Source organism: Enterobacter cloacae complex sp. 2022EL-00788 (assembly GCF_026627565.1).
Taxonomy (GTDB): Bacteria; Pseudomonadota; Gammaproteobacteria; order Enterobacterales; family Enterobacteriaceae; genus Enterobacter; species Enterobacter pasteurii.
Genome location: NZ_JAPNMC010000024.1, coordinates 1 through 55,850, shown reverse-complemented (window position 1 = coordinate 55,850; position 55,850 = coordinate 1). Strand labels below are relative to the sequence as shown.

General features: G+C 53.1%; 58 protein-coding genes, 3 tRNA genes and 1 pseudogene (1 of these 62 running past the window's edge). 18 read left to right on the top strand and 44 right to left on the bottom strand.

From position 1 onward, the window contains the following. Together mmuM and mmuP are read right to left on the bottom strand one after the other, a co-directional pair. On the bottom strand, positions 1 to 32 hold the start of the coding sequence (mmuM, locus tag OWK27_RS23650) for a homocysteine S-methyltransferase (protein ID WP_267591331.1). The gene continues 901 nt to the left of window position 1, outside the view; 32 of the gene's 933 nt are visible here — the first part of the coding sequence; the start codon lies at positions 30 to 32; its stop codon lies beyond the left edge, outside the window. Further along, positions 19 to 1,419, bottom strand: a complete 1,401-nt coding sequence (gene mmuP / locus OWK27_RS23645) for an S-methylmethionine permease (RefSeq protein ID WP_148420223.1) — start codon at positions 1,417 to 1,419, stop codon at positions 19 to 21. Before mmuP ends, mmuM begins: the two co-directional genes overlap by 14 nt. Before the next feature lie 158 nt (positions 1,420 to 1,577). Here mmuP and OWK27_RS23640 point away from each other — a divergent pair, with 158 nt between their 5' ends. Then, a complete protein-coding gene (locus tag OWK27_RS23640) occupies positions 1,578 to 2,687 on the top strand; it encodes an AI-2E family transporter (RefSeq protein ID WP_148420222.1) in 1,110 nt (369 codons plus the stop codon). 114 nt (positions 2,688 to 2,801) lie between these two features. Continuing rightward, entirely contained in the window at positions 2,802 to 4,586 is a 1,785-nt protein-coding gene (locus tag OWK27_RS23635) for a diguanylate cyclase (protein WP_242173478.1), read from the top strand. 30 nt (positions 4,587 to 4,616) lie between these two features. On the opposite strand, the gene OWK27_RS23630 is transcribed toward OWK27_RS23635, so the two are convergent. Together OWK27_RS23630 and OWK27_RS23625 are read right to left on the bottom strand one after the other, a co-directional pair. Then, a complete protein-coding gene (locus OWK27_RS23630) occupies positions 4,617 to 5,126 on the bottom strand; it encodes a hypothetical protein (protein ID WP_242173480.1) in 510 nt (169 codons plus the stop codon). Between the two features lie 16 nt (positions 5,127 to 5,142). After that, a complete protein-coding gene (locus OWK27_RS23625; RefSeq protein ID WP_242173482.1) occupies positions 5,143 to 6,042 on the bottom strand; it encodes a LysR family transcriptional regulator in 900 nt (299 codons plus the stop codon). A 98-nt stretch (positions 6,043 to 6,140) separates the two neighbouring features. On the opposite strand from OWK27_RS23625, the gene OWK27_RS23620 reads away from it, so the two are divergent. The 6 genes from OWK27_RS23620 to OWK27_RS23595 all read left to right on the top strand — a co-directional run bounded on the left by OWK27_RS23620 (position 6,141) and on the right by OWK27_RS23595 (position 12,118). Next, entirely contained in the window at positions 6,141 to 6,935 is a 795-nt protein-coding gene (locus OWK27_RS23620) for an SDR family NAD(P)-dependent oxidoreductase (RefSeq protein ID WP_267591330.1), read from the top strand. A 24-nt stretch (positions 6,936 to 6,959) separates the two neighbouring features. Next, the gene (locus OWK27_RS23615) at positions 6,960 to 8,171 is read left to right on the top strand and encodes an L-dopachrome tautomerase-related protein (protein ID WP_267591329.1); all 1,212 of its coding nucleotides are present in this window, start codon (positions 6,960 to 6,962) and stop codon (positions 8,169 to 8,171) included. Positions 8,172 to 8,375: 204 nt separating this feature from the next. Next, a complete protein-coding gene (locus OWK27_RS23610) occupies positions 8,376 to 8,870 on the top strand; it encodes a molybdopterin-dependent oxidoreductase (RefSeq protein ID WP_242173489.1) in 495 nt (164 codons plus the stop codon). Between the two features lie 17 nt (positions 8,871 to 8,887). Then, positions 8,888 to 10,825, top strand: a complete 1,938-nt coding sequence (locus OWK27_RS23605; protein ID WP_267591328.1) for a putative bifunctional diguanylate cyclase/phosphodiesterase — start codon at positions 8,888 to 8,890, stop codon at positions 10,823 to 10,825. Positions 10,826 to 11,103: 278 nt separating this feature from the next. Next, a complete protein-coding gene (locus tag OWK27_RS23600; protein WP_003863178.1) occupies positions 11,104 to 11,361 on the top strand; it encodes a YjhX family toxin in 258 nt (85 codons plus the stop codon). 10 nt (positions 11,362 to 11,371) lie between these two features. After that, on the top strand, positions 11,372 to 12,118 hold the full coding sequence (locus OWK27_RS23595) for an SAM-dependent methyltransferase (RefSeq protein ID WP_242173495.1): 747 nt from the start codon (positions 11,372 to 11,374) through the stop codon (positions 12,116 to 12,118). A 364-nt stretch (positions 12,119 to 12,482) separates the two neighbouring features. Here OWK27_RS23595 and OWK27_RS23590 read toward each other — a convergent pair whose 3' ends face one another. The 19 genes and pseudogenes from OWK27_RS23590 to proB form a co-directional block, all read right to left on the bottom strand. After that, positions 12,483 to 13,340 (bottom strand): HNH endonuclease, encoded by an 858-nt coding sequence (locus OWK27_RS23590; RefSeq protein WP_104917887.1) that lies wholly within the window; start codon positions 13,338 to 13,340, stop codon positions 12,483 to 12,485. After that, the gene (locus OWK27_RS23585) at positions 13,340 to 14,857 is read right to left on the bottom strand and encodes an AAA family ATPase (RefSeq protein WP_242173498.1); all 1,518 of its coding nucleotides are present in this window, start codon (positions 14,855 to 14,857) and stop codon (positions 13,340 to 13,342) included. The genes OWK27_RS23590 and OWK27_RS23585 overlap by 1 nt, the downstream gene beginning before the upstream one ends. 672 nt (positions 14,858 to 15,529) lie before the next feature. Beyond that, on the bottom strand, positions 15,530 to 15,856 hold the full coding sequence (locus tag OWK27_RS23580; protein WP_104917941.1) for a hypothetical protein: 327 nt from the start codon (positions 15,854 to 15,856) through the stop codon (positions 15,530 to 15,532). Continuing rightward, positions 15,853 to 16,059: a hypothetical protein gene (locus tag OWK27_RS23575; RefSeq protein WP_267591327.1), complete on the bottom strand. Its 207-nt coding sequence runs from the start codon at positions 16,057 to 16,059 to the stop codon at positions 15,853 to 15,855. The genes OWK27_RS23580 and OWK27_RS23575 overlap by 4 nt, the downstream gene beginning before the upstream one ends. A gap of 109 nt (positions 16,060 to 16,168) precedes the next feature. Beyond that, on the bottom strand, positions 16,169 to 16,954 hold the full coding sequence (locus OWK27_RS23570) for a hypothetical protein (protein ID WP_045339030.1): 786 nt from the start codon (positions 16,952 to 16,954) through the stop codon (positions 16,169 to 16,171). Continuing rightward, on the bottom strand, positions 16,951 to 17,124 hold the full coding sequence (locus OWK27_RS23565; protein WP_164558595.1) for a hypothetical protein: 174 nt from the start codon (positions 17,122 to 17,124) through the stop codon (positions 16,951 to 16,953). The genes OWK27_RS23570 and OWK27_RS23565 overlap by 4 nt, the downstream gene beginning before the upstream one ends. 411 nt (positions 17,125 to 17,535) lie before the next feature. Beyond that, complete coding sequence (locus OWK27_RS23560; RefSeq protein WP_058687060.1) at positions 17,536 to 19,299, bottom strand: DNA primase family protein; 1,764 nt, start codon at positions 19,297 to 19,299, stop codon at positions 17,536 to 17,538. Then, positions 19,296 to 19,610 (bottom strand): DUF4222 domain-containing protein, encoded by a 315-nt coding sequence (locus tag OWK27_RS23555; RefSeq protein WP_047955081.1) that lies wholly within the window; start codon positions 19,608 to 19,610, stop codon positions 19,296 to 19,298. Before OWK27_RS23555 ends, OWK27_RS23560 begins: the two co-directional genes overlap by 4 nt. 9 nt (positions 19,611 to 19,619) lie before the next feature. Further along, positions 19,620 to 19,823, bottom strand: a complete 204-nt coding sequence (locus OWK27_RS23550; protein WP_047955080.1) for a hypothetical protein — start codon at positions 19,821 to 19,823, stop codon at positions 19,620 to 19,622. Next, positions 19,820 to 20,035, bottom strand: a complete 216-nt coding sequence (locus tag OWK27_RS23545; RefSeq protein WP_047955079.1) for a hypothetical protein — start codon at positions 20,033 to 20,035, stop codon at positions 19,820 to 19,822. The genes OWK27_RS23550 and OWK27_RS23545 overlap by 4 nt, the downstream gene beginning before the upstream one ends. Continuing rightward, positions 20,032 to 20,907, bottom strand: a complete 876-nt coding sequence (locus OWK27_RS23540; RefSeq protein WP_021312336.1) for a tyrosine-type recombinase/integrase — start codon at positions 20,905 to 20,907, stop codon at positions 20,032 to 20,034. The genes OWK27_RS23545 and OWK27_RS23540 overlap by 4 nt, the downstream gene beginning before the upstream one ends. Continuing rightward, on the bottom strand, positions 20,900 to 21,145 hold the full coding sequence (locus OWK27_RS23535) for a host cell division inhibitor Icd-like protein (RefSeq protein ID WP_071843324.1): 246 nt from the start codon (positions 21,143 to 21,145) through the stop codon (positions 20,900 to 20,902). The genes OWK27_RS23540 and OWK27_RS23535 overlap by 8 nt, the downstream gene beginning before the upstream one ends. A gap of 44 nt (positions 21,146 to 21,189) precedes the next feature. Beyond that, positions 21,190 to 21,381 (bottom strand): annotated as a pseudogene (locus tag OWK27_RS23530) (ash family protein); the annotation flags it as partial. Between the two features lie 235 nt (positions 21,382 to 21,616). Then, entirely contained in the window at positions 21,617 to 21,814 is a 198-nt protein-coding gene (locus tag OWK27_RS23525) for a helix-turn-helix transcriptional regulator (RefSeq protein ID WP_032441478.1), read from the bottom strand. Between the two features lie 167 nt (positions 21,815 to 21,981). After that, on the bottom strand, positions 21,982 to 22,578 hold the full coding sequence (locus OWK27_RS23520) for a hypothetical protein (RefSeq protein WP_047955077.1): 597 nt from the start codon (positions 22,576 to 22,578) through the stop codon (positions 21,982 to 21,984). A gap of 68 nt (positions 22,579 to 22,646) precedes the next feature. Continuing rightward, positions 22,647 to 23,861 carry a tyrosine-type recombinase/integrase gene (locus tag OWK27_RS23515; protein WP_047955076.1) on the bottom strand — a complete coding sequence of 405 codons (1,215 nt, stop codon included), beginning with the start codon at positions 23,859 to 23,861 and terminating at the stop codon, positions 22,647 to 22,649. Between the two features lie 166 nt (positions 23,862 to 24,027). Further along, positions 24,028 to 24,103: transfer RNA gene (locus tag OWK27_RS23510), tRNA-Thr, on the bottom strand. Positions 24,104 to 24,214: 111 nt separating this feature from the next. Next, positions 24,215 to 25,468, bottom strand: coding sequence for a glutamate-5-semialdehyde dehydrogenase (gene proA / locus OWK27_RS23505; RefSeq protein WP_242173506.1), 1,254 nt, complete (start codon positions 25,466 to 25,468; stop codon positions 24,215 to 24,217). An 11-nt stretch (positions 25,469 to 25,479) separates the two neighbouring features. Continuing rightward, a complete protein-coding gene (proB, locus tag OWK27_RS23500) occupies positions 25,480 to 26,583 on the bottom strand; it encodes a glutamate 5-kinase (protein ID WP_242173508.1) in 1,104 nt (367 codons plus the stop codon). 304 nt (positions 26,584 to 26,887) lie between these two features. Here proB and phoE point away from each other — a divergent pair, with 304 nt between their 5' ends. Further along, positions 26,888 to 27,940, top strand: a complete 1,053-nt coding sequence (gene phoE, locus OWK27_RS23495; RefSeq protein ID WP_148420214.1) for a phosphoporin PhoE — start codon at positions 26,888 to 26,890, stop codon at positions 27,938 to 27,940. Between the two features lie 107 nt (positions 27,941 to 28,047). Here phoE and crl read toward each other — a convergent pair whose 3' ends face one another. The 3 genes from crl to gpt form a co-directional block, all read right to left on the bottom strand. Next, a complete protein-coding gene (crl, locus tag OWK27_RS23490; protein ID WP_252005241.1) occupies positions 28,048 to 28,449 on the bottom strand; it encodes a sigma factor-binding protein Crl in 402 nt (133 codons plus the stop codon). Positions 28,450 to 28,505: 56 nt separating this feature from the next. Then, positions 28,506 to 29,750 (bottom strand): esterase FrsA, encoded by a 1,245-nt coding sequence (frsA, locus tag OWK27_RS23485; protein ID WP_148420212.1) that lies wholly within the window; start codon positions 29,748 to 29,750, stop codon positions 28,506 to 28,508. A 104-nt stretch (positions 29,751 to 29,854) separates the two neighbouring features. Beyond that, positions 29,855 to 30,313 (bottom strand): xanthine phosphoribosyltransferase, encoded by a 459-nt coding sequence (gene gpt / locus OWK27_RS23480; protein ID WP_003863205.1) that lies wholly within the window; start codon positions 30,311 to 30,313, stop codon positions 29,855 to 29,857. A gap of 257 nt (positions 30,314 to 30,570) precedes the next feature. Here gpt and pepD point away from each other — a divergent pair, with 257 nt between their 5' ends. Further along, complete coding sequence (pepD, locus tag OWK27_RS23475) at positions 30,571 to 32,028, top strand: cytosol nonspecific dipeptidase (protein ID WP_193355710.1); 1,458 nt, start codon at positions 30,571 to 30,573, stop codon at positions 32,026 to 32,028. 50 nt (positions 32,029 to 32,078) lie between these two features. Here pepD and dinB read toward each other — a convergent pair whose 3' ends face one another. Beyond that, positions 32,079 to 33,137 carry a DNA polymerase IV gene (dinB, locus tag OWK27_RS23470; protein ID WP_267591326.1) on the bottom strand — a complete coding sequence of 353 codons (1,059 nt, stop codon included), beginning with the start codon at positions 33,135 to 33,137 and terminating at the stop codon, positions 32,079 to 32,081. Positions 33,138 to 33,296: 159 nt separating this feature from the next. Between dinB and OWK27_RS23465 the strand changes: the two genes are divergently transcribed. Next, entirely contained in the window at positions 33,297 to 34,160 is an 864-nt protein-coding gene (locus OWK27_RS23465) for a glycerophosphodiester phosphodiesterase family protein (RefSeq protein WP_267591325.1), read from the top strand. Positions 34,161 to 34,190: 30 nt separating this feature from the next. Here the strand turns inward: OWK27_RS23465 and nqrM are convergent, their stop codons facing one another. Genes nqrM through OWK27_RS23430 form a run of 7 tightly spaced genes read right to left on the bottom strand, consistent with a single transcriptional unit; the run spans position 34,191 to position 40,230 of the window. Further along, on the bottom strand, positions 34,191 to 34,340 hold the full coding sequence (gene nqrM / locus OWK27_RS23460; RefSeq protein WP_227009663.1) for a (Na+)-NQR maturation NqrM: 150 nt from the start codon (positions 34,338 to 34,340) through the stop codon (positions 34,191 to 34,193). 53 nt (positions 34,341 to 34,393) lie between these two features. After that, positions 34,394 to 35,617: an NADH:ubiquinone reductase (Na(+)-transporting) subunit F gene (gene nqrF / locus OWK27_RS23455; protein WP_148420209.1), complete on the bottom strand. Its 1,224-nt coding sequence runs from the start codon at positions 35,615 to 35,617 to the stop codon at positions 34,394 to 34,396. A gap of 10 nt (positions 35,618 to 35,627) precedes the next feature. Beyond that, positions 35,628 to 36,224 carry an NADH:ubiquinone reductase (Na(+)-transporting) subunit E gene (nqrE, locus tag OWK27_RS23450; RefSeq protein WP_061099102.1) on the bottom strand — a complete coding sequence of 199 codons (597 nt, stop codon included), beginning with the start codon at positions 36,222 to 36,224 and terminating at the stop codon, positions 35,628 to 35,630. 6 nt (positions 36,225 to 36,230) lie between these two features. Then, positions 36,231 to 36,869: an NADH:ubiquinone reductase (Na(+)-transporting) subunit D gene (locus OWK27_RS23445; RefSeq protein WP_014882676.1), complete on the bottom strand. Its 639-nt coding sequence runs from the start codon at positions 36,867 to 36,869 to the stop codon at positions 36,231 to 36,233. Further along, on the bottom strand, positions 36,862 to 37,656 hold the full coding sequence (locus OWK27_RS23440) for a Na(+)-translocating NADH-quinone reductase subunit C (protein ID WP_148420208.1): 795 nt from the start codon (positions 37,654 to 37,656) through the stop codon (positions 36,862 to 36,864). The genes OWK27_RS23445 and OWK27_RS23440 overlap by 8 nt, the downstream gene beginning before the upstream one ends. After that, a complete protein-coding gene (locus OWK27_RS23435) occupies positions 37,649 to 38,884 on the bottom strand; it encodes an NADH:ubiquinone reductase (Na(+)-transporting) subunit B (protein WP_148420207.1) in 1,236 nt (411 codons plus the stop codon). Before OWK27_RS23435 ends, OWK27_RS23440 begins: the two co-directional genes overlap by 8 nt. A 2-nt stretch (positions 38,885 to 38,886) precedes the next feature. Continuing rightward, positions 38,887 to 40,230 carry a Na(+)-translocating NADH-quinone reductase subunit A gene (locus OWK27_RS23430; protein WP_267591324.1) on the bottom strand — a complete coding sequence of 448 codons (1,344 nt, stop codon included), beginning with the start codon at positions 40,228 to 40,230 and terminating at the stop codon, positions 38,887 to 38,889. A 300-nt stretch (positions 40,231 to 40,530) separates the two neighbouring features. On the opposite strand from OWK27_RS23430, the gene dpaA reads away from it, so the two are divergent. Beyond that, positions 40,531 to 41,271, top strand: a complete 741-nt coding sequence (gene dpaA, locus OWK27_RS23425) for a peptidoglycan meso-diaminopimelic acid protein amidase (protein WP_148420205.1) — start codon at positions 40,531 to 40,533, stop codon at positions 41,269 to 41,271. On the opposite strand, the gene OWK27_RS23420 is transcribed toward dpaA, so the two are convergent. Together OWK27_RS23420 and lpcA are read right to left on the bottom strand one after the other, a co-directional pair. After that, on the bottom strand, positions 41,242 to 42,009 hold the full coding sequence (locus OWK27_RS23420; RefSeq protein ID WP_148420204.1) for a class II glutamine amidotransferase: 768 nt from the start codon (positions 42,007 to 42,009) through the stop codon (positions 41,242 to 41,244). The genes dpaA and OWK27_RS23420 overlap by 30 nt on opposite strands. A gap of 48 nt (positions 42,010 to 42,057) precedes the next feature. Continuing rightward, on the bottom strand, positions 42,058 to 42,636 hold the full coding sequence (gene lpcA / locus OWK27_RS23415) for a D-sedoheptulose 7-phosphate isomerase (protein WP_003863232.1): 579 nt from the start codon (positions 42,634 to 42,636) through the stop codon (positions 42,058 to 42,060). Positions 42,637 to 42,875: 239 nt separating this feature from the next. On the opposite strand from lpcA, the gene fadE reads away from it, so the two are divergent. Both fadE and OWK27_RS23405 read left to right on the top strand, forming a co-directional pair. Then, complete coding sequence (gene fadE, locus OWK27_RS23410) at positions 42,876 to 45,320, top strand: acyl-CoA dehydrogenase FadE (RefSeq protein WP_267591323.1); 2,445 nt, start codon at positions 42,876 to 42,878, stop codon at positions 45,318 to 45,320. Between the two features lie 108 nt (positions 45,321 to 45,428). Beyond that, positions 45,429 to 46,199, top strand: coding sequence for an amidohydrolase (locus tag OWK27_RS23405; RefSeq protein ID WP_267591322.1), 771 nt, complete (start codon positions 45,429 to 45,431; stop codon positions 46,197 to 46,199). 100 nt (positions 46,200 to 46,299) lie between these two features. Here the strand turns inward: OWK27_RS23405 and OWK27_RS23400 are convergent. Together OWK27_RS23400 and dnaQ are read right to left on the bottom strand one after the other, a co-directional pair. Next, positions 46,300 to 46,376: transfer RNA gene (locus tag OWK27_RS23400), tRNA-Asp, on the bottom strand. A gap of 132 nt (positions 46,377 to 46,508) precedes the next feature. Beyond that, positions 46,509 to 47,240, bottom strand: coding sequence for a DNA polymerase III subunit epsilon (dnaQ, locus tag OWK27_RS23395; protein ID WP_209007151.1), 732 nt, complete (start codon positions 47,238 to 47,240; stop codon positions 46,509 to 46,511). Between dnaQ and rnhA the strand changes: the two genes are divergently transcribed. Then, positions 47,194 to 47,772: a ribonuclease HI gene (gene rnhA / locus OWK27_RS23390; protein ID WP_176608652.1), complete on the top strand. Its 579-nt coding sequence runs from the start codon at positions 47,194 to 47,196 to the stop codon at positions 47,770 to 47,772. The two genes, dnaQ and rnhA, sit on opposite strands and share 47 nt — an antisense overlap. On the opposite strand, the gene OWK27_RS23385 is transcribed toward rnhA, so the two are convergent. Continuing rightward, entirely contained in the window at positions 47,773 to 48,489 is a 717-nt protein-coding gene (locus tag OWK27_RS23385) for a class I SAM-dependent methyltransferase (protein ID WP_148420178.1), read from the bottom strand. 32 nt (positions 48,490 to 48,521) lie between these two features. Between OWK27_RS23385 and gloB the strand changes: the two genes are divergently transcribed. Both gloB and mltD read left to right on the top strand, forming a co-directional pair. Continuing rightward, positions 48,522 to 49,280: a hydroxyacylglutathione hydrolase gene (gene gloB, locus OWK27_RS23380; protein ID WP_267591321.1), complete on the top strand. Its 759-nt coding sequence runs from the start codon at positions 48,522 to 48,524 to the stop codon at positions 49,278 to 49,280. A gap of 68 nt (positions 49,281 to 49,348) precedes the next feature. Further along, on the top strand, positions 49,349 to 50,713 hold the full coding sequence (gene mltD / locus OWK27_RS23375; RefSeq protein WP_148420176.1) for a murein transglycosylase D: 1,365 nt from the start codon (positions 49,349 to 49,351) through the stop codon (positions 50,711 to 50,713). Positions 50,714 to 50,764: 51 nt separating this feature from the next. On the opposite strand, the gene OWK27_RS23370 is transcribed toward mltD, so the two are convergent. The 3 genes from OWK27_RS23370 to OWK27_RS23360 all read right to left on the bottom strand — a co-directional run bounded on the left by OWK27_RS23370 (position 50,765) and on the right by OWK27_RS23360 (position 53,728). Next, entirely contained in the window at positions 50,765 to 51,538 is a 774-nt protein-coding gene (locus tag OWK27_RS23370; protein ID WP_267591320.1) for a class I SAM-dependent methyltransferase, read from the bottom strand. Positions 51,539 to 51,614: 76 nt separating this feature from the next. Further along, complete coding sequence (locus OWK27_RS23365; protein ID WP_148420174.1) at positions 51,615 to 52,415, bottom strand: endonuclease/exonuclease/phosphatase family protein; 801 nt, start codon at positions 52,413 to 52,415, stop codon at positions 51,615 to 51,617. Positions 52,416 to 52,552: 137 nt separating this feature from the next. Next, positions 52,553 to 53,728: an MFS transporter gene (locus OWK27_RS23360; protein WP_267591319.1), complete on the bottom strand. Its 1,176-nt coding sequence runs from the start codon at positions 53,726 to 53,728 to the stop codon at positions 52,553 to 52,555. 104 nt (positions 53,729 to 53,832) lie between these two features. Between OWK27_RS23360 and yafC the strand changes: the two genes are divergently transcribed. Continuing rightward, positions 53,833 to 54,738, top strand: coding sequence for a DNA-binding transcriptional regulator YafC (gene yafC, locus OWK27_RS23355; RefSeq protein ID WP_267591318.1), 906 nt, complete (start codon positions 53,833 to 53,835; stop codon positions 54,736 to 54,738). Between the two features lie 29 nt (positions 54,739 to 54,767). Here yafC and dkgB read toward each other — a convergent pair whose 3' ends face one another. Together dkgB and OWK27_RS23345 are read right to left on the bottom strand one after the other, a co-directional pair. Beyond that, positions 54,768 to 55,571 (bottom strand): 2,5-didehydrogluconate reductase DkgB, encoded by an 804-nt coding sequence (gene dkgB, locus OWK27_RS23350; RefSeq protein WP_267591317.1) that lies wholly within the window; start codon positions 55,569 to 55,571, stop codon positions 54,768 to 54,770. A 160-nt stretch (positions 55,572 to 55,731) separates the two neighbouring features. Continuing rightward, positions 55,732 to 55,808 (bottom strand) — tRNA-Asp (locus tag OWK27_RS23345). Positions 55,809 to 55,850: the final 42 nt, after the last annotated feature.

Sequence of the window (55,850 nt, the reverse complement as noted above, 5' to 3'; positions counted from 1 at the left end):
AGGAGGGCGGTAAGCGGATTATTCTGCGACATGTTCAGGCTCCTGCGTTGTCAGGTTTCGGGTCAGGTAGTACGCACCATAACACAGGGCGACAAACGGAAGCCCGCAATAAAGGGCAATACGCTGGCTGGGGTCAAACCACAGGCCGACGCAGGCCACCAGGCAGAGGATAAAGCCCAGCACGGGCACCAGCGGATACCATGGCGCGCGATACTGCAACGCGGATAGCGGCTGGCCGGACTGCACGTGACGGCGGCGAAACACGAAGTGCGACGCGCAGATGCTGATCCACACCGCCACCACCGCAAAGCCGGAGATAGCGGACAGCGCCACAAACACCGTATCCGGCGCAACTACGCTGGAGAACAGCGCCAGCACCCCGCCGAGCATGGAAACGGAAAGGGCCGTCAGCGGCACGCCGTTTTTGTTAACGCGGGCAAAGCAGCGCGGCAGCGTGTTCTCGTTAGACAGCGACCAGAGCATGCGCCCAGACGCGTAGAGGCCGGAATTCGCCGCCGAGAGGATCGCCGTCAGAATCACGAAGTTAAAGATATCCGCCGCATACGGAATGCCGACCTTTTCAAACACCAGCACGAACGGGCTTTTCTCAACCCCAGCCTGCTGCATTGGGATCAGCGCCGCCAGCACGAACACGGTGCCGATAAAGAAGATGATAAGCCGCGCGATGGTGGTGCGTATGGCCACCGGGATAACCTTGTGGGGATTTTCCGTTTCACCCGCCGCGATGCCGATAAGCTCCGTTCCGGAGAAGGCAAAGTTAACCGCCACCATGGTCATCAGGATCGGCAGGCCGCCGTGCGGGAACCAGCCTTCGGCAGTAATGTTGCTCAGCCCCGGCGCGGCAGATCCGTCCGCCATCGGGATGAAGCCAAAGATGGCCGCGCCGCCGAGAATAATAAAGGCGACGATGGTGACAACCTTGACCAGCGAGAACCAGAATTCCCCTTCCGCGAAGAAGCGCGTGGAAATCACGTTAAGACCAAAAATTACCGCGCAAAAGACAACGCACCACGTCCAGACGGGTACCTGCGGAAACCAGTACTGCATACAGAACCCGGCCGCGGTAAAACTCGACCCGAGCGCCACCGTCCAGGTCAGCCAGTAGAGCCAGGCCACGGTATACCCCGTCGCCGGGCCAAGATAGCGAGCGGCGTAGACGTGAAACGCCCCGGTTTCCGGCATCGCCACGGAGAGCTCGCCCAGACACTGCATTACCAGCCAGACCACCAGCGCCCCGATCAGGTACGCCAGCAGCGTGCCCGCCGCGCCGGTCGTTGAAATAATGTATCCAGTGTTGAAGAATAACCCTGTGCCAATCACGCCGCCCAGCGAGAGCATAATCAGGTGGCGGGTTTTCATGGTGCGCTTAAGCTGCCCGTTTTCTTGTTGTGTTTGCATATTACCTTCTAAACGTATGGACATCTAAACATCCAAAGATAAGGTGTTATACCGCGATTGTTAACAAAAAGCCACCCGACTCCGCATCGGCGCAATTATTGGTAAATACGTAAATCGGTTCTATAGTCGACACAGTTTCTTCTACACCAGGACTCACTATGCGCTTTAACGGACTGACCAAAGGTTTCTTCATCTTTATCCTCGCCCTCGTTACCTGGGCCTTCTTTGACGTGCTGTCCCCCTATTTCTCGGCGATCCTGTGGGCCGCGATCCTGACGATTATTTTCAACCCGGTGAAAAACAAACTGCGTACCGCGCTGGGCGATCGTAACGGGCTGGCGTCGCTCCTGACGCTCGGCATTATCTGCCTGATTGTTTTTATTCCGCTGATGGCGATCCTTTCATCGCTCGCGCTGGAGCTGAATGTGGTCTACACCAAGCTGCAACAGAACAACACGCAATTTCCTGAGGTGGTCGCGGGGATCTTCAACCGCCTGCCGGACTGGGCCAGCGGTTTCCTGGCGGATCACAACCTGACCAACGCCGCGCAGATCCAGAAAAAACTTTCCGATGTCGCATTACAGGGCGGACAGTATCTGGCGGGCAGCGCGTTCCTGATTGGTAAAGGCACGTTCGGCTTTGCCATCAGCTTCGGCATTATGCTGTATCTGCTGTTTTTCCTGCTGAAAGACGGGCCGTATCTGGTGCGCCAGATCCTCGATTCGCTCCCGCTGTCTGACTTCGTTAAGCAGCACCTGTTCGCCAAGTTTGTCGGCGTGTCGCGCGCCACGGTAAAAGGCACGGCGGTTGTGGCCGTGGTTCAGGGCACGCTTGGCGGTATCGCCTTTGCCATTGTCGGTATTGACGGCAGCGTATTGTGGGGCGCGCTGATGGCGTTCCTCTCTCTGGTGCCTGCCGTCGGGTCGGCCATCGTCTGGGTTCCCGCAGCCATCTTCCTGTTCGCCACCCACCAGCTGTGGCAGGGCCTGTTCATCGTTGGCTTCTTTGTGATCGTTGTCGGGCTGGTCGATAACTTATTACGTCCGTTGCTGGTGGGCAAAGACACCAAAATGCCGGACTACCTGATTTTGATCACCACGCTCGGCGGTATGGAGCTGTACGGCATTAACGGCTTCGTGATTGGGCCGCTGATTGCCGCCCTGTTTATCGCCTGCTGGAACCTCTTCTCCGGGCGCGATCACGAAGGCAATGCCGAGGAGCTGGACGCAGACTTTATCGAAGAGGGAAGAAACCCTCGGGATCTCTGAAAGCAGACGTTCTGAAAGGCGGCCCCGTGCCGCCTTTTTTTTCGCCATAAATCAGCGGTTTTCTATAATCTTAAAAGAACGCTCTTCCATTTTTGTCGCAGAGGAAACCAACAGGTGCGAATCGCCACGATCACAAACTGGGCTTATGGCGTCACGGTGTGCCTGACCATTGCCTCCGGCATCGTCATGCTGATGGCTTCCCACGCCGACAACATCGAACGTGAAGCCGTTAAACAACGCCAGGTCTTCGATCAGCTTACGGAAGAGATCGAGATAGATACCTGGATGCTCTCCGATCTGGCGCGCCTTTACGTCATCAAAAAAGAGCCCGACGTGCTGGAGAAATACCAGGCGAAAGAAGCTGAGCTGAAGAATATTGAACACACGCTGCGCCAGCTCAAAAACACGGGGGCATCGGGCGAAGAGCTGGCGTTGCTGTATGACGGTCTGAAAATTGTAGACGAACTCCAGGATGAACAGCAGGCAGCCATTGACGGCATCGCACGGGGCGAAGAACAGCAGGCCGTTGCGCTGCTTTTTGGTAAGAGCTATGAGCTGGAACTCGAACGGGCGCAGAACAATATCGAACGCTTTCGCATGCTGCTGGACAAGCGCATTATTGCCGACGTGCAGGCTGCGACCAAAACGTCGAAAACGCTTCGCACTGCCTCTGAGGTGATGGTCGGCCTGACCGCCCTGCTCTTCTTGTTTGTGATGGGCTTTATCCTCAAGCGCCGCGTACTCCGTCCGGTGGTGCGTCTGAGTGACGTGGTTCATCGTCTGGCATCGCAGGATTACGCCGTCGAAACGCCAAACTTCACCCAGGTTGATGAAATAGGCGATATGGCGCAGGCCATCCGCATCTTCCGCGAGAACGGGCTGGCAAGGCAGCGGCTGGAAAAAGAGCGCGATGCTGACTGGGCCATCCGCGAGCTGCTGGCGCGAATGACCCAGCGGCTTCAGGGCTGTGAAAACTTTGCCGACGTGATGAATGTGGCGGAGCTGTTTGCGCCCAATATCGCGCCGGGGGTTTCCGGGCGTCTGTATATTCTGGAGCGGGATCCGTGGCAGATGCGCTGCGCGGCCGAATGGCTGTCGCCCGAAGGGGATAAAAAGCCGTTCCATCCTGACGAATGCTGGGCCGTCCGGCGTGGTCAAAGCCATCCGCCGGTGAACGGCGAGCCGGATATCGGCTGTTATCATCTGCCTGAATCCCAGGCACGGCAATCGCTGTGCGTTCCCTTAATTGCTCAGGGCGAGGCGATTGGGTTGCTCTCGTTCCTGAACATCACGCCTGAAACCGCGCCGTCCCGCGCCTATCTGGAACTGATGGCCGAGGCGCTGGGCCTGGCGCTGGCTAACCAGCGGCTGCGGGATGCTCTTCTGGAAAAAGCCCTGTTCGATCCCTTGACGGGGCTGCGTAATCGCCACCATCTGGAGGATACGTTACGTACTCAAATGAAGCAGGCCGTGCGTAACGATGAGCCGGTAAGCTGCCTGATGATCGATATCGATCACTTCAAGAGCATTAATGACCGCTTTGGTCATGAGGCCGGCGATCTGGTGATCAAAAGCGTGGCAACCATTATTCAACGGGCGGTACACGATACCGGGCTGGCCTTCCGCTACGGTGGCGAAGAGTTCCTGGCACTTCTCACCGGCGCGGATGAGGAGGCAGCGCACGCCGCCGCAACGGAGATCTACAACGGCGTGCACGCGCTTTTGCTGCGCTACGGGCTTTCGGAAATTGGCCCGGTGGACGTTTCGATCGGGATCGCCAGCTATCCCCAGCACGCCCAGGGCGATAATCTGCTGCGCGCGGCGGACGTCGCGCTATACCGGGCGAAAGAGCTGGGGCGCGCGCGGATTGTCAGCTTTGGGATGCTGGAGGCGGGTTAGCAGAAGTACCTTTCCACTGGCACTCTCCTGTCAGGGGCGCGTTATTGCCCAAAGGACCACAATTCCCAGTGCATTACTCCGCTTTTCAACGTACAGGATATTATCGGACGAATAATTCCCCAACGGCTTACAGACACGGATCTCATTTTTCAATTCTGGCTCATTGACCACCGCTCCCTCACAGCTGTGACGGCCGCCCGAGGAATAGCGGTAAGGTTCGCTCCAGGCGGATTGTTCTCCATCCAGCATCCAGGCTGTGGTAATGACAATGAAAACGGCAACAGGATAGCTTAAAAGGACGGCGCCGAGGCAGGCTTTCAGATAGTCAGAAATGGGCTTACCTTTGAGATTACCCTTCGCGAATACGATGGACATCAGGAATATTGTCAGCAGGCCTGTACCAATCACAACGCACAGCGCCCCTCGGGTATTGAGAAAGGTTACGCGATAAATTTCTGCTCGCCAGACAATCACTCCACATAACAGTGCCGCCGCTCCCACGATCGCTGGGAGCAAATACCGGTAAGCCTTTTTTTTCATAGTAGAGGCGTCCTTGTCATTTTTGCGCGGTCAGAAGATCAATCATTGCCCGGGCGGCCGCCGACTGACGTCGGTGTGGCGCGTAGATCACCGAGAAAGGCCGCGACCGCCCCCGCAGCGTCGGAAGCACTTCAACGAGCTGGCCCCGCTGGATCCTCTCCTGGACGATAAACGCATAGCTCTGGCAAATCCCCATACCCTGTTCAGCGAGGGAAACCACGCCAAGCACGTCCTCTGACGTTTCGACGGAAGAAACGGGCAGCCAGTCAATATCGCGTCCGTCTTCACGAAATACCCACGGTGCAATGCGGCCGGTACGCGGCAGGATAAACGGCAAACACATGTGCAACCGTAGTTCCTCCAGCGTATGAGGGTTTCCCATTCGATGGAGGTAATCCGGTGACGCGACCAGTACCAGCGCGGCATCCTCCAGCTTACGGGCGACTAAGCCGCTGTCGGGCATCTGGCCCAAACGTATCGCGAGGTCGAATCCTTCGGCGATCAGGTCGACGTTGCGGTTGGTAATGTTCAGCTCGACCTTAACGTTCGGATATTGTCGGGCAAAGCGTGCCAGCAGGGAGGGCAGACGGTAGTGCCCGTAGGTGGTTGGCACGCTCATGCGCACGCGGCCCGTTAAGTTGCCCTCCTGCCCCCGTCCTTCACGTTCAGCCTCATCCAGCAGAGAAAACGCCGCGCGCGCCTGCTCCAGATACACGCGCCCTGCTTCCGTTAGCCCTACACGACGGGTCGTGCGCTGCAGTAGTTGACGCCCAAGGCGCGCTTCAAGGCGGGTAACTGCACGGCTCAGTACCGAGGGCGTGGTTGAGAGGACAACCGCGGCGGCAGTAAATGAGCCGTGCTCAACAACGGTAATGAAGGCTTCGACATCGCCAAGATAATCAAATTTTCGGCTCATTTTGCTCTTTCACGAACAAATGTTTTTCAATTTCGCTAATTTATCCCCCGCTGAGCGATGAGTAAAGTGGCCTCACACATCATCAGAAGGTAAAAATTATGGATCTTCAACTCAGCGGTAAGACAGCCCTTGTTACAGGCGCAACGGCAGGGATTGGCCTGGCCATCGCCCGCACGCTGGCGCGAGAAGGCGTTGCGGTGACCATCACCGGACGTGAAAAGGCGAAGCTGCAAAACGCCGTCGCCGATATCAGCAGCGCCGCGCCTGGCGTGCCGATCGGCGCCGTTATCGCAGATCTGGGAAGCGCTGAGGGTGCCGAAGCGCTGTTTGCGGCTTGCCCGGATACCGACATTCTTATTAATAATCTGGGTTTTTACGAAGCTAAGCCTTTCGCCGACATCACGGACGAAGACTGGCTGCGCATGATCGATATTAACATTATGTCCGGGGTTCGCCTGTCCCGGCATTATTTCCCGCGCATGCTGGAACGCAACTGGGGCCGGGTGATTTTTATGTCCAGCGAAGTTGGCGCGTTCACGCCGCCAGACATGGTGCATTACGGCGTCAGCAAGTCTGCACAGCTCGCCGTTTCGCGCGGTATGGCAGAGCTGACCAAAGGCACTGGCGTAACGGTGAACAGCGTTCTTCCTTCGGCGACTCGCTCCGACGGCATCATTGAGTATCTTCGCCAGACCGCACCTGAACCGGGGATGACCGATCGGGCAATCGAAGAACATTTCTTCAGGACCTACCGTCCCAGCTCGTTGATTGCGCGAATGATCGAAGCAGACGAGATAGCCGCAATGGTTGCGCTGCTGGCAAGCCCGCTTGGCGCGGCCTCTAACGGAGCTGCGGTGCGCGTCGAGGGCGGCACGTTCCGCTCCATTCTGTAACAGTGAGTTCACCGGAGTATAGACATGTCTAAACGTAGTTTGCCCGCCATCGCGGTGGTGGCGCTGTTGTCTTTCACGAGCGCGGCCAGTGGCGCAACCCTTGAACGCTGGCGCAGCTATGCTGGCGTAAGCTGGGATCTGCCCGATCGCGCGGCAGCCCCAGCGGCGTTTTCCGGGTCGGTGAATGCTCCCATCGCCGGGATCCACTTTGATGCAAAAGGCACAGCCTACGTCAGTACCCCCCGGCTGGTATCCGCCGGCGCGCCCGCCACGCTGAGCGTTCTGGATACCGCGGTTTCGTCGGGCCCGGCACGCCTGACCGCATTCCCCTCACGCGAGGGAAATGCGGTGGACGGGCCTTACGGGCAAAGCCTGCGCAACGTCCTCGGTTTTTATATCGATCGCAGTAACGGCTGGCTATGGGCGCTGGATATGGGCTTCGTCGCGGGAGAAGCGGAATCTCCGGCGGGCTCGCAAAAACTGGTGGTGCTGGATCTGAACTCAGGGCGCACCATCAAACGCATCGCTCTTGATGGCGTGGCCGATCGTAAGGCCAGTTTCCTTAATGACGTAGCCGTTGATGAGCGTCGCCGCGTCGCCTATATCTCCGACAGCGGATCGCGCAGCGCGCCTGACAATCGTGCTGGTCTTATCATCGTTGATTTCACCACCGGCAAGGCCCGGCGCGTACTGGACCGGCACCCTGCCCTGCTGAACGTGCCGGGCGTAAAGGTTGTCGCACACGGACGCGAGGTATGGCCGGGTAAACCGTTGCTGATTGGCATCAACGGCATTGCGCTCTCACCGGATGCAGGTACGCTGTACTGGACAGTCACGACGGGAACCCATGCCTACGCGCTGCCGACGGCAATCCTGCGACAGCCGGGTTCGACCGATGCGCAAATCGCGTCCCGAATTGAGGACCTGGGTGACGTGGGGGGCAACACTGACGGGATCGTGACCGATGCGAAGGGAAATCTCTACATTACAGACGTCACCCGTAACGGTATCGTCAGGTACGATCCCGTCAGCAAAGCGATGTCACCGCTCGCGTCGAACGAAGGCGTCTACTGGCCCGACACGCCGACGATCCGCCCTGATGGCGATCTGATTTTCACCTCCAGCCGGCTGAACGATCATTTCGCGGGAGCGGTTAAGGCCGGAGAAGAACGCTATGATCTATGGCGTTTACCGGCAAAGGCCTTGACGCCGGAGAAAGCCGTTCCGATCCGGTAACGAACAGCCTTAAAGCCTCTGCTCACCCCGGCTGAACGACTTTCCTGCCCGGACAAATAATCGCTAAATACTACTGCGCCACCCGACGGGTGGCGTTTTTACATCCTGAGGATGATGGATAAACGAGTGGAGAGAGAAAATATATAAACTAGTAGGATAACTAAATTATAATTCTTATACTTAAGTTAAAAAGTGGAGGCTGAAATGCGATTAATCCTAATGCTGTGCTGCTTTTTAGTACAAAGCGCCACCCTGGCGGGTGAGCTGCCAAAACCTGCTGGTAAACCCATTTTAACGATTTACGGTAATATCGAGAACACGAATGAAAATGGAAAAGCCGTGTTTGATATCGCCAGCCTTGAAAAGCTGGGTGTGGTGAGTTTCCAGACATCGTCTCCCTGGTATAATGGCCGCACTAAGTTTGAGGGTGTTCCGATGAGCAAACTCATGGATTATGTCGGCGCAAAGGGTAACGTGGTTAATGTTATTGCGCTTAATGATTACGCGACGGCCATCCCGCTCAGCGACTTTAAAAAATACAACGCCATACTTGCTCTAAAGGTTAATGGCGAATATATGCGCATCCGCGATAAAGGTCCGGCATTCATCGTATATCCCTATGACAGTCTTCCTGAACTCAATAATCAAATTTATTACTCGCGATCGGCATGGCAGGTCAGCAAGATGAAGATTGAATAGCAGTTCAGGAGAACATAATGAACAGGATACTGGTTGGTATCATTTTTTCTCTTTTTATTACAACTGGCTATATTGCTTTTCTTGTCTATGACCGACAGCAGGAGCTTCAAAAACTGACTCATTACACGGAGTCATGGTCTGTCGCCCAGCTGGTATCCGAATATTACCGCTTTGAATCATGGCTTGGTCTGTACGCAACCGATTCCGATGACGTTACGATAGACCAGGTCCGCATGCGCCTGGAAATTATGCTAAGCCAGAATGATTTATTTAAGGAGGGTGATTTAGGTCATTATATTAAAAACGATCAAGCGCATCGCGACCTCGCGTTAAGCCTTGATAAAATACTTACCTATCTGGATGCTAATCTCGAAAAGATGAGCCATTCGGACGTAAAAGCATACCTGCAAACCATGCATTTGCTGGATGCGCCACTCAGCCAGCTGTCATCAAGCGCGTTAACGAAAGATATAAGCACGATTAACAACACCAACCATAAAATACAGATCCTGTATTATATCTATTCAGCGCTCTCTTTACTGCTGGTTATTTTAAGTATTATTCTGGGCTTTTTAACAATCTATCAAAATAAAAACATCCTTAAAGCGCACAGGCAGGTTGAAAGTCTTGCAGAAGAACTTCAGTTATCAAAAGAGACCCTGCAGATTCAGAATACAAAGCTGGAGTATGACGTTTACCATGACTCCCTCACCGGCATGAAAAACCGTCTGTACTTCTGGGATGACCTCAGCAAACTCAATCTTGAGGCCGAAGAAAATCACGCCCCCGTCACGGTGATGTTATTTGACTTAGATCGGTTCAAAGAGGTCAACGATACCTATGGTCATGACGCTGGCGATTTACTGTTACGCCAGGTATCCAGACGCCTGACAGCCATGAGCAGCATTTCAGACAGATTTTACCGTTTAGGCGGAGACGAGTTTGCTTTTTTATCCAGTGGGCTAACCGAAAGCGCTGCCGTTTCGCGCGCAAGAGAAATCAGCGAAAATATCAGCAAGCCCTACACGATTAATAACCAGCTCATAAAAATTGCCACCTGCGTGGGCATTGTTTTATCAGATAATGAACGACGCGCTGATTATCTGTATAAATTCGCCGATCTGGCCCTCTATGAAGCCAAAAAGGCAGGCTCACAGCAGATTAAAGTCTTCCGGCAACGGATGTTGCAAAAATTGCAGGAAGGCAGAAACCTTGAAATTGATATGGCAAAGGCAATAAAGAATAATGAGTTTGTTATTTATTATCAGCCTATCGTCAACGCCTTCAGCAAGGAAATCTACGGCTATGAAGCGCTCATTCGCTGGAGTCACCCCGAAAAGGGGATGCTGTCCCCGGATCGCTTTATTTTTGCCGCTGAAAAAACAGGCATGATCAACGAGATTGGTAAAACGGTGCTTGAGCTTGCCTGCTGGGAAGCGGCTTCGTGGGCCGTTCCGGCAATGATCTCCGTGAATGTCTCGCCTGTTCAGTTGGGCAGCAAATCGTTTATTACCATGGTGCAGTCTATTCTGACGGAGACCGGGCTACCGGCCAATCGCCTTGAGCTTGAAGTGACAGAGTCTTCACTCTTCAGCGACAGAAATAACCCTATTACCATTCTTAAAAAGCTACGCTCACTGGGCGTAAGAATTTCAATCGATGATTTCGGTACGGGTTATTCGTCGCTCTCACGGCTCAGCGAGCTGAATTTTGATAAAATCAAAATCGACAAATCTTTTGTCAATCCAATCTCCACGCAGGAAGATGCGCTTAATATTGTGAAGCTTATTACCGGTATGGCCAAAAGCCTTAACATGGGGGTGATTGCCGAGGGCGTTGAGACCGAAGAGCAGCTTGAGCGTCTCCAGGCGCTGGGTTGCGAGCTGGTGCAGGGATACCTTTTCAGTAAGCCACTGCCTGAGGTCGACGGTAAAATTAAGCGCGGCCTGCAATGACATCAGCTCAGCGGGCTAAACATAACGCATCGCCCGCAGGCGCCAACCGGGATCACACTTTTCAGCTCCGGTTATTCACTTACAAAAACCAGGTGTTATTATTCACGCCGTAAATACCTCTCAACTCAACCCGAGGCTTTGATGCTGGAGAATGTAATCATCCGATAGTCAGCTCCCTGCCCCTTCAGGCCGGACTGATTATCAATGCGCTGAAATCGTATGCGGACACCGCCGTGTGTTTGCACGTTTGCACATGATGATTAAACAGGTTTTCCAGTATGAATTTATCCCGTCAGGAACAGCGTACCTTACACGTTCTCGCCAAAGGTGGCCGTATCGTGCACGTTCGCGATACGTCCGGCCGCGTTACCGCCGTTGAATGCTACAGCCGCGAAGGGCTATTGCTGGCCGACTGCACGCTCGCCGTTTTCAAAAAGCTCAAAACCAAAAAGCTGATCAAATCCGTTAACGGTCAGCCCTACCGCATTAATACCACCGGGCTGAACAACGTTCGCGCCCAGCCTGATAATCGTTAAGGAAAGGCTTATGGATATCCCACGTATTTTTACTATCAGCGAAAGTGAACACCGCATTCATAACCCCTTCACGCCAGAAAAATATGCCACGCTGGGCCGCGTGCTACGCATGAAGCCGGACACGCGCATTCTCGACCTCGGCAGCGGCTCGGGAGAGATGCTGTGTACCTGGGCACGTGACTACGGCGTGACCGGCACCGGCATCGACATGAGCCCGCTCTTCACCGCGCAGGCAAAGCGCCGCGCGGAAGAGCTCGGCGTCAGCGAACGGCTCCATTTTATCCATAACGACGCGGCGGGCTACGTCGCGGATGAAAAGTGCGACATGGCGGCCTGCGTAGGTGCAACATGGATTGCAGGCGGCGTCGCCGGGACGATCGAACTGCTGGCAAAGAGCCTTATGCCCGGCGGGCTGATTCTCATCGGCGAACCGTACTGGCGTCAGATTCCCGCGACGGAAGAGATAGCTCTGGCCTGCGGCGTCACGTCTGTCGCAGACTTTCTCACCCTGCGCGGCCTTGTCGCATTTTTCGCTCAACAGGGCTATGACCTGGTGGAAATGGTGCTGGCAGACCAGGAAGGCTGGGACAGATACGAAGCCGCGAAATGGATGACCATGCGTCGCTGGCTGGAGGAAAACCCCGACGATGGTTTTGCCGAGGAGATTAGGGCGGAGCTGACAATAGCGCCTGAACGCCATGTGACCTATACGCGGGAATACATTGGCTGGGGCGTGTTTGCGTTAATGGCACGATAATGTAGAGCTGGCGGTATCGCCTTAGGGGTGTGCCGCCATTTGTATTGTTTTTAACGAAAACAAAGCATTTTATGAAAACGGTTTACCCATCCATAAAACCGCATATCAGATTTCAATTCGTATGTTCAAACCTTAACCAGATGATTTATGATATTTTAATGGTTTTATAGAGTTGAGTAGAAAAAAGAAAATCAGGAGATGATGCGATAATAGGAACAATTTCTAGATGCAAACTCATTGATTTGTTTAGATAATGTTTAAAAAAATACGCAAGGTACCCCCAAAATTTTTAATCATCCATCTTTATACAATGCCGTTTGCAGGTTGGTTGTCCCGAATGAGCTGGAATAAAACTTTTGCTATACTAAAGATCTCGCAGAAGTGCCAAACACATTACCCTTTCCCAATGATTGACAAATGGCGCATTGTCTATAACTGTCTGAAATATAATTTGCTTCGATGTTTCTTTATCCAAAGGTATTTGAAGCAATCCATTATATTGAGACAATAAGGTGCCAAGTCTTGCGCTTGCTTCTTTCGAATACCTTAACGACAAATTAAAATCATTAAAATGCTTTATCACACGCTCTTTTTGATTTGCGTCCCATTCATCAGGAGGAGAAACAAAATATTCAATTACCCCAGGTTCACCTTGGGCACCCGCTAAGTATCGTGCGAAAATCCACTGCTCATTAAAATAACGATCATTATCTAAGTAGGGGTGAAGTATTTGCTCACTAGCTAATATGGCAAAATTCTCTCCCTTACCATCCATATTACAATCCCGACAGGATGGAACAAGATTCAACGGTGCAATGGCAAACTGTGGAAAATATGCCTTAGGTAAGTAATGGTCTAGATTCCTTGGACGCCCTATCCCACCACAAAAAGGACATTTTTCATTAGCTGACGACATAAGTACATCATAAATTACTCTTGCTGGCTTCGTCATTCCGACCAAATAATTATTGTATAACTTTATGAAGTCTGACTTTTTCAAATCATTTAATATTATAGGGTCTGCAACGCCATCAATATTGATAGGTTGAATTGTGAATAGTTCTTCAGTTAATGCTGAATTTTCATAAGCACTTACTTGTAACTCCAAATCAGCTGAAGCATTATGAACTTTTTCTAGCAAAACATTATTCCCAGTAATCCCATTACAACATAAAGTTAATGCATTACCATAAGTATATATTGGTCTTTTAAGTTTAAACACTAGTTGGCCCCCCTATCCCGGTGGATTTCTAAAGCTTTTAATAATGCCCTTGCTTCAACCCCAAGCTGACCTTTATATTCATCAATGATATCTTGATAAGATAGACCTGATTCAACAGATTGTGTTAATAAGTCATGAAAACCCGATTTCACTACTTCTAGACCAAAAACTTCTCTCGTTAAAACCCCAACATTTTCACCAAAAGTTTCTATATCTGGTCTACGCACTACGGTTACTAATCGAGAGCGATTGAGTTTCCAAACACAACTTCTTGGCACTTCCTGAAGAACTACTGGTGAATGTGTTGCGATGAGTGCTACACCATTGCGGTCAAGTAACAAATCTGACAGAGCTCGAATAAAGGCTGAAAGTAATGGAGGATGTAGATGGCTTTCAGGTTCATCGATTAGAACTAATGTTTTTTCCTCCACAGTAGCAACTAATCGCGTGATGGTTAATAAAACAATAGCATGTCCTGAACTCATTTTCTTAATTAATTTTCGAGCATTACTAACTAAATCTACACCGGTAAAACGCACAAGGTCTTTAAGATCCATACTTTCAAAATTTTCGTCAGATTCAAGAGTATCAATAGCGCTAACCCATCTATTTTTTTTAGGGCCTTGGCTAAAACATTGCTTTAATGCTTGAATAAAATCTTCATGAATATCATTAAGACCCTTAAGTACTTCTCCCTCTTTTTTTAAACCTATATAGAAGTAACACGTTCCCATTGAAGGATCATCTTGTTCAGTTGGAGGTTCGAAAGGATCAAAAGCACTGAAAGAGACTGACACTAAACTACTAAAATAATCTTTTCCTATTGGACTTTCAGAGAAGCCTTCAACATCATAAAATTTTGAATTTGATTGCCCTCTGCTGGTAACTGCCTCAATCATTCCATTTAGTAGGGTTGTTTTACCTACTCCATTTCTACCTATTATTGCATGAATATTCGTACTGGGTTTTTCGTCTATTTCAACTTTAAATATTAACTCTATACCTGACATCTTTTCCGTAGCAGGCCTCAAGAATTTAAATTTAAAGTTTGTTAATGGATTTTTTCCTTCTATAACCCTAGTGAACTGTCCTTTGATAACTGACAAACTAACACCTCTAAGAAGAGATGTTTTAAAAACATCTTCTGTCTCGGCTATTGCCATGGCCTCTGTTGAATAGGCTATATCCTTTAATGATTCAAGAATTTTATTTTTGATAGAATCGGAAAGGTTAAATATTTTTTGATAATACTCCACGTCTTGACCAACTGAAAAATATCCATTTGGTAAAGCCTGAAAAGCATGTCCTAAGGTTGTATATGTTGGTTTTCCAATAACTTGCCCTTGAAATCCAATTTTGACATTTCCAATTTCATGCAAATTTCCTGATTCATCATGTAAAGACAAATAAAACATTGTTATGAACGAATAATCATCCCAGCGATCAACATGTAAATAAGCTGTGTTTACCCCTGAATAAGGGATTCTTTGCTCTCGAGGGATGATTAAAATGTTCATAAAATGCTCGACTGTCCTGCATGAGTATAGTGAACATCATTATGTCAATAGCGGATTAAATCTCCATAATTTTATTCATTTTTGCTGTTGGTTTGGCAAAATTAGTTGTTCAACTAAAAGTGTTTAAATTTAACAAAAATACATTAACTCACTGTTTTAACTATCATTATTGTCTTGCGATGTTAGGATGTTTTTCTGGTTTATCTCAACTTCAAGCTTTCACAATGAAGCAACTGTAACTTAGAGCGCGTTCTGCCAAAAATCCCCACTGGCGTTGCCGGTGTGTGACAACTTTTGACAACTCAATCTGAACGCCAGCGTCCGGGCAAACCAGAACAGCGATCTGAAAGAGGCTCGAGGATAGTTGCAAAGGGGGAGTGCTTAACACCTCCCCTTCCCGAGTTCGTGTACCTGAAGTTTTCTGAAGCGGTAGCGGTTGACACTTTCCCCCTAGTTTTCCCTAGTAAGGCATAACAAACCATAACAGGCTGACACCTGCCCTGCTTCGCATCAGGATTAACAAAAGCTAACAGCCAAGGCTCAACAAATCTCAACGCCAGCCCTTTACACTTCTGCTGTAGCTGCTGTTCGTAGGCGTTAGGATCCGTTATGTTGGGTTGACACTTTTCCCAGTTTCTCGCGAAAAAGTGTCAAGTTTGAGGGGCTGGGGGTTTACAGTTTTTCGCCGTCCAGCAGGCAGAGTGACATTAAACCAGTTTTGCTCCAGTCATCCGGCGCATCGGGGTACATTGTGGCAACGTAGGCCAGCTCAGAACGAAGAAACCGTAAAGCGCCCGCTGCACGGTCTTTGCCATAGAAGCTGTGGGTTTCTTCATCAAGCCGGAAGAGAATCAACAGTTGCTCTTCGGGCTCGTGCTGAACATCAAAACCCAGCTCAGCGGCTGCGGCCTCTATTCGCTGACCAGCATCAATATCAACCAGTAGCGCTTTCCCGCCGTCATGCCCCCATACCCATGCGGCGGCCTGCGCCCACGTCATTGCATTGTGATGATCACCAGCACCAGCACCAGCACCAGCACCAGCACCAGCACCAGCACCAGCACCAGCACCAGCACCAGCACCAGCACCAGCACCAGCACCAGCACCAGCACCAGCACCAGCACCAGCACCAGCACCAGCAGAATTTTGTTTAGCCTGCGATGCGTCAACATCCACTTTATCGCCTGAAATAACAATTTCACCGCGGGCTATCCAGCCATAAACAGTTTGCCGGCTGACGCCCATATGCCTGGCGTAGGCTGATTTACTTAATAGCATCGTGGTTTCCCTCCGGGCAGAAAAAAGCCGCCCTCAGGCGGCCTGCTTCTCTTCTGAATGTGTCTGCCGCTGGCTGCCTTTGAGCATCGCGCTGACATGTTCGCTTAACTGATCAAGTCCGGTCATACGGGGCAGAACTTCTGATGGATCGTCGTTCTTCCCGTAAACGAGATTGTTATACCAGGTACGGACAGCTGTAATTTGTGCGACGTCTTTCCTTACCGCGTCGACCAGATCGGCAACCGCGCTAATCACCTGCCCGTTCTCTGATGCGATACGGGAGAAGCCGAGACGTTTTAGCTGTTCCGTATCGAGTCCCGAACACACAGCATGCGCCCTTAGTAAGGCGTCCGCCAGCTCCTGATGCTTTCCACTGTGCATCGACAGCAGCATTTTTTCCTGGCTGCGGCGATCCAGCCTTGCGAATGCCTGGCGCATTTCGCTGTCACGCATGAATCCCTGAACATCATCAGATGCCAAGGGATTAACCGGTGCGAGCTTATTCTTCAGGTAATCGAGAATGTTTGCGGCCTGCTCGCTTACGGCTGCCACCCCGCGGGTAAAGTCTTTGAGCGTGTCCGGGTTCCGGGCTTCACCTGCCCTGCGGTTTTTTGCCTGTTCGTTCAGATCCGGATCGTTGCGGATAACGTCCAGCAAATCCGCCTCGGCTTCGGCCTGCTGCGCCGTTGTCCTCAGGCTGGTGAGTTCGCCCGCCATGCCACGGAATAAAGCGGCCATCTGAGTATTTGGCGCAACAACCTTACCGGCATAACCTGCCAGCTCGATGCTGTGTTTCCCTATTTTGATTGAGTAGCTCACTGGGCAGCCTCCATTTTTGATAGCCCTGCATCAAATACCTTGCGCGCAACAGCATGGATTGACGGCGCGATCCCCATGCCCGACTTCTGGCGCTCCCTCTCCTGAATGGTTTTCAGAGCCTGAATCTGCTCCCCGTTCAGCAGGACGGGCTTAACGTTAACCTTGCTCATGATGCCCCCTGTAATAGCAACCGTTAAAATTCCATTAATCGCAACAATCGAATAATCAATTGCGATTTATGAAACGATGTTAATGAAATTGCAGGGGTGTACAACGCGAAAATAGTGGATGCGTTTTAAAGAATTTGCCCTCAAGGTATACATGGTGTTCATTAAGGCAATAAATCACCTATAAAACAATACCTTAACCTATGAACACCAGCCTACATTTTGGGATTTCAGGTCTACACGGTATACATCATTCTGTTTAATAAACCATCAGGTGATTAATGAGAAAATGAACACCATGTACACCCTGTGTATACCTGAAAACAAGGTATACATGGTTTATTTCACTGATTTATATAAAAATTATTCTCTCGATGTATACCATGTATACCTTTCTCCATATTTATCTGAACTTCATTCTTTATGACCGGCTACAGGATGCGTCTGAGGTAACCAGTCTTCCGCACTTTCCGAAAGTTCAACGTTAGTCACCATGCCACGTGCTCTACGTTCCTTACGGTACTCGTGATTAAACTCCCGCATCGCGCTTTCCATCCCCTCTGCGAATTTATTCAGCGTCAGCGGCTTGTCGAAACCGTTGGCCTCTAGGAATGCCAGGTAAGCGTGATAGAGATAAATTCGCGGATAGTGAGGCGGATTACGGTTTCCTACCATCATTCCCGCACAATCAGCCAGCCGCTCAAGATGCGCGCAGAAGGCATAAAGCGGATCCGTTTTCTGTTTCACCTCTAATGCCTCTTCGCTATTCCGCTGTTCCAGCAGAAGCGCCCGCGCCTTTTCCGGGTTCGCAAAGTTCGCCAGCAGCCGGCGAACCACTACCGGAATTTCAGCGGATATCTTTTCTGCCAGGTCGGGATCCTTATCCTCTTCGCTGACGCGCCGGTTAAACTGGAAAATTACGCGGCGCCGGGACACGCCACCGGCACGTTCGGTGAAAATCATCGGCGTGTTGTTCGTGGCTACAACCACCGACCGCAGAACGGCGGTGTACTGGTGCTCGTGTTTCGGGTCTATCTCCACGGCATCCCCGCCGGTTATCGCTTTTATCCCGGTGCCCTCTCCTGAATATTTGGGCTGGTCAGGAAGCGTTATCATGCTTTTCCCGACGAACTGCGCCCGCCCGCGTGCGCTATCAAGTGCCGCCATGTTCCCGCTGGCGGTGTTATGCGCGCCGGCCAGCATCGTGGCGATATGGGTAAAGACACTTTTCCCGCTGCCGCCCTCCCCGGTTATCTCGAGGAACAGCTGCCAGTCGTACCGGTTCGCCAGCACCATAAAGAGCGCAGCAGCGATGCGCTGCATCTTAATTGCGTCTCTATCTGATGCGTAACTTAGCCACTTATGGAAGTTCGGCGCGTGGTCGCGGAGGTTTTCACCCGGCACCGCCGGCGTGTAGGTCACGCCGTTGTGGTTGGTCAGCCAGTTATCCTGGCTGTGTTCGGAGAAAACGCCGGTTTCCATATCGTAGACACCGTTTGCAAAGGGGATCAGGCTCCGCCGCGGCTCCCCCATCACCGGGATAACGATTTTCAGGGCGTCGATAACGTTGTTGATCGCGCGCTTGCTGAAGTTGGTTTTGTTCTCGTTGTAGATAGCCACCATTTCGCGGCTCAGCTCGAGCAGAGACGTTTTCTCCCAAATGCCGGCGCGGTAGACGTACACGCCCTCGCTGTTTTCGTTGATTGCAATGCCGGTGTAACGCGCGGCCAGTATGAGCGCCTTTTCGTTATCAGCCAGGTCGCGGAGGTTTACATCCGTCAGCGGTTTGCCGATCACCATGCTTTTGCCGGCTTCCGCATCGGCTTTGAGGCGCGGCAGCTGCGGCGTCCAGTCCTCCAGAAGCTGATAACCTTCAGAGTAGAATTGCGCGCGCTCCACGCCGGCCACCGCCAGCTTTGTCGCGAGAATGGTTATCTGCCGTTCGGTCAGATGCCCGCCGCGGCAAACCCGGGCATAGAGCCGGCCATCATCCACAATGCGGATATTCTCCAGCTCTGCCAGCTGCTTTTTATCCAGCACAACCGGCGGCACCGTATCGCCAATCGGGTTCATTTCCTGCCATGCTTTGGCGAACGTCCAGGCATCGGCGCCGGCAAAGATGATTGACTCCTCCATGAGATCCGCCGACTGCTTTTTAAGGTTTGGTGCATTCTTCATTTTCTGTTCCCTCGCTCCCTGATGATTTCCCGCATAACCCGAATTCGTTCGATGCCCTGCACCAGCATAATTCGATCGATATCTCTTCCACCGGTGCCTGGCGCGGAAGAAACAAATTCAAATTCCCGCACCAGTCTTTCTGTCGTGCAAAAACACGGTGAGCTGTACCCTTCGCGGCAATATGTCACTCTGTCGAATCGGTAACTTTCTATAATTACCTGGTTGCCGCGGCTGTCCTTCCATTTATCGCCCGGCCTGATTTCAGGGTGAGCGCGGCCACCAGCAGTTAAGCCGGAATTTTTAATCGTCATATTTTTACCTTACGCCGCTGGCGGGATTACCTGATAACCAATTCTCTTAAGAAAGCGCGCGGCACTCTCCACCGTGAAAATGATCTCGTCGTCCATAAGGGGGCGCATCGACTGCAACCCGTTCGACGTGTCCACCAGATAGCGGCCGCCGGCCGGAAAACTGAATACGGTTTTGCCATCGCTACAGCGCACCAGATTATAAATAGCGGTCATGGCCTGACCTCCCTGACTTTCACCAGATATTCCGAAGCCTGACTGACCAGGCTGTGAACCGCCGCGACACGAAAGCTTTCCAATTCATCATCCGGCGCCAGGGTGTCTATCCACATATCGAGAACAGCAAGCGCCTGACGGCTGTATTCCAGCGCCTGGCCTGCGCTGGTCGTCAGCATGGCAATGGATTCGTTTTGAGTTGGCTTCTTCATGCGTTCACCTCCATAGCGAGGCGTGTCTGGATAGCCGCGGCCTTGCTCCCCAGCTGGAGATAAGTCCGGGTGATTGCCGGGTTACTGTGTCCGAGCATTTCAGAGGCGACCAGCAAGCCCTGTTCGCCGCCGGCGGACATGAGATTAAAGGCGGCAATTTTGCGGCTGGAATAGGCGCTCAGGCGCAGACGCGTGTTTACTACGCGGGTAAACCACACCATGACGTTGTGCAGTTTCTTCCAGATCGTCTGACGGCTAACGCTACCTTCCAGAGACTGGCAACGGTTACTTTCAATCTGGCTGCGGGAAAATACCAGGTCGTCACCGATAAGATTGCGCTCCATGCGTTCCCGCAGTCGTTTGATGATGCCCGGCGGCAGCTGTTTGGTGTCGTGCTTCACTTCAGCCTTTGCCACCAGCTCAAATACGATCGCCTGTTCTTCTTCCGTCATGCCGGCGGCCAGCTCGTCGCAGCTCACGCTATCCCAGTGCATGTACCCAATGTGATCGCCAGCAAGCCGGGCAGCGTCCTTGCGCTGCTGGCGAACAATCTCGATCCCCTTCCGGGTCGCTCTGGCTTCCGCTGCTTTGGTCTGCTTCGCTACGATGATTGTTGCAATGCCGGTTTCCCAGTTGATGCAGGAGTAACGGAAGTTGCACACGTCGCTGGTACGCCAGCCGGTTACGGTCGCAATATCCCACCAGAGTAAAACCCACTCCGGCTGGGTCTGCTGGATGCGCTCGCGCAGTTTGCGCTGCTCTTCCCGTTCGTAAACGGGGGTCATGGTGCGGGTGCCTTTAGTGGTAGTGGCTTTTACCACGTTGCCGCGCAGTTCGCGGGCTTTAGCTGTCAGGGTCTGGAGGTTAAACATGGCAACCTCCCAATTTCTCAACATCCAGTTCAAACGCGCCGCTGCTGTACTGATAAAGCGAACATTCAGAGCGAATTTTAGCGGCAAAGATAAGATCCCAGCGGGAATAAAACTCGCGGGCTTCTTGCTCACTGTCGGCAACGATGCGTATAACAACGGGAGGGCAGGTCCGGCCTTTCGGCGTACCGAGGAAAAGCCAGGTAAATTTGGGCAGTTTTTGGGTTGGGGTAGTAGCCATGTGGCAGCCTCCATACAGTGGTCTAGATAACCACCACCGGAAACGCCAATTTCACTGGTGGTGGACTGAGCAGGGTTGGCGTAACCGGACTGTATGGACTCCGGCGCGGATTTCTCCGCCCCCACCCAGCCCACCATAATTTTGCTAGCAGAGCGGTTTTGAACCACAACGCGTGAAAATAGGTGAGACGGATCAACGGCACAAAAAAAGACGCTTGGCGCGTCATGTGTCGCCATACAGTCATTCAGGACGCCAATCCTGGCACCAGATTTTGCTGGTGCTTTTAAAGCATACCCTTCAGTTGAATAACAAGGCAAGGAGTTTTTAGGGTGAGCGAAGCCCTGCCCCAGACGGGCATAATTGTTCTTCATGGCATTAACCTTTTTGAATTGTTTAGTGAGCTGTCGCGACAAACTTATTCTGCGAGATCCGAAGTGCAAACTCTCGCAAATTATCTCTGCTCACGGAATCTCAGTTCGTTTGGCTGCGTGACGATTCAATGCGCTCACTAATCCATTCATCAATTTCGCTTTCAATGAAAGCAATTGCTCGAGAACCAATCTTTATGGATGAGGGGAAACGTTGCTCAGCCATGAGTCGATAGATCCAAGCCTTGCTATAGCCGGTTCTGCGCTGAACTTCAGGTAAGCGGATAAGGGAATGGGACATATATACCTCTCGAAGTCTAATGTGGTCTACGAGGTATATTTCAGCAAAAACATGCGGGTAGTTGTGGAAGTCACGGTAAATCAGTTGGAAGCAGCTCTTCCACTGAAATAGAAGTACGGCCAGAAGTTTTAGAACCTGTAGATCGACTTTTTGGAAATCCTTACGAGCTATTTGGAAGCGTATATGTTCAGAGCTTCATTAATTAGCATAGTCAATGCCTTATCTGTAACATCAATGCCATCACCATGTTCCAATATGCTTCTTGAAGCACTCCTAGCAACTTCGGATTTGTTCAAATTTTTACCGCGAACATATTTACCACCTGATTTTTCAAGCGCAATAGCCATTCCAGCGATCAGTTTTAACGCAGTATCTTTACCAGCAAACTCGCCCCACCCGCTTCGTAAAGGCTGATACTTTTCGCTAGAGCTATCTGGATCACATCCAAACCAACTATCTGTAGCTGATATTTCTTTAACAGCCCAAGGCCAAATTTCATTGGAATAAAAATCAGCTCCAGTGATATCTCCGCCAGGTGAGCTAGACCATGTTCTCTTGGGATGTAGTTCTTCCGCGTTTACAGCACTCAAAATTATCCTCAAGTAACTGGAAGCAATGTTGTAGATCTCAGGAGGGAATTTAGCTTTCAACTCATCTAAGCGTGAACAACTGTATACGCCAGCCATAGCCATTGCAGCCTGCTCAGCAGTGACCACACGTTGTCGGCGAAGATGATGGGGCATGTTGAGGATGTTTTCTCGCATAAAAGCTTCCTGCTAACGATAGTCTACAGAAGTCTACTACTGTCAATTAGCACTGTCTATACATACAGTTAAGCGCTTTTCCCAAATGTTCCATGCACTACATTTTCGCCGTTTTCCAACGCTTCCATATAGTCGGCATACCACTGAAGCATTTCACGCCGGCCGTCTATGTACTGAGCGTGGTTGTACGTTCCTCGAATAGAGTTTTTGTCGACGTGTGCCAGCTGCGTTTCTATCCACGAGGTGTTGTAGCCCTGTTCGTGAAGGATGGTACTCATGGTGTGTCGGAAACCGTGCCCGGTGACTTTTCCGTCATAGCCAATCCGCTTAAAGACTTGGTTTATGCTGGCTTCACTCATTGTTTTTCGCGGATCGTTACGGCCAGGGAACATAAGCGGGTAATTGCCTGTTAGCTCTTGGAGCTGGCCAATAAGCGTAAGAGCTTGCCTGGACAATGGCACCACATGAGGGCGACGCATTTTCATGCGTGATGCTGGTATTTCCCAGACGGCCTTACTGATATTGATTTCATCCCAAAATGCCCCGCGGAGTTCGCCGGTACGCAAGCCGGTGATAATCAGCAGACGAGCGGCCAAAACTACTAAAGCGCTTCCTGTATATCCTGACAACGCCTTGAAGAAATCAGGCAATTCTTTCGGTGTAAGGAAAGGATAATGATTGGACTCATGCCCTTGCATGGCGCTGGTGAGATCCGGAGCGGGGTTATACTCAGCACGGCCGGTGACTATTGCGTAACGGAAAACTTCCCCGCAGCGCTGCCTAACTTTTTTGGCCTTTTCTGTAGCGCCGCGCCCCTCAATGCGCCGCAGCACATTCAACAGTTCAAGCGGTTTGATATCGGCTATTGGTTTTTTGCCAATGTAAGGGAACACATCTTTGTTGAAAGCCTCAAGGATGTCTGAAGCATACCCAGCAGACCATTTTTTTAGTTTGCTGCTGTGCCACTCAAGGGCAATATCTTTGAAGGTGTTGTTTAACTGCGTTTCACGGGCGATCTTCTCTTCCCGTTTCGCTTCCATAGGATCGATACCCCCAGCGATACCCCTTTTGGCTTCTTCACGTTTTGCCCGAGCATCGGCCAATGTGACTTCAGGATACACACCCAGCGCTAACAGCTTCTCTTTGCCGGCTACACGATACTTGAGCCGCCAGTATTTGCCACCATTAGGTTTAATCAGGAGATACAAACCACCACCATCAGCCAGCTTGTAAGGCTTATCTTTAGGTTTGGCGGTGTCCACCTGCCGGGCGTTTAGTTTCACTTGGGGGTACCTCCTCTAGACCGAACAGCAAATACCCCCATAAGTACCCCCAAACGACCGTAGATTTCAGGGAACTTTAGTAGACGTAGAAATACTAAAAGGGGCTTCAAGTCGCAGAGTATAAGGGGTTTCAGTGAACTTTAGTAGACTTGGGGAGACGTTAGAATGGTGCCGATAATAGGAGTCGAACCTACGACCTTCGCATTACGAATGCGCTGCTCTACCAACTGAGCTATATCGGCCCTGAGAGGCCGGTTACGAGTGTAACCACGGGGCAAAAGAGTAGATCTAACCGGGTGATGCGTCAATGCCCTTTTGAATCAAACGGCTATTTTTGCATCACCCGTGATTATTTACGCACGAATGGTATCGTCACCGAAGCCGATCCACTTGTAGGTGGTCAGTGCTTCCAGCCCCATCGGACCGCGGGCGTGGAGTTTCTGGGTACTGACAGCAACCTCCGCGCCTAAACCAAACTGGCCACCGTCGGTGAAGCGCGTGGAGGCATTCACGTAAACCGCAGACGAATCCACCTCATTCACAAAACGATCGGCATTGCGCAGGGTGCGCGTCAGGATCGCGTCAGAATGCTGGGTTCCATGTTCGCGAATGTGCGCAATGGCGTCGTCGAGATCGGCAACCACCTTCACGTTCAGGTCCAGGGACAAAAATTCATCGTCGTACTGCTCCGCCTTAACCGGAACCACCGTCGCGGGGCCGTCTTTCAGCAGGGCAAGCGCATTTTCGTCCGCGTGCAGCGTGACGCCGCTTTCTGCCATCTGCTTGCTCAGCGCAGGCAGGAAGGCGTTCGCAATGCCCTGATGCACCAGCAGCGTTTCCACCGTATTACAGGTGCTTGGGCGCTGGGTTTTGGCGTTGACGATAATCCTGAGCGCAGGTTCGACCTCGGCGGTGTCATCCACAACGATATGGCATACGCCAATCCCGCCGGTGATCACCGGAATGGTGGATTGCTCGCGGCACAGCTTGTGCAGACCCGCACCGCCGCGTGGGATCAGCATGTCGATGTATTTGTCCATGCGCAGCATCTCGTTCACCAGCGCGCGGTCAGGGCTTTCTATCGCCTGTACGGCCCCCGCCGGTAAGCCGCACTCTTCCAGCGCCTGCTGAATGACTTTTACCGTCGCCGCGTTGGTGCGCCAGGTCTCTTTCCCGCCGCGCAGGATGGCGGCGTTACCGGTTTTCAGGCACAGGGATGCGACGTCCACCGTCACGTTAGGACGGGCTTCATAAATCACGCCGATAACGCCAAGCGGCACGCGGCGACGCTCCAGACGCAACCCGCTGTCGAGCACACCACCGTCAATCACCTGCCCTACCGGGTCAGCGAGGTTGCACACCTGACGCACGTCGTCGGCGATGCCCTTCAGGCGTGACGGGGTCAGCGCCAGGCGGTCGAGCATCGCGTCGCTCAGGCCGTTGCGACGCGCTTCAAGGAGATCCTGCTCGTTAGCGAGCAGGATCTCCTGCGACTGAGATTCCAGATAATCAGCGATTTTTTCCAGCACGCGGTTTTTCTCGCGGCTGGAAAGGAGCGCCAGTTTGTAAGAGGCGGCTTTCGCAGCTGCGCCCATTTGTTCCAGCATGTTCTGGCTCCTTAACGAATAATCATGTCATCGCGATGTACGGCAACCGGGCCATATTCATAGCCGAGGATGGCGTCAATCTGCTGTGAATGATGGCCCGCAATCCGGCGCAGCGCGTCGCTGTTATAGCGACTCACGCCGTGGGCGATGTCGCGACCTTCAAGGTTACGGATGCGGATCACTTCACCACGGGAGAAGTTACCTGTCACGCTTTTAATTCCTTTTGGAAGTAATGAGCTTCCCCTTTCCAGAATTGCGGCGGTAGCGCCTTCGTCCACGGTAAGTTCTCCCGCCGGCGGCGCGCCGAAGATCCAGCGCTTACGGTTTTCCAGCGGGGATGCCTGCGCGTGGAAACGCGTGCCCACAGAGATGCCTTCCATCACATCGCCAATTACGCCAGGGCGGCTGCCTGCGGCAATGATGGTGTCGATACCGGCCCGGCACGCCACGTCAGCGGCCTGCAGCTTGGTGCCCATCCCGCCGGTTCCCAGGCCAGAAACGCTGTCACCGGCGATGGCGCGCAGCGCGTCATCAATGCCATAAACGTCTTTGATAAGTTCAGCCTGCGGATTAGAACGCGGGTCAGCGGTAAACAGCCCCTGCTGATCGGTCAGGAGCAGGAGCTTATCGGCCCCCGCCAGGATCGCGGCCAGCGCAGAGAGGTTATCGTTATCGCCCACTTTGATTTCAGCGGTGGCAACGGCGTCGTTTTCGTTGATGACCGGAACAATATTGTTGTCCAGCAGCGCGCGCAGCGTGTCGCGTGCGTTCAGGAAGCGCTCTCTGTCCTCCATGTCCGCGCGCGTCAGCAGCATCTGCCCAACGTGAATGCCGTAGATGGAGAACAGCTGTTCCCAGAGTTGAATGAGTCGGCTTTGTCCCACGGCGGCCAGCAGCTGTTTGGAGGCAATCGTCGCGGGGAGTTCGGGGTAGCCCAGGTGTTCACGCCCGGCGGCAATCGCCCCGGACGTCACAATCACAATGCGATGCCCTGCGGCATGCAACTGAGCGCACTGACGTACAAGCTCAACAATATGGGCGCGATTTAGGCGGCGCGATCCGCCTGTTAACACACTGGTACCGAGTTTTACCACCAGCGTCTGGCTGTCACTCATGATTCTCTGCCGTTCAACAATAAGGGAAAATGATGTCAGTCAGACGTTTTAACAGGTGTCAGCCCCGTTGCCAACTGCCTTAGCACATCAGAAATCACTTTGTTGCGCAGGATCAGGAAGCGTAGCGGCAGATTTTGACAATTTTATTACCGAAAAATTAAAACATACTTTTTTAGACATATTCTTACTTTGTCATAAAAGTTTCACCCGCGGACGATAAAACCCTTCCTGTTTTTCACGGGGCAGTAAGTTGAATCTTATTGCTCAGCGAATATTAGCGCGTTTTAAAATATCAGGATTGAAAATGAAAAAGAGCACTCTGGCATTAGTGGTAATGGGCGTAGTTGCTTCCGCATCCGTTCACGCAGCAGAAGTTTATAATAAAAATGGTAATAAACTGGACGTGTACGGCAAAGTAAAAGCAATGCACTACCTCAGTGATGATGACGCTAAAGACGGTGACCAGACTTACGTTCGTTTTGGTTTTAAAGGCGAAACCCAGATTAACGATCGGCTGACGGGCTATGGTCGTTGGGAAGCCGAGTTCGCGGGCAACAAAGCAGAAAGCGACTCTTCTCAAAAGACGCGCCTGGCGTTTGCCGGTATTAAGCTGAAAGATTTTGGCTCTTTCGATTACGGCCGTAACCTGGGCGCGCTGTATGACGTCGCGGCATATACCGATATGTTCCCTGAGTTCGGCGGTGACGGCCTGGCGCAGACCGATAACTTCATGACGAAGCGTGCCTCCGGTCTGGCCACGTACCGCAATACTGACTTCTTTGGCCTGGTTGACGGCCTTGATATGACCCTGCAGTACCAGGGCAAAAATGAAAACCGCGACGTGAAAAAGCAGAACGGTGACGGCTTCGGTACCTCTCTGGGCTATGACTTCGGCGGTAGCGATTTTTCTGTAATTGGTGCGTACGCCAGCTCTGACCGCACCAACGAACAGAACCTGCAGACGCGCGGTGAAGGTAAAAAAGCAGAAGGCTGGGCAACCGGTCTGAAATATGATGCCAACGATATTTATCTGGCCACTATCTATTCTGAAACACGCAATATGGCGCCAATCTCCGGCGGCTTTGCCAATAAAGCGCAAAACTTCGAAGTGGTCGCACAGTACCAGTTTGACTTTGGTCTGCGCCCGTCTCTGGGCTATGTGCAGTCAAAAGGTAAGGATATCGAGGGCATCGGTGACGAAGATATCGTGAAATACATCGACGTGGGCGCGACGTATTATTTCAACAAAAATATGTCCGCGTTTGTTGATTATAAAATCAACCAGATCGACGACGATAATAAACTGGGCGTAAGCAGCGATGATATCGTTGCGCTGGGCATGACCTATCAGTTCTGATCATGCGAAATAAAAAAACCGGCTTAATGCCGGTTTTTTTATTACGGGGATTAATGCGGTCTGTTACCCTCACCCCGCCCTCTGCGTTTGGGAGAGGGAGAAGACCATCAGGCGCTCAGTTTTACCGCTTCGCTGGAAAAGTCATCCGCTGGTTCGAACTTGAGATCCAGAGTGGCCAGCAACGCGCTTGCCTTGTCGTGGAACTCTTTAAGCGTGTGTTCCAGACGGTCAATCACTTCCCGATCTTTAATGCTCGTCGCTTCCCAGTGCCCGTCTTTATTGAACAGGCCAAACTGGTAGCTATAGGTGAAACGGTTTTCCTGTGCTTCCATTTCCATCCACCAGCCCCAGAACTCACGTTTTTCGGGTGCAGGCTTCACGTTGACGCAAACAGCCAGGCAGTCGAAAAAAAAGCGATTCTCTTCACACTGCTCTTCACGAATATACGGGCCAAGAGCCATGAACTTCTTAATCAGTCTACTTTTCGGGTGTCCACTCGGTAACGTCATTACGATCTCCTTTTGTGAAGCACTGTTTTACCAAACCAACGAAATTTAGCAAACTATTAACACAATCTCTGCGTGATCCAGCGTGTAATCTCTTTCAGCGCTTTGTCAAAATTCTGGTACACGGGGCTGAACGGCACTTCGAGCAATTTACCATCCGCAGATGACGAGGTGATTAAGCGCGACTCCTCTTCCGGGCTAAAGGGATCGTTCTTCCAGAAACCGGACATCATCGGGGTTGGACAGCGACGCCCCAGTAAACCCTGCGTTTTTAAGGAATAGCGATTAAGTTCCACGCGCAACGCTTCGTCTGAAGCATCATGCATGCCAAGTCGGCTCGCCAGCACGTCCAGATACATCTCCGGAACGCTGCCCTGGCGCGCCGGATCGCTTAACAGCGCATGCACTACCGGGCCAAGGCAGGCGACCGCCTTCAGGCGTGAAGATTCAAGGTAAGCCAGCCGTACCGCGACGTTAGCCCCAAAGCGGAAGCCGAATGCCCCTACCCGGGTGTGATCAACCCAGGGAATATTTTCCAGCGCTTTTAACGCATGCTGGTGCAGCAGGCTGGAATCCTGAGTCAGTTTCCATTTGGAAGAGAAGCCAATCGAAGGCATATCGAGCGTCAGCATGGCGATCCCGTTTGGTGCAAAGTAACGCTCATACAGGCTGTAATAGTCGATTTGCAAAGAGTCCAGGCCGCCGCACATCAGGACCGTCGGGAACGGGCCTTCACCCTCAGGCATATGCAGAAAGCCTGTCACCGGGCTGCCGCCGGGAACCGCAAACTCAATCTCACGCATCCGGCCCGGCAGCCGCTGCGCGGCCTCTTCATAAGCCCGGTTTGCCAGCGCCTGCGCCTGCTCCGCCAGCTCGTCGCCCTTGAGATGCGGGTAGGCGGCAATGCTGTACAGGTTCGCCGCATGCAGCCAGTGCTTACCGCTGAGCGTGGCATCCTCTTCCTGGCTGGCTTTTTGCTGCCAGAGCATGGCCTGCTTCGACCATTCGTAGATCCAGTTCCCGCCGCGGTAGCCCACCACCGTATCGTAGAGATCGCTGTCGGTACGCTCGGTCTCGCTCATCACGATACGCGCCTGCACGTCGAGGATTTCGCGCGGGTCGATACCGCGCCAGATCCACATCAGGCGGTTAATCATGCGATACCAGTGGGGCACGTTTTTACCATCTAACGCTGACTGTACAGCAGGCATGGTCCCCGGATTAAACCGACGCACCAGCGTCGACGTTTCAGGGTGCTTGAAACGGGGTTTGAAGAGAGTTTCGGTGAGATTCGCCTGCGCCATTGCGTTGCCTCCATGGATACGTCATAGGGAGACCATTGTAGCGCGTGGCAGGGCAAAAAGAACAACGCCCGGCATAACCGGGCGTGTAAAGTTACGTACTGAAATTAACGGCCAGAGATAGGCGGTACAAAGACCACGCCCATGTCCCACGGCTGCTCAATCCAGGTATCCTGCGGGATATCAATCACGTAATCGTCAACCAGTGGGCGACCCGCTGGTTTTGCGAAGATAGTCACGAAGTGCGCTTTTGGATACATTTCGCGGATAGCCACCGCGGTACCGCCGGTATCCACAAGATCGTCAATCACGATAAAGCCTTCACCGTCGCCTTCCGCACGTTTCAGCACCTTCAGCTCACGCTGGTTGTCGTGGTCATAGCTGGAGATACAAACGGTATCGACATGACGGATACCCAGCTCACGAGCCAGCAGCGCCCCCGGTACCAGACCGCCACGGCTGACGGCAATAATGCCTTTCCACTGTTCGGAAGGCATCAGACGCGCAGCCAGTTTGCGTGCGTGAATCTGCAACATGTCCCAGGTGACGACGTATTTTTCGCTCATGTGAAGTGTCCCAGCCTGTTTATATACGGCTTAAAAAATGAGGGTGAACCAGATTGCGCGAGATTATAGAGATCTGACGCACTAAAAACCAGTGTTAAGCGCCCCGAGCCTGAGTTTTTACATGCTTTATGCTACCAGCCACGGGAGAAAGTGGTATTCTCAGTTGCATCTCGCAAGCCTGTCTTGTGGTAACTATTAACCTGCTAACCCTGTGACCTGCAACACTGTTTTGCAGCGCATCGACAAGGAGACCTATCGTGTCTGAACTGTCTCAATTATCTCCACAGCCGCTGTGGGATATTTTTGCCAAAATCTGCTCTATTCCGCACCCTTCCTATCACGAAGAACAGCTTGCCGAACATATTATGGGCTGGGCGAAGGAAAAAGGTCTGCACGCTGAGCGCGACCAGGTTGGCAACATTCTGATCCGCAAACCTGCCACCGCGGGTATGGAAAACCGCAAGCCGGTGGTTCTGCAGGCGCACCTGGACATGGTTCCACAGAAAAACAACGACACCGTTCACGACTTCACTAAAGACCCAATCCAGCCGTATATCGACGGCGAATGGGTTAAAGCGCGCGGCACCACGCTGGGTGCGGATAACGGCATTGGTATGGCTTCTGCGCTGGCGGTGCTGGCCGATGACGGCGTTGAACATGGTCCGCTGGAAGTGCTGCTGACCATGACCGAAGAAGCGGGCATGGACGGTGCGTTCGGTCTGCAGGCGAACTGGCTGCAGGCAGACATTCTGATCAACACCGACTCCGAAGAAGAAGGTGAGATCTACATGGGCTGCGCGGGCGGGATTGATTTTATTTCGACCCTGCCGCTGAGCCGCGAAGCGATCCCTGCTGGCTTCGAGACCTTTAAGCTGACGCTGAAAGGGCTGAAGGGCGGTCACTCCGGCGGTGATATTCACCTGGGCCTCGGTAACGCCAACAAACTGCTGGCACGTTTCCTGGCTGGCCATGCGGCTGAACTGGATCTGCGCCTGGTGGACTTCAACGGCGGTACCCTGCGTAACGCCATTCCACGCGAAGCCTTTGCGACCGTAGCGGTACCTGCGGCGAAAGCGGATGAGCTGAAAAAGCTTTCCAGCGTGTACCTGGATATCCTGAAAAACGAACTGTCTGCGAAAGAGAAAAACCTGACGGTGGTGCTGGAGTCCGTAACGACGGATAAAGCCGCGCTGACCGTGCCGTCCCGTGACGCTTTCGTCCAGCTGCTTAACGCAACGCCAAACGGCGTGATCCGTAACTCTGACGTCGCGAAAGGCGTGGTGGAAACCTCACTGAACGTGGGCGTTGTGACCATGGGCGACGACAGCGCAGAGATCATCTGCCTGATCCGTTCCCTGATCGACAGCGGTAAAGAATACGTTGTTAGCATGCTGGAATCTCTGGGTACCCTGGCGGGCGCAAAAACGTCTGCGAAAGGCAGCTACCCGGGCTGGCAGCCGGATGCAAGTTCCCCGGTGATGGCGCTGGTGCGCGAAACTTACCAGCGTCTGTTCAACAGCACGCCAAACATTCAGGTTATTCACGCGGGCCTGGAATGCGGTCTGTTCAAGAAACCGTATCCGGATATGGATATGGTTTCCATTGGGCCAACCATCACCGGTCCGCACTCGCCGGATGAGCAGGTTCACATTGAAAGCGTCGGCCATTACTGGACGCTGCTGACTGAACTGCTGAAAGCCATTCCTGCGAAGTAACACCCTCACCCCCGCCCTCTCCCACGAGGAGAGGGCGGACAACGTTGCGCCTACAGTCCCAGCACCAGCTGACGTTCCAGCTGGGGATCCAGCAGCGTGACATGCAGCCCCACCAGCCTTACTCCTCGCCCGGCCCGACGCTCTTCCCACGCCTTTTTTGCCGTCGCAATAAGATCCTCTTTGTTCAGACGCGGCCAGACGTGCTCCTGCGTCGTCTGCTGAAAGTCATTAAATTTCAGCTTGATGCCCTGCCGGGCAATCAGTAAATCCGGCTTCACCTTGATAAGGCGTCGTTCCAGTTCCGGATAGAGCTGTTCCGTGATAATGGTTTCGCATTCCGACCAGTCGTGGATATCTTCGCTCAGCGTGCGTTCAACCCCGACGGATTTACGCAGCCGTTCGCTGTTCACATCACGATCGTCAATGCCCTGGCTGCGCTCCCACAGCACGCGGCCAAACTTACCAAAGCGCTTAAGCAGCATCGCCAGATCGCTTCGCTGTACGTCTTCGCAGGTGCGTAATCCCATATTTTCCAGCTTCGCAGCGGAAACTTTACCGACGCCGGGAATTTTACTGAGCGGCAGCGTTTTTAAAAACCCCGGAACCTCTTCCGGGGTGATGACGTACTGGCCGTTGGGCTTGTTTAAATCGGAAGCGATTTTGGCGAGGAATTTTACCGGCGCGACGCCGGCCGACGCCGTCAGATTCAGCTCGTTGAAGATGGTCTGGCGGATCTCCTGCGCCATCAGGGTGGCAGAGCCGTGGCAGTGCACGCTGTCGGTGACGTCCAGATAGGCTTCATCCAGCGATAACGGTTCAATCAGGGAGGTATAGCGGGAGAAGATCTCCCGAATATGGCTCGACGCTTCTTTGTACGCGTCAAAACGGCCGGGCAAAAGGGTGAGGTGCGGACACAGTTTTAGCGCCATCGCCGTCGGCATGGCGCTGCGCACGCCAAATTTGCGTGCAGGATAGTTCGCGGTGCTGATCACACCGCGCTGGACACGACTGCCGCCAATGGCGATAGGGATGTCCCGCAGCGCGGGGTTGTCACGCATCTCCACTGCGGCAAAAAAACAGTCCATATCGACATGGATTATTTTGCGCATTGATTACACCACACATGTATTTATATACAGTATAACAAAAGGCAAAAAATGCGTCAGCTATTTTCCTTTCTCTCAGTTGTCATAAATACATGATACAAAGGATCATAATAAAACCTTTATATTCATGAACTTATTAAATTAAATGGAGAGATAATATTCATGAGGAAAATACTTTCGGTTTCGTTACTGTTTCTGGCGAGTGCAGCATCCGCTAATCCTGAGATCGTTGCACACCGGGGAGGCACCGCGGATGCACCTGAAAACACCCTGCCTGCGATTAAGCTCGCGCTTGAAAACAAAGCAGATATCGTCTGGATAACCGTGCAGCTTAGTCGGGATGGCGTACCGGTGCTCTATCGTCCGGCTGACCTGAAAGCGTTAACCAGCCTGCAGGGAAAAGTGTCACAGTTTACCGCTGAAGAGCTGGCAAAGGCGGATGCCAGCGTTAAGTGGAAAGATAAGGGCCTGCCGGAAAGCCTGCTGAACGCGTCGATACCGACGCTGAAGTCGGTACTAACGACCTGGCCGGACGCGCGGTTTTTCATTGATATCAAATCGCCGGACGCCGATCCGGCGACGATGGGCAACAAACTGCTTAACGTACTGAAGGAGACAAACAGCCTGAATCGCGTTCGCGTCTATTCAACCGAAGATCGCTATATGGAAGCACTCCCTGCCGACATTCCTCGCTTTGTCACGCGCAGCGAGACCCGCACGCGACTGGCCACCGTTTCGTTAAGCCACGAATGTCTGCCTCCTTCCCAAAAAATGGACGATTACTGGTACGGGCTTGAGTTAAACCGCAAAGTAGAGGTAGTCGAAAAATTCACCCTGGGCGAAGGTGTCTCCCCCGCAACCTTAACGTGGGACAAAGAGGCCGTTGACTGTTTCCGCTCGCAGGGCAATGCCCATTTAATTTTCATCGGCGTGAACGCCAGTGAGGATTACCAGAAGGCCAGGGCATTAGGCGCTGAAGGCGTACTGGTGGACTCGCCAGCCAGCGCCAAAAGCTGGGTAAAATAACGAATAAAGGCCGCAAGAAGCGGCCTTTTTCTAGATGATCCTCTGCTGGTCCCGAGCCAGCCGTTTTTTCCGCGCATCGCACGGTTCCGGGCAGTCGCACACCTTCTCCATTCCAATGGAAGAGATGCCGCCGCAGCTGCCCTGAATGCTTTTACGCTTGATGATCCAGCCTAAAGACATGCCAAAAATCACCAGCACAAACACCGCAAAAGTCGCCAGAAAGGTCAGCACAATCAGCCTCCGAAATCATCAAGCATGATGTTCTCATCTTCCACGCCAAGATCTTTGAGCATCTTAATCACGGCGGCGTTCATCATTGGCGGACCACACATATAGAACTCGCAGTCTTCCGGTGCCGGATGCTGTTTGAGGTAGTTTTCATACAGCACGTTGTGGATGAAGCCCGTATAGCCGGTCCAGTTATCTTCAGGCTGCGGATCGGAAAGCGCCACGTGGAAGGTAAAGTTAGGGTTATCGCGCGCCAGCTGTTCGAACTCATCGTCATAGAACATTTCGCGCAGCGAGCGCGCACCGTACCAGAAGCTTATCTTACGCTTGCTGCCAAGACGCTTAAGCTGGTCAAAGATATGCGAACGCATTGGCGCCATCCCGGCACCGCCGCCGATAAAGACCATTTCCGCATCGGTATCTTTGGCGAAGAATTCCCCGAACGGGCCGGAGATGGTCACTTTGTCGCCTGGCTTAAGAGACCAGATATACGACGACATCACGCCCGGCGGCGCGTTTGGCACGTTAGGCGGCGGCGTAGCGATACGCACGTTGAGCATAATGATGCCCTTCTCTTCCGGATAGTTCGCCATGGAATAGGCGCGAAGCGCGGGCTCTTTTACTTCGGAGACAAAGCGGAAGAGATTAAATTTATCCCAGTCGGCCCGATACTCCTCGGGCACGTCGAAGTCCGCATACGCCACGGTGTGCGCCGGGCAATCAATCTGGATATACCCGCCCGCACGGAACGGGACGCTCTCCCCTTCAGGAACGCGCAGCTTGAGCTCTTTAATGAAGGTAGCTTTGTTATCGTTAGAGATAACCTCGCACTCCCATTTTTTAACGCCGAAGATCTCTTCCGGCAGCTCAATCTTCATGTTCTGACGAACCGCGACCTGGCACGCCAGACGGCAGCCCGCTTTCGCTTCACGCTTCGTGATATGCGACAGTTCCGTTGGCAGAATATCACCGCCGCCCTCTTTCACCGTCACGCGGCACTGCCCGCAGGAGCCACCGCCACCGCAGGCCGACGAGACAAAGATCCCGTTGCCGGAGAGCGTATTCAGCAGCTTATCCCCTGCCGGCGTACGGATCTGATTCTGCGGGTCGTCATTGATATCAATGACCACATCCCCGGAATTGACCAGCTTCGCACGCGCCGCCAGAATCAGCCCTGACAGCACCAGTACTATCAGCGTGAACATCACCACGCCAAGAATAATTTCCATCTGTTAGCCCTTATAGCTGCACACCGGAGAAGGACATAAAGCCCAACGCCATCAGGCCGGTGGTGATAAAGGTGATCCCTAAGCCACGTAACCCCGCTGGCACGTTGGCATATTTCATTTTTTCACGGATCCCCGCCATGGTGACGATCGCCAGCATCCAGCCGATACCGGAGCCGAAGCCATACACAACCGATTCACTGAAGTTGTAATCGCGCTGAACCATAAACGAGACGCCGCCAAAAATAGCGCAGTTCACGGCGATAAGCGGCAGGAAGATCCCCAGCGCGTTGTACAGCGACGGGAAATACTTATCGAGGATCATCTCAAGGATCTGCACCAGCGCCGCAATCACCCCGATAAAGGTGATGAAGTTCAGGAAGCTGAGATCAACGCCCTCCACCAGCGCGCTGTCCCGCAGCACGAAGTTAAACACCAGGTTGTTGATCGGAACGGAAAGCCCCAGCACAACGGTAACCGCCACGCCCAGACCAAACGCCGTCGATACCTTTTTAGAAACAGCAAGGAACGTACACATGCCCAGGAAAAAGGCGAGCGCCATGTTTTCAACAAACACCGCGCGCACAAATAAACTCAGGTAATGAGCCATCGTCGGTTACTCCTTTTCCTGCTGTTCAGGCTTCAACGTGCGAATCAGCCAGATTAGCAAACCGATAATGAAAAATGCGCTTGGGGCCAGCAGGAACAGGCCGTTCGGCAGATACCAGCCGCCGTTCTGTACCGTGTCCAGCACCGTAATGCCAAACAGCTTGCCGCTGCCAATAAGCTCGCGCAGGAAACCAACCGTCAGCAGGATCACGCCGTAACCCAGGCCGTTGCCGATGCCGTCCATAAAACTCGCCAGCGGCGGCATTTTCATGGCGTAGGCTTCTGCACGCCCCATCACGATGCAGTTGGTGATAATCAGGCCGACAAACACCGAAAGCTGCTTCGAGGTTTCATAAGCAAAGGCCCGCAGCAGCTGATCGACCACGATCACCAGCGAGGCGATGATCGCCATCTGCACGATGATCCTCACGCTGTTGGGAATGTGGTGGCGGATCATTGAGATAAACATGCTGGAGAATGCCGTCACCAGCGTTACCGCCAGCGTCATCACCACCGCCGTTTCCAGCTTGGTCGTTACCGCCAGGGCGGAGCACACGCCCAGCACCTGGAGCGTTATGGGGTTATTGGCTAAGAGTGGGCCAATCAGCACCTTTTTAACTTCTTTCAGTTCACCCGTATCAGCCATTGTTTAACGCTCCTTCACGTACATTTTTCAGGAAGGGACCAAAGCCCAGTTCACCCATCCAGAAATCAAAACTGTGCTGCACGCCGTTTGAGGTGAGCGTGGCGCCGGAAAGACCGTCGACGGCAAATTCATCACCGGGACGCGCGCCCCCTTTCACCACCTTCAGCGCAGGCTGACCGTTGTCATCGAGCACTTTTTTACCGACAAACTGGGCACGCCAGTTAGGGTTCTCAACTTCACCACCCAGCCCCGGCGTTTCGCCCTGATCGTAATAGGTGATGCCTTTGACCGTGCGGCCATCGGTATCCAGTGCCACAAAAGCGTACATCATTGACCACAACCCGTTGCCGTAGATGGGCAAAACCACTTCCTGCACGCGTTTTTGCTCGTCACGCACCAGGTAGATCTCCGCGATGTTGCTGCGGCGCTTAATTCCTGCCGGATCCTGCGAGGCGTCAAGCATGGTGCTCATCTGCGGATCTTTTAGCGCCAGCGCCTGGTTATATTTCGCCGGGTCTTTATCCATCAGCTCACCGGTTTTCAAATCCACCAGCCGCGCGGTAATGCGTTCGGCAAACACGGCCGCGACGTCATCCTTCGTCATACCGTCCTGCATCAGCCCGGCCACGGCCAGGATGTTGCGCTGTTTATCCAGCGCACGTTGCTCCTGCTGTAGCGGTTTTAACCCTACGGCAGAACCGGCCACGATGACGGAACAGACCAGGCACAGTACCAGCACCACCAGCAGCGTTTTGCTGATGCTGTCGTTATTTTTGATCTCAGCCACGCGCCTTCCTCCGCTTAATGTTGGCGCGCACGACCAGATAGTCGAACAGCGGCGCAAACAGATTGGCAAACAGAATGGCCAACATCATCCCTTCCGGATAGGCCGGGTTGACCACGCGAATCAGTACACACATCACCCCAATGAGCGCCCCATACCACCATTTCCCCCTGTCGGTAAACGAGGCAGAGACGGGATCGGTGGCCATAAACATCATGCCGAACGCAAAGCCCCCCAGCACAAGGTGCCAGTACCACGGCATGGAGAACATCGGGTTAGTTTCTGAACCAATAAGATTGAACAGCGTGGCGGTGAGCACCATCCCAAGCATGACGCCAGCGACGATGCGCCAGGACGCCACGCGGCCAAAGAGGATGATGGCCCCGCCGATCAGGATCATCAGGGTAGACACTTCACCAATGGAGCCCGGGATGTTGCCAAGAAACGCGTCGAACCAGGTCACAGGCTGGCCGGTGGCATTGTTGATCAGCGTTTCGCCGCCGCCTGCCGCCCACTGTGAAAGTGGCGTTGCGCCCGAGAACCCGTCTGCCGCCGTCCATACCAGGTCGCCAGAGATTTGCGCCGGGTATGCAAAGAACAGGAACGCGCGCCCCGCCAGCGCGGGGTTAAGGAAGTTACGTCCGGTTCCGCCGAAGATCTCTTTGGCAATGACCACGCCAAAGCTAATCCCCATCGCCGCCTGCCAGAGCGGCAGCGTTGGCGGAACAATCAGCGCAAACAGAATAGAGGTGACGAAGAAGCCCTCGTTGATCTCGTGTTTGCGGATGATGGCGAACAGCACTTCCCAGAAACCGCCCACGATAAAGACGGTCATATAGATTGGCAGGAAGAAGACGGCGCCCAGCGTCATCATGCTGATCCAGCCGGCATCTGCCGCAAAGCTCACGCCCAGCGTCTGCGCCAGACGATAGTGCCAGTCAGACTGGATCACCTGCGCCAGCTGCTCTGCATCGTACATGTGATGCAGCGCCGGAATAGTCTGCAACCCGACGTTGTACATGCCCCAGAACATCGCCGGGAAGACCGCGAACCAGACCAGAATCATCATGCGCTTCAGGTCGATGGCATCGCGAACGTGCGCCGCGCCTTTCGTCACCAGACCCGGCGTGTAGAAAATGGTCGATGTCGCTTCATACAGCGGGTAGTACTTCTTCAGTTTACCCTCGGTAAAATGCGGCTCTATTTTTTCAAAGAGGTGTTTTAATCCCATGATTATCCTTCCTGCTCAATGCGGGTTAACACCTCGCGCAATACGGGTCCATATTCGTATTTACCCGGACACACATAGGTACACAGCGCCAGATCTTCTTCGTCCAGCTCAAGACAACCCAGCGCCTGCGCGCTGTCGGTATCGCCGGCAAGGAGATCGCGCAGCAGCACGGTTGGCAGAATATCCAGCGGCATCACGCGCTCGTAGTTGCCAATCGGAACCATGGCGCGCTCACCGCCGTTTGTGCTGGTGGAGAAATTAAACAGCTTATGACGCAGGAAGTGGCCGAGCGTGGTGCGGGTCACGGAGTATTTTTCTGCGCCCGGCAGCACCCAGCCAAACAGCTCTTTCTCGCGCCCTTCCAGCACCACGCTTACCTGAAGATGGAAACGTCCCAGCCAGGCCATCGTGCCTGTTGCGTGTCTGCCGCTCAGCACCGAGCCGGAGATAATGCGGTTTTCACCCTCTTTTGTTTCGCCAGCCAGCAGCGCAGTAATGTCCGCCCCAAGCAGAGTGCGAACCAGACGCGGTTGGGTTGCCTGAGGGCCGCCAATAGCGACAATGCGTTCTGCATGCAGTTCACCCGTGGTGAACAGCTTACCGAAAGCAATCACGTCCTGATAATTGAGGTGCCAGACCAGTTTCGTCAGGCTCACCGGCTCCAGGAAGTGGATATGCGTGCCCACCAGTCCCGCCGGATGCGGCCCGGCAAATTCATTAAAGGCGACCTGCCCTTGCGGGTGCCCGCCCAGCTTACCGCCGCTGGCCTGGCAGACATGCACTTTACCCGGCGTCAGGCGCGTTAAAACGGTGAGCCCGGCATCAAAAGCTTTTCGTTCGGCCAGAATGAGAGGCTGCGGGTCCGCGCTGAGCGGATTGGTGTCGATGGCCGTCACGAAAATAGCCGCCGGCACGGTGCCGGGCACGGGAGTTTTGCTGAAGGGACGCGTACGAAACGCCGTCCACAGCCCCGACTCCAGCAGTTGAGCCTGCACCGCTTCGCGGCTGAGGGTAGCGAGATCGGCCTCGTCGTAATGCGCAAATTCGCGTTTCTCGTCACCTTCAATTTGAATAACAACCGATTGCAGGACGCGGCGCTCACCGCGATGGATGGCAACGACGGTGCCGCTGGCAGGGGCTGTAAACATGACGCCGGGATTTTTTTTATCCTCGAATAGCGCCTGTCCTTTTATTACGCGATCGCCTTCCTGCACCAGCATCGCCGGGCGCATCCCCACGTAGTCATCACCCAAAATAGCGACGTGGTGAATGCTGGCGCCCGGCATTACGTGCTGTTCAGGCACGCCAGAGATGGGCAGATCGAGTCCTTTTCTGATTCTAAACATGTGGTTAGCAGGTATCCATGAACAACAATCCAGAGTGGCCGGAGTGTACCATTTTGGGCCCCTGCAAGGGCAGTAAATCCGCCGTCCGGCGCGCCGAATTGCGAACTAATGCGCAAAGTTCCTGGAGTCAGGTCAAGGTGAATGGGTTATAAGGTAAAACTAATTTGTAAACTCAAAGGTTGGCTCTTGCGAAAATCTCCATCGGTGCTAATGTGAGCGCTCCTGTCCAGATTAGTCTGATTTCGGGTGTCTTTTGCCGTTCTGGCAAGTTGGTCATTGTTTTATCAAGGAACCAGTAGTATGCGTAAAATCGCATTGTTCATTGCGATGCTTCTGATACCGTGCATGTCGTTTGCCGGGCTGCTTGGCAGCAATAGTTCAACGACGCCGGTCAGCAAAGAGTATAAACAGCAGTTGATGGGATCCCCGGTTTATATTCAAATCTTCAAGGAAGAGCGCACACTCGAGCTGTTTGTCAAAATGGGCGAGACGTATCAGCTGCTCGATAGCTACAAAATCTGTAACTACTCTGGCGGGCTGGGGCCAAAACAGCGTCAGGGCGACTTCAAAAGTCCGGAAGGGTTTTACAACGTTCAGCGTAACCAGCTAAAACCGGACAGCCGCTTCTATAAAGCGATTAACATTGGCTTCCCCAATGCCTTTGACCGTGCTCACGGTTACGAAGGTAAATACCTGATGATCCACGGTGCCTGCGTGTCTGTCGGCTGTTATGCGATGACGGATTCCGGCATTGATGAGATTTTCCAGTTTGTCACGGGCGCGCTGGTCTTCGGCCAGCCGAATGTTCAGGTCAGCATCTACCCGTTCCGTATGACGGATGCGAACATGGCGCGCCATAAATACTCGGTTTACAAGGATTTCTGGCAACAGCTAAAACCGGGCTATGACTACTTCGAGCAGACCCACAAGCCGCCGGTGGTATCCATCGTCAATGGCCGTTACGTGGTGAGTAAGCCGCTTAGCCATGAAGTGGTCCAGCCGCAGCTGGCGTCAAATTACGCGGTCCCCGAGGCAAAATAGCACCCACTCGCCTGGCATGATCTTTTGCCAGGTTTCGTTGCCCGTCAGCGGCTGCGTTGCAATGACGGTGACCACATCGTTCGGCGTGGTCTCCTTCTGAAAATCAATTTCCACATCCTGATCGAGCAACGTGGCGACGCCAAACGGTGCGCGACGGGTGATCCAGAACAGGTTGGTGGAACAAAACGCCATTACATAGCGCCCGTCAGACAGCAGCATATTGAAGACGCCCTTCTCGCGTAGCTCAGACGCCAGTGACGCAATGTATTTAAAAACGGCGGTCATGTTGCCGGGCGTGCGGGGATAACGCTCGGTCAGCTTGTGCAGCAGCCAGCAAAACGCTTTTTCACTGTCGGTTTCGCCAACAGGTCGAAAATTGCCGGTTTCCAGCGATTTATAGCCCGTAAGCTGTCCGTTATGCGCATAGGTCCAGTTACGGCCCCATAGCTCGCGGGTAAACGGATGGGTATTTTCCAGCGCGACTTCCCCACGGTTTGCCTGCCGAATGTGGGCAATTACCGAACAGGATTTTATGGGGTAGTCCTGCACCAGTTTAGCAATGGGTGAGTTAAAGCTGGGTTGTGGATCTTTGAACGTGCGACAGCCTTTGCCCTCGTAGAAGGTGATGCCCCAGCCGTCTTTATGCGGCCCGGTTCCCCCACCGCGCTGAACCAGCCCGGTGAAGCTAAAGCAAATATCGGTTGGCACATTGGCGCTCATCCCGAGCAGTTCGCACATATCTCTCCTCCACAACAGCGGGGGGCACCGGTGCCCCCCAGCGAAGTCTTACTTAACCATCTCTTTTTCGATCAGCTGGATCAGGATGTGGATCACTTTGATGTGAATTTCCTGAACGCGGTCAGCATAACCAAAATGCGGAACACGGATTTCAATGTCCGCCGTACCGTCCATCTTACCGCCATCTTTACCGGTCAGGGTGATCACTTTCATCCCTTTTTCACGCGCTGCCGCAATGGCTTTGATCACGTTCGCAGAGTTACCGGACGTCGAAATACCCAGCAGCACGTCACCTTCACGGCCTACCGCCTCAACGTAGCGGGAAAAGATGTGGTCGTAACCGAAGTCGTTGCCAACGCAGGAGATGTGGCTTACGTCAGAAATCGCAATCGCCGGGTAGCCTGGGCGGTTTTCACGATAGCGTCCGGTCAGCTCTTCTGCGAAGTGCATGGCGTCGCAGTGGGAACCGCCGTTACCGCAGGAGAGCACTTTACCACCGGCTTTAAAGCTGTCGGCCAGCAGGACCGCCGCGCGCTGAATAGCGTGAATGTTGGCATCATCTTTCAGAAAGTTCGCCAGCGTTTCCGCCGCTTCGTTCAGTTCGTTACGAATAAGATCCTGGTACATGAGGATAATCCTTCAGTATTGATGAAATAACACAGTGGAGTGTACCGGATAGCGGTAAAAGCGAGAAGCTAAAGCCATGCGAATCGTCCGGCGTTTTGCTTTTTTGTGCCGGCTAAAACGCGAACAATGTGAACCAGGTTGTAATTATTTTGTAAACACATTGCTAAAGGAAATGACATCAACTACAACCATATCATCACAAGTGGTCAGACCTCCTACAAGCAAGGGAGCTTTTCTTTATGATGATTTTGAGCATTCTCGCAACCGTTATTCTGCTCGGCGTGTTGTTCTATCACCGCGTCAGCTTATTACTGAGTAGCCTTATTCTTCTGGCCTGGACGGCCGCGCTTGGCGTCGCTGGCCTGTGGAACATCTGGGTCCTCGTCCCGCTGGCCATTATTTTGCTGCCGTTCAACCTGACGCCGATGCGTAAGTCGATGATCTCCGCGCCGGTCTTTAAGGGCTTCCGTAAAGTGATGCCGCCGATGTCCCGTACGGAGAAAGAGGCGATTGATGCCGGTACCACCTGGTGGGAAGGCGATCTGTTCCAGGGCAACCCGGACTGGAAAAAGCTGCACAACTATCCGCAGCCGCGCCTGACTGCCGAAGAGCAGGCATTTATTGACGGTCCGGTAGAAGAAGCGTGCCGCATGGCGAACGACTTTGCTATTACCCATGAAATGGCCGACCTGCCGCCGGAGCTGTGGGCATACCTGAAAGAGCATCGCTTCTTCGCGATGATCATTAAGAAAGAGTACGGCGGTCTTGAATTCTCCGCTTACGCTCAGGCCCGCGTGCTGCAAAAACTGGCGGGTGTTTCCGGGATCCTGGCGATTACCGTCGGCGTGCCGAACTCCTTAGGCCCGGGCGAACTGCTGCAGCACTACGGAACGGAAGAGCAGAAAGATCACTACCTGCCGCGTCTGGCGCGCGGTCAGGAAATTCCATGCTTCGCGCTGACCAGCCCGGAAGCGGGCTCCGATGCGGGCGCGATCCCGGATACCGGCGTGGTCTGCATGGGCGAGTGGCAGGGCCAGCAGGTGCTGGGCATGCGCCTGACCTGGAACAAGCGTTATATCACTCTGGCGCCTATAGCCACCGTGCTGGGTCTGGCATTTAAGCTCTCCGACCCGGAAAAACTGCTGGGCGGTGAAGAAGATCTGGGCATCACCTGTGCGCTGATCCCAACCTCTACCCCGGGCGTGGAAATTGGTCGTCGCCACTTCCCGCTGAACGTGCCGTTCCAGAACGGTCCAACCCGCGGTCAGGATATCTTTGTGCCGATTGACTACATCATCGGTGGTCCGAAGATGGCCGGTCAGGGCTGGCGCATGCTGGTGGAATGTCTGTCGGTGGGCCGTGGCATTACCCTGCCGTCGAACTCAACCGGCGGGCTGAAATCGGTGGCGATGGGGATTGGTGCTTACGCCCATATCCGCCGTCAGTTCAAAATCTCCATCGGCAAGATGGAAGGTATTGAAGAGCCGCTGGCGCGTATCGCGGGTAACGCTTACGTGATGGATGCCGCAGCCTCGCTCATCACATACGGCATTATGCTGGGTGAAAAACCGGCCGTGCTGTCCGCTATCGTGAAGTATCACTGTACCCACCGCGCGCAGCAGTCGATCATTGACGCAATGGATATCGCAGGCGGTAAAGGCATTATGCTCGGCGAAGGCAACTTCCTGGCGCGCGGCTATCAGGGCGCTCCGATTGCCATCACCGTTGAAGGGGCAAACATCCTGACCCGCAGCATGATGATCTTCGGTCAGGGCGCAATTCGCTGCCATCCGTACGTGCTGGAAGAGATGGCCGCCGCGCAGAATAACGACGTGGATGCCTTTGACAAGCTGCTGTTCAAACATATCGGTCACGTGGGCAGCAATGAAGTGCGCAGCTTCTGGCTCGGCCTGACGCGCGGCCTCACCAGCGCGACGCCGACCAGCGATGCGACTAAACGTTATTACCAGCACCTGAACCGCCTGAGCGCAAACCTGGCCCTGCTGTCTGACGTCTCGATGGCCGTTCTTGGCGGAAGCCTGAAGCGTCGTGAGCGCATCTCTGCCCGTCTGGGCGACGTGCTGAGCCAGATCTTCCTGGCCTCTGCGGTTCTGAAACGCTACGACGACGAAGGCCGTCTGGAAGCGGATCTGCCGCTGGTGCACTGGGGTGTACAGGATGCGCTGTATCAGGCAGAACAGGCTATTGACGATCTGCTGGCGAACTTCCCGAACCGCTTTGTGGCAGGAGCCCTGCGCGTGGCGATCTTCCCGACCGGTCGTCATTACCTGGCGCCGTCTGACAAGCTGGATCATAAAGTGGCGAAGATCCTCCAGGTTCCGAGCGCAACCCGCTCCCGTATTGGCCGCGGCCAGTATCTGGCCCCTACCCCGCATAACCCTGTCGGCCTGCTGGAAGAGGCGCTGCTGGACGTGATGGCCGCCGACCCGATTCACCAGAAGATCTGCAAACAGCTGGGTAAAAACCTGCCGTTCACCCGCCTGGACGAGCTGGCAAAACAGGCCCTGGCGGGCGGCATCATCGACAACAGCGAAGCCGCACTCCTGGTGAAAGCCGAAGAGAGCCGTCTGCGCAGTATTAACGTGGATGATTTCGAACCGGAAGAGCTGGCGACACAGCCGGTAAAGCTGCCGGAGAAGCACCGCAAACCTGAAGCCGCATAAGACGTTCAGCGTCCATCAACCCCGCTCCGTGCGGGGTTTTTTATTGCCACATTTTCTCGTAATGACGTGCTACAGTGTCAAAAAGCGATCTTTTAAGGAGTCGGTATCGTGCCTGGTTTGAAGATTTCTGTTTTGCAGCAGCCTTTAGTTTGGATGGACGGTCCAGCCAACCTTCGCCATTTCGATCGCCAGTTCGAAGAGATTACCGGTCGCGATGTGATTGTCCTGCCGGAGATGTTCACCACGGGTTTTGCGATGGAGGCTGCAAAACAGTCGATGCCGCAGGACGAGGTTGTAGCCTGGATGCACGCCAAAGCGCAGGAGACAAACGCGCTGATTGCCGGTAGCGTCGCCCTCCAGTCCGAACGCGGGCCGGTTAACCGCTTCCTGCTGGTCGAGCCAGAGGGAAAGGTGCATTTCTACGATAAGCGCCACCTGTTCCGCATGGCGGATGAGCATCAACATTATGTAGCCGGCAACGAACGCGTGGTGTTTGAATGGCGCGGCTGGCGTATTTTGCCGCTGGTCTGTTATGACCTGCGCTTTCCCGTCTGGTCCCGCAACCGCAACGATTACGACCTGGCGCTGTATGTCGCCAACTGGCCTGCGCCACGTTCACTTCACTGGCAGGCGTTATTAACGGCGCGGGCAATTGAAAACCAGGCTTATATTGTGGGATGTAACCGCGTAGGCACGGATGGTAACGGACACCATTATCGCGGCGACAGCCGGGTAATAAGCCCGCAGGGAGAAATTATTGCTACAGCCGAGCCGCATCAGGCCACGCGAATTGACGCCGAGCTTTCGTTAACTGCGCTAACGGAATATCGCGAGAAGTTTCCGGCCTGGCAGGATGCCGATCCATTCACGATCGGATAAGTACAATTCCCGACGTTACGCTGGCATGTTGTCTCGCGTAACGTCCGGGAAAAGCAGAAAAGAAAAAGGCCCACGTTACAAGTAACGTGGGCCTGAATAGTGGCGGAACGGACGGGACTCGAACCCGCGACCCCCTGCGTGACAGGCAGGTATTCTAACCGACTGAACTACCGCTCCACTGTTCCCGTGTGGGGAACGAGGCGAATATTACGGTTTGCCTCTGAACTCGTCAACGCTTTTTCTTAACTTTTGAATCGTTTGCTGCAAAAATCACCCAAACGATGAATTAACAAACGTTTCGGCACCTTTTCAGGCGCGCCACAGACAGCTCCCGCCCTTCTTCTGCACCAAATCAAGACGAGACTCGTGATTCATCAACTCTTCATCACTGGCTAAAACGACCCGTAAGCGGTTAGCCTGACGCACAATGCGCTGAATGCCGCCTTCGTCACGCGCCTGCTGAGATTCGTTTTCCATGCTGAATTTCATCGACGTCTGACCGCCGGTCATGGTCAGGTAAACATCGGCCAGGATCTGGGCATCGAGCAATGCGCCGTGCAGCGTTCGCTTGGTGTTGTCTATCTCATAGCGCGAACACAGGGCATCAAGGCTGTTACGCTTGCCGGGGAACATCTTCCTTGCCAGCGCCAGGCTATCGGTGACTTTACAGAACGTATTGGTCTTTGGAATATCACGGTTCAGCTTGCTGAACTCATAGTCCATAAAGCCGATATCGAACGACGCGTTATGAATGACAAGCTCCGCGCCTCTGATGTAGTCGAGAAATTCATCCGCGACGTCGGCAAAGGTTGGCTTATCGAGCAAAAACTCATCGGCAATACCGTGCACGCCGAACGCTTCGGGGTCCACCAGCCGATCGGGTTTCAGGTAAACGTGGAAGTTATTGCCCGTCAGACGGCGGTTCACCACTTCAACGGCACCAATCTCAATGATCTTGTGCCCTTCATAGTGTGCGCCAATCTGGTTCATACCGGTGGTTTCGGTATCGAGAACGATCTGGCGAGTAATTGCAGTGCTCATAGCGGTCATTTATGTCAGACTTATCGTTTTACTGAACGTTTCAAATACAGGAAGTCTACCAGAGATGCGTAAACAGGTAGAAATTTTCACCGATGGATCTTGTCTCGGTAACCCAGGGCCGGGCGGCTATGGCGCCATTATGCGCTACCGTCAGCATGAAAAAACTTTTAGTGAAGGCTATTTTCTCACCACCAACAACCGCATGGAGCTGATGGCGGCCATCGTGGCGCTGGAAGCCTTAAAAGAACATTGCGACGTGGTGCTGAGTACCGACAGCCAGTATGTCCGCCAGGGCATTACCCAGTGGATCCACAACTGGAAAAAACGCGGCTGGAAAACGGCAGATAAAAAGCCGGTTAAGAATGTCGATCTCTGGAAGCGCCTTGATGCCGCCCTGGGCCAGCACGAGATCAAATGGGAGTGGGTAAAGGGGCACGCCGGGCATCCCGAGAACGAACGCTGTGACGAGCTGGCTCGCGCGGCGGCATCAAACCCGACCCATGAGGACGCAGGTTATCAACCTGAATCCTGATCACGGTTTTTTGTACTGCCGCGTGGCCCCCACGGCCTGGCGGATCCGGGTTTTCGATTTGCTTTGCTTCATTGGGTTAAGCGTAAGGGGGATTGTCCTCTTACGTGCCACAATAAATTGCATGCAGCCCAGCGCGGGTAAATGGGTGCTGAGTAAAACGCCGCCTTTTCGCGTCCAGGGTATGACCTGAAAACCACCGTAGCTCAGCACCTCAAAGTTCAGCAGTGAAAGCCAGTCCAGCTGGCGCATCATGGTAAACATCCGGCTGTTATACGGCGGCCTGCGGCGCAGCACGGGCGTCAGTTTGCGTAGCCCCATCAGACTCAGCGGATTAAAACCGCTCAGGATCAGCCAGCCGTCGTCAATCAAAACGCGGTCAGCCTCCCTCAGCAGTCGATGAGGATCGCTGCACCAGGGCAGAGTGTGGGCGAGCAGACAGGCATCAATGGATTTTTCAGCAAACGGTAAATGCAGTGGATTCGCTTTAACCTGCACCGGGGAGCCACTCAGCGACACGTTAACCTGATGCGAGATAGCGCAGCTTTCGGTATTGATTTCCGCGCTGAGATTGCCAATCTTAAGCAGGTGAAAACCATACATTTTCGCGAGCCAGGGTTTAAGCTGTTGTTCTAGCGCCTCGCGATAGTATTCACCCCAGGGCAACTCTGCCCAACGTTCCGGTGGTGCGACAGTCTGAGGTATCCTTGCCGGTTTCATCAAAACACCCGCCACGCAATAAGAGGTAATGCATGAATCTTATCAGTATTTCCGCCTTTCAGGACAATTACATCTGGGTTTTAGTCGACGACGATCGCAGATGCATCATTGTTGATCCAGGCGAATCCGCACCGATCCTGCACGCTATAAAAGAAAACGGCTGGCAACCGGAAGCGATTCTTCTCACCCATCACCATAACGATCACGTGGGCGGTGTTCCCGATCTGCTTGCTCGCTTTCCACATCTTGCCGTATACGGGCCGGCAGAGACACAGGATAAGGGTACAACGCAAGTAGTCGAAGAAGGCGAAAGTGTCCTCATTCTCGGGTGGGAGTTTTCCGTATTTGCCACACCAGGTCACACTTCTGGACATCTCTGTTTCTACAGTAAACCTTATCTGTTTTGCGGTGACACGCTGTTTTCCGGCGGCTGCGGAAGGCTTTTTGAAGGCACTCCAGAACAAATGTATCAATCTTTACAAAAAATTAATGCACTGCCTGCTGATACCGTCATTTGTTGCGCACATGAGTATACATTAGGAAATATGAAGTTTGCCGTGAGCATCTTACCTGAGGATCGCATGATTCAGGATTATTACCTGAAAGTGAAGGAGTTACGTGCAAAAAACCAAAGCACACTACCCGTAATTCTGAAAAATGAGCGGCAAATAAATTTATTTTTAAGAACTGATGATGTTGATTTAATTAATAAAATTAACCAAGAAACAAATTTGTTACAACCAGAAGCGCGTTTTGCATGGTTAAGGTCAAAGAAAGATAACTTCAGATAATTGCGGGTTGCCTTTTCAAAATTTCGCCGTTATCATCGCTCGTCTTTTAAGCAACTATTGACACACACATGAAGGCAAAAGCGATATTACTCGCCTCTGTCCTGCTTGTAGGTTGCCAGTCACAAAACGGCAGCAACGTACAACAGCACGCACAGAGCCTTTCTGCAGCTGGTCAAGGGGAAGCAGGGAAGTTTACGAGTCAGGCGCGATGGTTGGACGATGGGACAACTTTCGCGCAGGAACAAGACTTGTGGGCCTCCATTGGCGACGAGCTAAAGATGGGAATTCCGGAAAACAGCCGGATTCGCGAACAGAAACAGAAGTATTTAAGAAATAAGAGCTATCTCCACGATGTAACATTACGGGCAGAGCCGTATATGTACTGGATAGCCGGGCAAGTTAAGAAACGTAACATGCCTATGGAACTGGTACTACTACCCATAGTGGAGAGCGCTTTTGACCCGCACGCGACGTCTGGCGCCAATGCAGCTGGCATTTGGCAGATCATTCCGAGCACAGGGCGCAATTATGGTTTAAAGCAGACCCGCAACTACGATGCGCGTCGTGATGTTGTCGCTTCAACGACAGCCGCTCTCGACATGATGCAACGTCTGAACAAGATGTTTGATGGCGACTGGTTATTAACTGTCGCAGCGTATAATAGTGGTGAAGGTCGCGTACTGAAGGCAATGAAAGCGAATAAAGCGCGTGGTAAATCCACAGACTTCTGGTCGCTCTCACTGCCACGGGAAACAAAGATTTACGTACCGAAAATGCTGGCATTGAGCGACATTCTCAAGAACAGCAAACGTTACGGTGTACAACTGCCAACACCAGACGAAAGTCGTGCACTGGCGCGTGTCCGCCTCAGCAGCCCGGTTGATATTCAACAGGTTGCCGATATGACGGGTATGTCGGTAAGTAAGCTTAAAACCTTTAATGCAGGCGTTAAAGGCTCTACGCTGGGCGCAAGTGGCCCACGCTATGTGATGGTTCCGCAGAAACATGCAGAGCAGTTACGTGAGTCTTTAGCTTCGGGTGAAATTGCAGCCGTTCAGTCCACGCTGATCGCTGACACGTCGCCGGTAAGCAGCCGCAGCTATAAGGTTCGGTCAGGCGATACGCTTTCAGGGATTGCTTCACGTCTTGGCGTGAATACGAAAGATCTGCAGCAGTGGAATAATTTGCGCGGGTCCGGTCTGAAAGTGGGTCAAACGCTGACCGTAGGTGCAGGTACCAGCGCACAGCGTCTCGCTAAAAACAGCGATAGCATTACCTATCGCGTGCGTAAAGGCGACTCGCTGTCCAGTATCGCTAAACGTCACGGCGTAAACATCAAAGATGTGATGCGCTGGAACAACGGTACTGACAACCTGCAGCCTGGCGACCAGCTGACGCTGTTTGTGAAAAACAGCGCCACGCCAGATTCCTGACAGTACGATAATCAGATAAAAGGCACCGATTCCCCTCGGTGCCTTTTTTGTTTATCCCGCCTTTTGCGCCTCGGCCATAATGGTGTCGCTGGTGAACGAACCATCATCCTTCAGCTCAAAATATGCTTTCACGTCAGCAGAAGCGCTCTCCTGATACAAACGGATCGCCTGACTCAGCGCTTCCGGTGTCCGCATGCGCGCGATCCACGAGCCATACTCCAGCGGCAAACGGTCTGTTACCAACGATCGTGAAAGTAAACCGGCTTCGGTAATGAACGTCAGCCACTCGCCGCTGGAGTAATTTTGCACGTGCGACGTATCGCGCAGCGCTTCAACCGTCTGGAGCCAGATGTTCCTTACCGGATGACCCGGCGACATTACGTCCATGATAATGAAAATCCCGCCCGGCTTGAGCACCCGCTTCACTTCCCGCAACGCCTGGCCGACATCATGCCAGTGGTGTGCAGAGTAACGGCTGATCGCAACCTCAAACGATGCATCCCCGAAGGGCAAAGATTCAGCATAGCCCTGCCGCGTCGTAACGTTATTCAGCCCTTTCGCTTTCGCCGCCTCAGCAACAACGTCCAGCATCTGGCTCGATAAGTCATAGGCCGTTACCCGCGCAACGTGCTGTGCGGCGGTAAAACTGGCGTGCCCCGCTCCGCAGCCTAAGTCCAGCACGTGCGCGTCAGGGAAAGCGGCGAGACGTTCGCCGAGGCGCAGCAGATCGCGGCCAGAAGCATGCACAGTGCTGCTCAGATACGCCTTTGCCTGAGAGCCGAACTGTTTTTCGACGTTGTCATGATGGGAGTGTGTTGTTGTCATTGTGCTGTCCTTTTGGGTTAAAAAAATTAAGGGCAGCACCCGCGCAGGTCTGCCCCACGGCAGACCTGACGCACCATTATTTATCAGGTTTGCCGGGACTGAATTCTACTAGTAGCGGATTATGATCGGAGGCACGCGTCACCAGAACGGACGCATCGTGTACGCTCAAACCACGATAGAAGACGAAATCAAGAGGACGGCCAAACGCTTTCTTGCGCTGGTCATCGCTAAAGCGCACTTCACGCAGCGACATTTCACGCGCAAAGCGGTACAGCGCGTTCATACGCGGCCTGCTCCAGGCATTGAAGTCACCGGCCATAATGATCGGCCCACTGTGATGCGCTATCTGATCGCCAATAGGAAGTAACTGCTTACTATACACATCAACACCCAGGCTGAAGTTCACCGCATGGATGTTAACCACCATCAGCAGACGGGTATCCGGCAGCGGATAGACCGTGACCAGCGCCGATTTTGCCAGGCGAAGGATGGGCTCACGCTCACGCAACGGGCAGCAGTAGACCGGATGCGCGGCTGAAAGGGTCATCACGCCAGAGGGATGCTGTGGAAGGACAAAAGCAGGCACCTGATCGGCTGCAAGATAGTTTGTTGTTGCAAACCTTACCAGTTCAGGCGTGGTTTGCGCCTCCTGCAACAAAACAAGATGCGCATCTTTGCCAAAATTCTTGAGTACGGATAACCACTCCGCGCGCTGTTGTTTGAAAATATTCCACACCAGCACGCGAATTTTATCGTCACTGCTTAAGGGTGTCCCCGCCGGCAATGCCTGGCCAAGGCTCGCAAACGACCCCGGAGGTAAGATCCTCTCCGCTGGCATTCCGGCAACATAACGCATGGCATAGGTATTTTTTCGCACTTTTGGAAACGACCTCTATAACTTGAACCAGCCCGGAAAACGGACTGGTTCTAATGTTATAGGGATTTTAGTTCATACTTTCAACGCAATTACTGAGAAACCGCTTTCCAGTTTTGTAAGCAAGCACTTACTGCCGCTTATCCAAGTGCAACCCGCGCGGGCTTATCAAGCCGTCCGCTCAAACCAATCAGCAGAAACGCCACAAGCACAATCACTGCGCCAATCCACGGCGTTTGGGTTAACCCGAAGTGCTGGACGGTCTGCCCACCAATTACCGATCCGAGCGCGATACCGATATTGAATGCGGCGATATTCAGGCCGGATGCGACATCCACCGCACCTGGCGTATAACGTTCGGCTTTCTGTACAACATACACCTGAAGCCCAGGCACGTTACCGAAAGCAAATATTCCCATCACCAGAACCGTGACCAGCGAGGCGTATTGCATCGATGCGGTGAACTGGAAAACCATCAGCAGGACAACCAGAGCCGCGAAAATAAACTTCAGCGCCGGTACCGCACCATGTTTATCCGCAAGCTTACCGCCCCATATATTGCCGATTGCAACGGAGATCCCGTAGCCCAATAAAATCCAGCTCACGGCGCCCGGCGAGAAACCGGCCAGTTCCTGCATCATCGGTGCAAGGAAGGTAAAAGCAGTGAACACGCCGCCATACCCCAGAGCCGTAATGGCGTAGATAAGCAGCAGACGCGGATGGGTAAGTACCTTAATCTGCCCGCTAAGGCTCGCGCTGGCGCGGCCCGGAATATTCGACGGTATCAGCAGCAGGCTGGCCACCAGAGCGATAACGCCCAGCAGCGATACGGCAAGGAAGGTTTCACGCCAGCCAAAATGTTGTCCGATAAACGTGCCTAACGGTACACCGGTGACCAGCGCGACGGTTAATCCACCAAACATAATGGCAATAGCGGACGCCGCCTTTTCTTTTGGTACCAGGCTGGTTGCAATAGTGGAACCGATTGAGAAGAAAACACCGTGCGCGAGGCCCGTCAGCAGGCGAGCAATGACCAGAGTGGTGTAGTCCGGCGCCTGCCACGCCAGAATATTTCCGGCGGTGAAAAGCACCATCAGGGCAACCAGCAGCTGCTTACGCGGAAAACGCCCCGTCAGCGCGGTCAGTACAGGCGCGCCGACAGCAACGCCTAACGCATAGATTGAAACCAGCAGCCCGGCAGAGGGCAATGAAATGGCAAGCTGATCGGCAATGGTAGGAACCAGTCCTACAATAACAAATTCGGTCGTGCCAATTGCAAAGGCACTGATCGTCAGGGCAAGTAGCGCCAGTGGCATAAAATACTCCGTCTCTTCAGGATTAAGATGACAGGCAGTATGCGCCAGTGTTTAAATAACAAAAATGGTTAGAATCTCAATAGAATTTTGCAGGTGATGCAATAATGAAAGCCACATCGGAAGAACTGACTATCTTCGTTGCCGTTGTTGAAAGCGGCAGCTTCAGCCGTGCGGCCGAACAGCTCGGGCAGGCAAACTCAGCCATTAGCCGCTCGGTGAAAAAGCTGGAGATGAAGCTCGGAGTGAGTCTGCTTAACAGAACAACGCGGCAGCTCAGCCTGACGGAAGAAGGTGAACGTTATTTTCGACGCGTGCAGTCCGTTTTGCAGGAGATGGCGGCGGCAGAAACGGAAATAATGGAATCGCGCAGCACCCCGCGCGGATTGCTGCGCATCGATGCGGCTACGCCGGTCGTGCTTCATTTTTTGATGCCGCTGATTAAGCCCTTCCGTGAGCGCTACCCGGAGATGACCCTGTCTCTGGTCTCCTCGGAAACGTTTATCAATCTTATTGAGCGTAAAGTGGATGTGGCGATCCGCGCCGGAACCCTGACGGATTCAAGCTTACGCGCTCGCCCTCTGTTCACCAGCTACCGCAAAATTATCGCGTCACCGCAATATATTGCAGAGCATGGTAACCCGGAGACGGTTGAGGAGTTAAGGCAGCATCTGTGTCTGGGCTTTACGGAACCCGTCTCGCTGAACACCTGGCCCGTGGCCTGCCATGATGGACAGCTTCATGAAATTACCTGCGGGATTTCGTCCAATAGCGGTGAAACGCTAAAGCAGCTGTGCCTTGAAGGAAACGGAATCGCGTGTTTATCAGACTATATGATTGAAAAGGAAATTGCCGATGGTCGGCTTGTTGAGCTGATGGCTGACAAACGCTTGCCCGTAGAGATGCCTTTCAGTGCCGTGTATTACAGCGACAGAGCGGTGAGCACGCGCATACGCGCCTTTATCGACTTTCTTAGTGAACATATAAAAACAGCTCCCGAAGGAGCTGTGTAAGGGTTGAGGGTACAGAGGGAGGGTTTTTATTAATCCCAGTCTGGCGCTAAACCTTCCGGGCTTACCAGACGATCGTTGCATTCCAGCGCGGCGATCGCTTTTTTATCTTCATCATCAAGCTGGAGATCCAGCGCCAGCAGGTTGCTTGCCAGGTTTTCACGTTTGGTTGACGACGGGATCACGGCATAGCCTTCGCCCATCGCCCATGCCAGGATAACCTGCGCTGCGGTCGCATTGTGTTTCTCAGCGATACGTGCAATTACTTCATCCTTCAGCGCTTTACCATAAGCCAGCGTCATATAAGAGGTGATGTGAATACCGTGCTGTTTTGCCCACTCCACTACGTTGCGGTTTTGCAGGTATGGTGAGAGTTCAATCTGGTTGGTGGCAATATTCTCTTTCCCCACTGCGGCAATCGCTTTTTCCATCAATGGGATAGTGAAGTTAGAAATACCTATTTCACGCGTTAAGCCCTGCTTCTTTGCTTCCAGCAGCGCCTGCATGAACTCTTCCACTGCGACTTCATCGTTAGGTGATGGCCAGTGGATCAGCGTCAGATCGACATAATCAGTACGCAGCTTTTTCAGGCTTTCTTTCAGGCTTGGGATCAGCTTGTCTTTGCTGAGATTCTCAATCCAGATTTTCGTTGTGATGAAAAGCTCGCTGCGCGGAACGCCGCTCTCTTCAATAGCCTGACCGACAGCAGCTTCGTTGTCATAAATTTGTGCCGTATCAACAGCGCGATAGCCCAGTTCAAGTGCGGTTTTAACAGAGCCGATAACAACGTCGTCTTTCAGACGGAAAGTGCCCAGACCCAGTGCAGGGATAGTCATATGATTCCTCAATCGTTATGTTCGTAAACTGAGGAGAATTATCGTTGACGTTGTTATGTGAAAAAAGATCGTAAAACGCAGAGGATTTTTGCTAATTTCGCAATAATTAGACGTCAGATAAGAAAAAAGCCCTGAGCGTTAGCTCAGGGCTTTTAATAAGTGGCGGAACGGACGGGACTCGAACCCGCGACCCCCTGCGTGACAGGCAGGTATTCTAACCGACTGAACTACCGCTCCACCGAATACTTCTGTAACCACCGGATTAATGCACCGGCTCAC

What these genes read in the sequence shown, in the direction of transcription:
- mmuP (WP_148420223.1), bottom strand. Translation starts at nt 1,419, where the DNA reads ATGCAAACACAACAAGAAAACGGGCAGCTTAAGCGCACCATGAAAACC.
- OWK27_RS23640 (WP_148420222.1), top strand. Translation starts at nt 1,578, where the DNA reads ATGCGCTTTAACGGACTGACCAAAGGTTTCTTCATCTTTATCCTCGCC.
- OWK27_RS23630 (WP_242173480.1), bottom strand. Translation starts at nt 5,126, where the DNA reads ATGAAAAAAAAGGCTTACCGGTATTTGCTCCCAGCGATCGTGGGAGCG.
- OWK27_RS23625 (WP_242173482.1), bottom strand. Translation starts at nt 6,042, where the DNA reads ATGAGCCGAAAATTTGATTATCTTGGCGATGTCGAAGCCTTCATTACC.
- OWK27_RS23620 (WP_267591330.1), top strand. Translation starts at nt 6,141, where the DNA reads ATGGATCTTCAACTCAGCGGTAAGACAGCCCTTGTTACAGGCGCAACG.
- OWK27_RS23615 (WP_267591329.1), top strand. Translation starts at nt 6,960, where the DNA reads ATGTCTAAACGTAGTTTGCCCGCCATCGCGGTGGTGGCGCTGTTGTCT.
- OWK27_RS23610 (WP_242173489.1), top strand. Translation starts at nt 8,376, where the DNA reads ATGCGATTAATCCTAATGCTGTGCTGCTTTTTAGTACAAAGCGCCACC.
- OWK27_RS23605 (WP_267591328.1), top strand. Translation starts at nt 8,888, where the DNA reads ATGAACAGGATACTGGTTGGTATCATTTTTTCTCTTTTTATTACAACT.
- OWK27_RS23600 (WP_003863178.1), top strand. Translation starts at nt 11,104, where the DNA reads ATGAATTTATCCCGTCAGGAACAGCGTACCTTACACGTTCTCGCCAAA.
- OWK27_RS23595 (WP_242173495.1), top strand. Translation starts at nt 11,372, where the DNA reads ATGGATATCCCACGTATTTTTACTATCAGCGAAAGTGAACACCGCATT.
- OWK27_RS23585 (WP_242173498.1), bottom strand. Translation starts at nt 14,857, where the DNA reads ATGAACATTTTAATCATCCCTCGAGAGCAAAGAATCCCTTATTCAGGG.
- OWK27_RS23580 (WP_104917941.1), bottom strand. Translation starts at nt 15,856, where the DNA reads ATGACGTGGGCGCAGGCCGCCGCATGGGTATGGGGGCATGACGGCGGG.
- OWK27_RS23565 (WP_164558595.1), bottom strand. Translation starts at nt 17,124, where the DNA reads ATGAGCAAGGTTAACGTTAAGCCCGTCCTGCTGAACGGGGAGCAGATT.
- OWK27_RS23560 (WP_058687060.1), bottom strand. Translation starts at nt 19,299, where the DNA reads ATGAAGAATGCACCAAACCTTAAAAAGCAGTCGGCGGATCTCATGGAG.
- OWK27_RS23555 (WP_047955081.1), bottom strand. Translation starts at nt 19,610, where the DNA reads ATGACGATTAAAAATTCCGGCTTAACTGCTGGTGGCCGCGCTCACCCT.
- OWK27_RS23550 (WP_047955080.1), bottom strand. Translation starts at nt 19,823, where the DNA reads ATGACCGCTATTTATAATCTGGTGCGCTGTAGCGATGGCAAAACCGTA.
- OWK27_RS23545 (WP_047955079.1), bottom strand. Translation starts at nt 20,035, where the DNA reads ATGAAGAAGCCAACTCAAAACGAATCCATTGCCATGCTGACGACCAGC.
- OWK27_RS23540 (WP_021312336.1), bottom strand. Translation starts at nt 20,907, where the DNA reads ATGTTTAACCTCCAGACCCTGACAGCTAAAGCCCGCGAACTGCGCGGC.
- OWK27_RS23535 (WP_071843324.1), bottom strand. Translation starts at nt 21,145, where the DNA reads ATGGCTACTACCCCAACCCAAAAACTGCCCAAATTTACCTGGCTTTTC.
- OWK27_RS23525 (WP_032441478.1), bottom strand. Translation starts at nt 21,814, where the DNA reads ATGTCCCATTCCCTTATCCGCTTACCTGAAGTTCAGCGCAGAACCGGC.
- OWK27_RS23520 (WP_047955077.1), bottom strand. Translation starts at nt 22,578, where the DNA reads ATGCGAGAAAACATCCTCAACATGCCCCATCATCTTCGCCGACAACGT.
- proA (WP_242173506.1), bottom strand. Translation starts at nt 25,468, where the DNA reads ATGCTGGAACAAATGGGCGCAGCTGCGAAAGCCGCCTCTTACAAACTG.
- proB (WP_242173508.1), bottom strand. Translation starts at nt 26,583, where the DNA reads ATGAGTGACAGCCAGACGCTGGTGGTAAAACTCGGTACCAGTGTGTTA.
- phoE (WP_148420214.1), top strand. Translation starts at nt 26,888, where the DNA reads ATGAAAAAGAGCACTCTGGCATTAGTGGTAATGGGCGTAGTTGCTTCC.
- crl (WP_252005241.1), bottom strand. Translation starts at nt 28,449, where the DNA reads ATGACGTTACCGAGTGGACACCCGAAAAGTAGACTGATTAAGAAGTTC.
- frsA (WP_148420212.1), bottom strand. Translation starts at nt 29,750, where the DNA reads ATGGCGCAGGCGAATCTCACCGAAACTCTCTTCAAACCCCGTTTCAAG.
- gpt (WP_003863205.1), bottom strand. Translation starts at nt 30,313, where the DNA reads ATGAGCGAAAAATACGTCGTCACCTGGGACATGTTGCAGATTCACGCA.
- dinB (WP_267591326.1), bottom strand. Translation starts at nt 33,137, where the DNA reads ATGCGCAAAATAATCCATGTCGATATGGACTGTTTTTTTGCCGCAGTG.
- OWK27_RS23465 (WP_267591325.1), top strand. Translation starts at nt 33,297, where the DNA reads ATGAGGAAAATACTTTCGGTTTCGTTACTGTTTCTGGCGAGTGCAGCA.
- nqrM (WP_227009663.1), bottom strand. Translation starts at nt 34,340, where the DNA reads ATGTCTTTAGGCTGGATCATCAAGCGTAAAAGCATTCAGGGCAGCTGC.
- nqrF (WP_148420209.1), bottom strand. Translation starts at nt 35,617, where the DNA reads ATGGAAATTATTCTTGGCGTGGTGATGTTCACGCTGATAGTACTGGTG.
- nqrE (WP_061099102.1), bottom strand. Translation starts at nt 36,224, where the DNA reads ATGGCTCATTACCTGAGTTTATTTGTGCGCGCGGTGTTTGTTGAAAAC.
- OWK27_RS23445 (WP_014882676.1), bottom strand. Translation starts at nt 36,869, where the DNA reads ATGGCTGATACGGGTGAACTGAAAGAAGTTAAAAAGGTGCTGATTGGC.
- OWK27_RS23435 (WP_148420207.1), bottom strand. Translation starts at nt 38,884, where the DNA reads ATGGGATTAAAACACCTCTTTGAAAAAATAGAGCCGCATTTTACCGAG.
- OWK27_RS23430 (WP_267591324.1), bottom strand. Translation starts at nt 40,230, where the DNA reads ATGTTTAGAATCAGAAAAGGACTCGATCTGCCCATCTCTGGCGTGCCT.
- dpaA (WP_148420205.1), top strand. Translation starts at nt 40,531, where the DNA reads ATGCGTAAAATCGCATTGTTCATTGCGATGCTTCTGATACCGTGCATG.
- OWK27_RS23420 (WP_148420204.1), bottom strand. Translation starts at nt 42,009, where the DNA reads ATGTGCGAACTGCTCGGGATGAGCGCCAATGTGCCAACCGATATTTGC.
- lpcA (WP_003863232.1), bottom strand. Translation starts at nt 42,636, where the DNA reads ATGTACCAGGATCTTATTCGTAACGAACTGAACGAAGCGGCGGAAACG.
- fadE (WP_267591323.1), top strand. Translation starts at nt 42,876, where the DNA reads ATGATGATTTTGAGCATTCTCGCAACCGTTATTCTGCTCGGCGTGTTG.
- dnaQ (WP_209007151.1), bottom strand. Translation starts at nt 47,240, where the DNA reads ATGAGCACTGCAATTACTCGCCAGATCGTTCTCGATACCGAAACCACC.
- OWK27_RS23385 (WP_148420178.1), bottom strand. Translation starts at nt 48,489, where the DNA reads ATGAAACCGGCAAGGATACCTCAGACTGTCGCACCACCGGAACGTTGG.
- gloB (WP_267591321.1), top strand. Translation starts at nt 48,522, where the DNA reads ATGAATCTTATCAGTATTTCCGCCTTTCAGGACAATTACATCTGGGTT.
- mltD (WP_148420176.1), top strand. Translation starts at nt 49,349, where the DNA reads ATGAAGGCAAAAGCGATATTACTCGCCTCTGTCCTGCTTGTAGGTTGC.
- OWK27_RS23370 (WP_267591320.1), bottom strand. Translation starts at nt 51,538, where the DNA reads ATGACAACAACACACTCCCATCATGACAACGTCGAAAAACAGTTCGGC.
- OWK27_RS23360 (WP_267591319.1), bottom strand. Translation starts at nt 53,728, where the DNA reads ATGCCACTGGCGCTACTTGCCCTGACGATCAGTGCCTTTGCAATTGGC.
- yafC (WP_267591318.1), top strand. Translation starts at nt 53,833, where the DNA reads ATGAAAGCCACATCGGAAGAACTGACTATCTTCGTTGCCGTTGTTGAA.
- dkgB (WP_267591317.1), bottom strand. Translation starts at nt 55,571, where the DNA reads ATGACTATCCCTGCACTGGGTCTGGGCACTTTCCGTCTGAAAGACGAC.